The following is a 49,674-nucleotide window of genomic DNA, read 5'->3' on the forward strand; positions in this document are numbered from 1 at the left end:
CTGTAGGAAAGCTGTTTTCGTAACCTTTGTTGCTTTTGAGAGTGGTTGATTTCCGTTTCAGGATGCTCGCTTTCCGCGGGGCGGGCGGTGAGCCTTACCGGCGCCAGCGCCGGTGGATCTCACCTGTCCCGCTAGTCCCGCAGGACAAGGAAGGCTTCGGCAGCGTTATATAGCACGAAGAAAATGTGAAATTCATTTTCGAGGGGTCTCGTACCTTGCACTCCAATCAACTTGTCAATGAAGACTCTTTACAAAAATGTTCCAAAGCAACAATCTATTAGAAAAGAGCCTTTGAAAATGATGCGTTTTGCAAGTAAAATGTGTCGAATCGCAAGTAATTCGGGCATTTTCGCAAGTAACGCACGGAAAGTCGCAAGTAATCTTTGTCGAACCGCAAGTAATAGCACCAATTCCGCAAGTAAACCAAAAGATCCGCCTCAAAACACCTGAGAGCGGATCCTTTTATCCTCATTAAATTAATGCCACCAAGGAAAGACCTTCTGAAACCACCCTTTTCTCTTCTGATCGAGTCCGCTGTCATCCAGCGGGCGGTCCCCCGCATGCTCGTGGCAGTATTCTGTTGGCTCTGTTCCTTCTATATAATACGTACGCCGCTTCACTGGGCAATTTTCCGTAGCAAGTTTTCCGTTTTTTGGATTGACCATCACACTGACGACGCCTTTTGGCTTCTTAAAGGCAGTTGCTGGCTCATTTTTTAAGGCGTCTTCCATGTAATGGACCCAGATTTTTTTGGAATAGCTCCCATCGTTGATCCGGTTGATCTCTTTTCCCTGGTCATAGCCGATCCAGACGCCTGTTGTGAGCTGCGGTGTAAAGCCGACCATCCAGCTGTCGGTCGGTGTGGAGCCGGATTTTCCTGCAGCCGGACGGGTCAAGTACTGATCAATGCTTGAGCCGGTGACCTTCGTGTAGTCGTTCAGCTTTTCATCAAACATCCCTTTCATCAAGTCGGTCATAACGAAAGCGGCCCGTTTGTCGAGAACCTGTTTCTTCTCATATTGATGCTCATAAATAACGTTCCCTTTGCTGTCGGTGATTTTCTTAATGAAAACCGGTTCGACCCTTTTGCCTCCGTTCGCGAATAGGTTATAGGCGTTCGTCATCTCCATGACGCTTACCCCTTTTGTTCCGAGAGCTAAGGAAGGAACACTGGATAAAGGGCTCTTGATCCCGAACTGGCGCGCTGCTTTGACAAGTTTTTTCGGCCCGAGATAAAGGTTGGTCTTGACCGCATAAATATTATCGGATAGCGCCAGAGCTTCAGAGAGAGTGATGAAATCATAGGCATACAGGTTGTTGTAGTTCTTTGGCTCATAATCCTTTTGCCCGTCCCCCATCGCAAACGAGGTCGGTTCACTCTTAATGGCAGTGGATGGCGTATAGCCGTTTTTTAACGCTGTATAGTACAAGAACGGCTTAAAGGTTGAACCTGGCGCACGTTTTGCCTGGACGGCCCTGTCAAATGGACTTTCTGCAAAACTCCGGCCGCCGACGAGTGCTTTAACGTCTCCGTTCCTCGGATCCATGGAGACAAGAGCGGTCTGAATGGAGGAATTTTGATCGATTCGTTCCTCAATCTCCTTTTCGGCGGCTTTCTGCATGGAAACATCCAGGGTCGTGTAGATGTGAAGTCCGCCAAGCTCTACCAGCTTTGGGTCGATTTTTAGCTTGTTCTTCAGTGTCTTCATAACCTCAGCCTGAAAGTAAGGCGCGATTTTTGGCTTTTGTTCTTCTTTTTCGCTCACGATCGTAAGCGGAGCTGCAGCTGCAGCCGCTGCTTCCTTCTTAGACAAGAACTGGTTTTTCTCCATTGCTCTTAAGATGATGGACTGCCGCTCTTTTGCCCGTTCTTCATGATAGAGAGGAGAATAATAGGCTGGCCCTTTTGGTATGCCTGCCAGCATGGAGGCTTCGGAAACGTTGAGATGGCTTGAATCTTTGCCGAAATAATAAGCAGAAGCGGATTGTATGCCATATGTTCCGTGGCCGTAATAGATGGTATTTAAATAACCTTCGAGAATATCATTTTTTGAATAATTCATCTCCAGTCTTATCGTGTAAAAGGCTTCCATCGCTTTTCGAAACCACGTTTTATCATGAGTTAAAAAGAGATTCCTCGCAAACTGCTGGGAGATGGTGCTCGCTCCCTGAACCTTTGCTCCGGCCCTGATGTCTGCCAGCAGAGCGGCGGCGATTCGTTTTAGATCGAAACCGTGATGATGATAGAAATTCTTATCTTCTATGGCGATAGTTGCCTGTATAAGGGCAGGGCTCATTTTGTCCAATGGAACCCAAAAACGCTTCTCACCGGAATTATTGATTTCGCCGATCTCTTCTCCATCCCGGGCATGGATGACAGTCGTCTGCGGAACGAGCAAAGGAGGAGGGCCCATCAGTTTGGCCAGCAGCAGCACGCCGAGAAGGCATACAGCCATTCCTCCGCCCATAAAGGCGGCCAGTTTGCCGATTGTTTTTGCTTTTTGTAGTGCAGTGTACTCCTTCCAGCGCTTGATCCAGGACATGCCTATACCCTCCTTCATTTTTTCATTAAATGTTTGCATAACCATTGATGCACTTTGGAGCGGTTGATTTCCGTTTCAGGCTGCTCGCTTTCCGCGGGGCGTGCGTTGAGCCTCTTGGCGCAAGCGCCTGCGGGAGTCTCAACTGTCACGCTCATCCCGCAGGAGTCTCGCACCTTGCACTCCAATCAATTTGTCAAGGAAGCTCTGTGCCAATAGTGACCATGCTCAATATTTTTAAAAAAAGCTTTTCATTAACTAGTATGGGAGGACAAGGCATCTTCTAAACGTAGGGAGAGAGGGAAATGTTATACTTGTCCCATACAGAAGGACGAAACAGGAGGGTTATGGCGTTGATTTTAAAAAATGCACGATATCTTAATGAAATGAATGGAACTTGGACGGCGAGGCAGGATGATATATTAATAGATGGAAATACGATCAAAGAGATAGGGAGCCTGGAGCACCTGTACAGCGATCATGAAGTGTGGGATGTGAAGAACTTTCTTATCATGCCAGGCCTCATCAACGGGCACCAGCATACACCGATGTCCTTGCTGCGCTGCTACAGTGATGATCTGCCATTAATGGATTGGCTCAATAAAAAGATGCTGCCGGCAGAGATGAAGATGACGAGTGAAGACCGCTACTGGGGAGCCATGCTGTCCATGGCGGAAATGATCAAAAGCGGTACGACGGCTTATGCCGATATGTACATAGATATGGACACGATTGCAAAAGCGGTGCAGGAGACCGGAATACGTGCCTCGTTGGCAAGAGGGATGATCGCGATGGACTCCAACTACAGTGACCGTATCGAGGAATCACGCCAGCTTGTGGAGCGATGGAACGGAAGCGCTGAAGGTCGGATCACGGCAATGGTTGCCCCGCATTCACCATACATGTGCCCGCCGGATTTCTTAAGTGACGCTGTAAAGCTGGCAAAAGAACTGGATGTGCCGCTGCACACCCACCTTGCAGAGACCTCGGATGAGCGGGTGATGATTCAGGAACGGCACGGCATGAGCCCGGTGCAATACTTGCAGGCGGCTGGATTTTTTGAAGATACAAGGGTTGTTCTTGCGCACGGCGTTCACTTTACGGAAGAAGACCTTTCCATTCTGGAATCGGTTAAGGGCGGCATCATTCACAATCCGGTGAGCAACGCCAAGCTCGGGTGCGGAACAAGCAATGTGGTTGAGCTGAAAAAACGCGGGCTTAAGGTAGGGTTGGGAACAGACGGTCCGGGAAGTGCGAGCACACTGGACATGTTTATGGAAATGAAGGCAGCAGCCTGGATGCAAAAATTGCTTCATGAGGATGCTTCTTCCCTATCCGCTCATGAAGTATTGACAATGGCAACGCAGAACGGTGCTGAAATTCTTGGGATCGGCAAGGAAACAGGAAGTATTGAACCTGGCAAAAAAGCGGATCTGCTGTTTCTTAACATGAACCAGCCGCATCTGCTGCCGGCACATCATGATGCTTCTCTTCTTGTGTATGCCGCTGCGGGTCAGGATGTTGATTCTGTCATGATCGATGGGAAGATTGTTATGAAAAATCGGGAACTGTTGACGATGGATGAAGAGAAAGTGATGTTTGAAGCGAAGCAAAGTGCAGAAAATCTTTTGAAGCGGCTTTAATGAGGCTTCACTGACAAATTTTCATAATGATGGTATGATAAAGGCAGAAACGTAATAAAATAAGACCGCTGGCATGCTGGCCAGCGGCTGTCAATAGTCGGCTCTCCCCAGGGGGATCGGCTATGATTCAAAGCAAAGTCAGAAAAATAGACCGTTTCCTTGAGTTGGGGCTGAAGGGTGGTCTATTTTTTATGCGATAAAACAGAAACGATAAGGGACGCAAAAGCGACCGCAAACATAAGCGCTTCAAATATCGTCAGAGGCATCACCCCCTTTCGCGTAAAGCCTTTACACGATTGGTTGAGCTTTTAGCTTATAGGAGTGCGCCGACCACCCTAAGGAACCTATACTATTGTCTTCTCATTATACCATCTGCCGCGAGATAACATTCAATGTTAAAAAAGATAGGAAAAAAGGCGGCTATGGAAACTGGTTTTTCATTTGGGTATCCATTTACTTTGCGGTACTATAAAAAGAGAGAAATTTCCGAATATAATAGAAGGCAAGGTGAGAAGATGAAGGTTGTTGTGTTTGGTGCAGGCGCCTTAGGAGTCTATTTTGGGGGAAGGTGGCTTGAGGCGGGCCACGAGGTCTCCTTTTTAGTACGGGAAAGAAGAAAGAGAGAGATCGAGGAGCAGGGCCTGTTTATCCATAGTGTGGCAGGAGATTACGAGCTGGATGAACCAAAGCTGATTCTTCATCCGGATGAGGCGGGCTCCTGTGATCTTGTTTTGCTATCTTTAAAAGGCTATCATCTTGAACAGGCGCTTCCTTTCCTGAAACTTCTTGTTGGACAGGGAGCTCGAGTCCTTCCTCTGCTGAATGGGATCGAACATATTTATAAGCTTCAGGACGAGCTTGGAGAGGATGCTGTGCTCGGCGGCTTGGCTTTTATCATTGCCACCCTGGACGAGAAAGGGCATGTGATACATACGAGCGGGCAGCATGACATTGTTTTTGGTGCGCTAGTTTCTTCACAGCAGGAAATGTGTGAATCCCTTTATCAAATGATGGAAAAAAGCAGGATGAATGCTGCACTGAGTCCTGACATTATTAAAAGTCTCTGGCAAAAATATATGTTCATTACGGCTTTCTCAGGAGTAACAACGGCAGCCAACCTGCCAATCGGAAGAATACGAGAACAAGAGGAGACACTTCAGCTGTTCCGTTCCGTGTTGACGGAAATGAAGAACCTTGCCAATACTTTTCAAGTCGGACTGGAAGAACAGGACATTGAGGAGACAATGGAACGAATTGAAGGCCTTCCTTACGAAGCTACTTCTTCCATGCATCAGGACAGACGCAAGAGCCTGTTTCTTGAGGTCGATCATTTGCAGGGAGGCGCACTAAGGCTGGCGGAACAAAGTATGCTGGAGCTGCCGTATACCGCAGCTTTGTACGCTTTAATCAAGCCGTTTGAAAGCGGTGTTGTCTCAGTTGCGGCAAAACCGTAGATCGTCAGCTCTCTGGTGTGGGGTTTAACTGAAATTGCGTGTGGAATAACAAAAGGGTAAATGCTATAATCGTTATGTTTGTTAAAAGAACAACGATGCCTGGCATTTCAAATAGAGGAGTGATGAACGTGGAATTATGGTTCACGGAAAAACAGACGAAAAACTTTGGGATTACTGCGAAAATCAAACGCACATATGTGACGGAGCAAACAGAATTCCAAAAGCTTGATATGGTAGAAACAGAAGAATTCGGAAACATGCTTGTGCTTGACGGTATGGTCATGACCACGCAAAAGGACGAGTTTGTTTATCATGAAATGGTAGCACACGTACCTTTGTTTACTCACCCGAACCCAACCCAAGTTCTTGTTGTCGGCGGAGGAGACGGCGGTGTCATCCGTGAAGTACTGAAGCACCCTTCCGTAGAAAAAGCAACATTGGTTGAAATCGATGGCAAGGTTATCGAGTATTCAAAGCAATACCTTCCTGAAATCGCAGGTGAGCTTGATAACCCGCGCGTGGAAGTAAAAGTGGATGACGGCTTCATGCACATCGCAACAAGCGAGAACAAGTATGATGTGATCATGGTTGACTCTACTGAGCCTGTAGGGCCTGCTGCGAAATTATTTGAAAAAGGTTTCTATGAAGGTATCTCAAAAGCGCTGAAAGAGGACGGTATTTTCGTTGCTCAAACAGACAACCCTTGGTTTACACCTGAATTGATCTCAAAAGTATTTAAAGACGTGAGCGAAATCTTCCCGATCACCCGTCTTTATACGGCGAACATCCCGACGTACCCAAGCGGGCTCTGGACATTCACGATCGGTTCAAAACAATACGATCCATTGGAAGTGAACGAAGAGCGTTTCCATGACATCGAAACGAAATACTGGACAAAAGATCTTCAAAAAGCAGCCTTCGCATTGCCGAAGTTTGTAGGAGATCTGATCAAGTAAGGCTGAAGCCGAACTTCAGCGATTATGAAAAATGAGGCGTTTCGCAAGTAAAGTCTCCTTTTTCGCAAGTAAAAGACCGATTTCTGCAAGTAAACTTACCAGTTTTGCAAGTAAAGCCGGCAGTTTCGCAAGTAAACCCATCATTCTCGCAAGTAAATTGCCAAAATGGTCTGAAAGCCGGAGCTGAAGCCACACAGAAAGAGAAAGGGGCAACAAAAGTCATGCGATTTGACGAAGCCTATTCTGGAAATGTATTTATTTTAAGCAAACAGGATTATGATAATGCAGATGCGGTCCTCTACGGAATGCCGATGGACTGGACGGTATCGTTCCGCCCGGGTTCACGATTCGGCCCTGCAAGAATCCGTGAAGTGTCTTTGGGGCTTGAGGAATACAGCCCATACGCGGACAAGCATCTTGAAGAAGTAAATTATTTTGACGCAGGTGACATTCCGCTTCCGTTCGGAAATCCGCAGCGCAGCCTTGATCTTATCGAAGAATATGTTGCAACATTGCTTGACGCCGGCAAGTTTCCACTTGGCATGGGCGGAGAGCATCTCGTATCTTGGCCTATTTTTAAGGCATTGAAGAACAAGTATGATGATTTTGCGATCATCCATATCGATGCCCATGCTGATCTTCGGGAGCAGTATGAGGGAGAGCCGCTTTCCCACTCCACTCCTATTCGCAAGGCGTGCGGTTTGATCGGAGCGGAAAACGTCTACTCTTTCGGTATTCGTTCCGGAATGAGAGAGGAATTCCAATTTGCCAAAGAATCCGGCATGCATATGTATAAGTTCGATGTGGCTGAGCCTTTGAAAAAGGTACTTCCTGCGCTTGCCGGCCGCAATGTCTACGTGACGATCGACATTGACGTTCTTGATCCTGCTCATGCACCGGGTACGGGAACAGCGGAAGCAGGTGGAATCACATCCAAAGAATTGCTGGAAGCGATTCACTTAATCTCCGAGTCTGACATCAACGTGATTGGTGCTGACCTGGTTGAAGTAGCTCCAATCTATGACCCTTCTGAACAGACGCCGATCGCTGCGAGTAAATTCCTTCGGGAAATTCTCCTCGGCTGGGTCAACAAAAAATAATAGTGTAAACAAAGGACTAAAGCCGTTTGTAGGTTTTAGTCTTTTTGTGTCGAAAAAAGTTACAAAATTGTGTCTATTTTGATATAGTTATTAAGGTAAATGAATGCAAAAGCAGAAAGGAGCGAGGGGAATGGGAAATAAGCTTACAAGGTCTATGATGCCTTTTATGCATCAGCTGTCGGATGCCATCATACTTCTAACCAAGGATTTTTCTATACAGGAGATCAATTCAGCCGCAGAAAAAATGACAGGCCGGGCACAGGCGGAGCTGAAAGGCCTACCCATCTCAAGCCTCCTTCCAGACTTGAATATAAAACGAAACAAACAGCAGGCTGTATTGTCTGGAGATATGCATGATTCGATGATTGTGGATGTGAGTATAGATGATCTGGGTACAGATGAAGCATATCAAGTCTGTATTCTCAAGCCTGTAAACACAGATGTTGAAGAAGTTAACTCAGGAGCTATTGAAAATTTTCAGGAAGATCTATTGGTTACCTTAACTAATATTGTGCCTGACTTTATCGGGATTAAGGACGGATATGGGAAATTTGTTTACGCCAATAAATTTTCGGGTGATATATTTGGTTACCCGCATACAGATTTTATCGGAAAAACCGATGCTGATCTTGCCCAGTTAGTTCCTTATTTCAAACCGGTTTTTGATTATTGTATTGAAACCGATGAAGGGGTTTGGCAAGAAGGCAAACTTCAGCGTTGTGTAGAAAAGATTCCGACGGCCTCAGGCGCCAGGATTTTTGATGTATACAAGATTCCAGTCTTTGATGAGGAAGGCGTTCGGAAAAACTTGCTCGTTTTCGGGCGGGAAATCACAGACCAGGTTTTGTCCCATGAAAAACTGCAGGAAAGCGAATCGAGATACAGGCTATTGGCCGAAAACTCTACCGATATAATCTCCACTCATAATGTGGAGGGAGAAATGCTCTACGTTTCACCTGCATGCGAGCAGCTGCTCGGATATACCCCTCAGGAATTGCTGTCCAAAAAAGCCTTTGATCTCTTTCATCCAAGTGATATTAGGCGATCGCTGAAGGTACATGAACAACTGTTAAAGGGAAGCGAAATCAGCAACTTCCAATTCAGGCTGAAGAGCAAGAAAGGCGAATACCACTGTGTTGAAGCGACCTGCCGGGGAATTAAGGATGAATTAACCGGTGAAGTCATTGAAATTATCGCTGTTACACGGGATATATCCGAACGGAAGGAAGCGGAAGAACTGCTTCGCAAGTCTGATAAACTTTCGATTGTAGGCCAGCTTGCGGCTTCGGTAGCTCACGAAATCCGGAATCCGCTTACCGCACTGAAGGGTTTTATTCAGCTTTTTCAATCTAAAGGAATCGTGGACTGCGAGAAATATTATGGCATTATGCTGGATGAGCTGAACCGGATTGAGCAAATCATCACGGAACTGCTGATCCTTGCCAAACCTCAATCCAAGACGGTCGAAAAGAAGGGCATCAAAGAGCTCATTCATTACGTCGTGGACCTGCTTGACCGCCAGGCTCTTGTTCACAATGTCCATATCGTTTGTGATTTGGAGGAAAATCTTCCTCTTATTAACTGTGTGGAAAATGAACTGAAGCAGGTGTTTATTAACTTAGTGAAAAATGCGATTGAAGCGATGCCGGATGGAGGAATCATCCACATCGACAGTGAGCGCAAAGGCAGAAACATTGAAATTATTATTCAGGATCAGGGATGCGGAATCCCGCCTGAAAGCCTAAAGAAACTGGGTGAGCCGTTCTATTCGACAAAAGAGAAGGGAACCGGGCTCGGATTAATGACGAGCTATAAAATCATCCAGGAGCATTTCGGTCAAATCAATATAGAAAGCGATTCCGGCAGAGGTACAGCTGTTAAAATCATCCTTCCAATCGCATGACGCACTTCCAGAAGGAGAAGTGCGTTTTTCTTTGTTTAAGGGTAAGGTTGAAGAAATAGGGAAGAATCCTTTATAATAGTTGAGTTATAAACAATAATCATATGAGATTGGCATACAGAACAAATCAGTGCTTCTGTATTTTAATAGAAATGATAAAAAGGACGGATCCGACATGGATGGACAAGACGCTGTAATTTCGGTCAATTTAATAATGGAAACCGTCATTCAGCATGCAAAGGAGAAAGATGTACATAAAGGCGAAGCAGAAGGAACGCTTTACCGCAAAGGGGATAGTACGTTTCTCAAATATACGGAAGTTATAGAGGGCGCGGGTTCAGTCAACAATGTAATTAAAATGAACCATGAAGGCATAGTCATCTTAAGGAGCGGCAGTGTGGCCATGCGCCAGAAGTTTTTGATCGGGCAGACAACACAGGGGATGTACGATACCCCATATGGCCAGCTATGGATGGAAACAACCACACATCAGATGAATTTCCGCTGGAACCAGCAGAGCAAAGAAGGCGATTTGCTCTTGAAGTATGGACTTGTACTGCAGGGAGAAGACACAGGCAATTATTCGATAAAGATCAATTTTCAGGAGGCAAAGTCATGAACGTTGTAGATCAGGTAAAGCTACATTTAAAACAAGAGATTGAAGAAGCGGTAATTAAGGCAGGATTGGCAGAAAGAGAACAGCTTCCAGAAGTGGTTCTTGAAATTCCAAAGGATAAGTCGCACGGGGACTACGCGACCAATATGGCGATGCAGCTCGCTCGTATTGCCAAGAAAGCACCAAAAATGATTGCAGAAGAAATTCTGAATCATTTTGATAAAAGTAAGGCATCCATCAGCAAGCTTGAAATTGCAGGTCCGGGATTCATAAACTTTTACATGGATAATGCGTATTTAACAGACTTAATTCCAGCTATTCTTAAAGCAGGAAAAGATTACGGAAGAACAGAATTCGGCAGTGGGAAGAAGGTTCAGGTTGAGTTTGTATCAGCGAACCCGACAGGAAATCTTCACCTTGGACATGCGCGCGGTGCAGCTGTTGGTGATTCTCTTTGCAACATCCTTGATCGTGCAGGATATGAAGTCTCCCGTGAATATTATATTAATGATGCGGGAAACCAGATTAATAACCTTGCTTATTCCATTGAAGCACGATACTTTCAGGCTCTTGGGCAAGAAAAGGAAATGCCGCAGGACGGATACTTCGGTAAAGATATTATTGAATTCGGAAAAGACCTCGCTGAAGAGTACGGAGACAAATGGGCTGCAGCTGATGAAAAAGAGCGTTTCAACTTCTTCCGCCAATACGGCCTTGATAAGGAACTTGAGAAAATAAAAATCGATCTGGCTGAATTCCGGGTTAATTTTGATGTATGGTATTCTGAAACGTCCCTTTACGAATCCGGAAAGATCGACAAGGCCCTCTCGAAACTGAAAGATGCAGGGGTTGTCTATGAAGAAGAAGGCGCGACTTGGTTCCGGACAACGGACTTTGGCGATGATAAAGACCGTGTTCTGATTAAGAATGACGGATCGTATACGTATCTGACACCGGATATCTCTTATCACCAGGATAAGCTTGACCGAGGTTTTGAGAAGCTGATTAACATTTGGGGAGCAGATCACCATGGTTATATTCCTCGAATGAAGGCGGCCATCCAGGCGCTTGGCTATGACCGTGAACAGCTCGATGTTTTAATTATCCAGCTTGTTTCCTTGTTCCAAAACGGGGAAAAAGTAAAGATGAGCAAACGTACGGGAAAAGCTGTAACCCTGAAAGATCTAATGGAAGAAGTAGGCATAGATGCAACTCGCTACTTCTTCGCGATGAGAAGCTCTGACACTCATCTTGATTTTGATATGGACTTAGCGGTTTCAAAATCAAACGAGAATCCGGTATTCTATGTGCAGTACGCACATGCCCGTGTATGCAGCATGCTGCGCCAGGGTGCGGAGATGGGCTTGTCCTGCGACGGAGAGCTTGACCTTTCTCACGTCTCCTCTGAAAAAGAGGTTGAGCTGCTGAAAAAGCTCGGCGAATTCCCGGCTGCGATTGATGAAGCGGCTGATAAGATGCTCACCCACCGCATCACGAACTATGTATTTGAACTGGCATCTGCACTGCACAGCTTCTACAATGCTGAGCGAGTGCTCGATGCTGAAAATAAAGAAAAATCAACCGCTCGCTACGCGTTGATGAAGGCCACTCAAATCACGATTGAAAACGCATTGAAGGTTGTGGGTGTTTCCGCACCTGACCGAATGTAAATAGAGGAAAAGACCTGCTGTTATCAATAACAGCAGGTCTTTTTTTATGTCCAGCGCAAGCGGCCAGGCGCTTGCGCTTTTCTGGGGGATAAACTGCGTATCACTGGAGACCATAAACGGAGGGAGGAATGCAGAATGAAGCTGGTTATTTTAGCACTGATTACAGGTGCAGCTGTAGGCATCGTTTTTGCCATGCTTAAGCTGCCGATTCCTGCTCCGCCAGCCTTATCGGGCATTGCCGGAATCGTTGGGATTTACCTGGGATACAAGATCTATCTTTGGGCGTTTTCGCTTTTTATGAAGCCATGAATAAAGAGGGGTGGTTTGTATGGCAGCAAGAGATGTGCATACATCTTACAGAGAATCGGGGTCAGGTCTTCCTCTTGTTTTTATCCACCCTCCAGCGCTGACTTCCCGTATTTTTAAGTATCAGCATGAAGGGCTAAACCAGAATTTCAAAGTGATTACATACGATATGCGGGGACATGGCAACACGCTGTGCAGGGAGGACTCGTTCACGATTGGAACACTGAGTGATGACCTGCTCGCTTTGCTGGATAAACTGGAAATCGAGAAGGCTATCCTGTGCGGTTATTCTGCGGGAGGTACGGTGGCTCAGGATTTTGTTCTGCGCTACCCTGAGAGGGTGCGGGCTCTCGTGTTAAGCGGAGGTTTTCCGCAAGTGGCGTCCTGGTTTTTAGAAAAAGAATTCAGGCTCGGGATCCATCTTGCTGCACATTATCCTCTCTTTTTAATAAATGGTTTGGCTTGGTCCCATAAAGTGGATGGAGAAGACAGGCAAGAAATTGCAGAGGAATGCAAAAAAGGCAGCCAGATGACCTGGCGGCGTTTTTATGAGGAAAGTATGAAGTATAGCTGCACGGAATCCTTGCCTGAGATCCAAGTACCGCTGTTATTGTTTTACGGTTCCCGCTCCTTTTATTTTTTACCCTATAAGGAGATTTATCAAAGACTCGTACCGCATACCGATACCATCATCGTTCCGGGAGCATTCCATCAGATCCCGGTTAAACAGTACAGATTCTTTAACCACGCACTGACCCATTGGGCCGAGTCCGTCAGATGATCAAGGTGCCTCCGCTCATCCGTTTGATTCCCCTTACCTTGGCGAGTTCACCAATCAATCGAATGAGGGCGATATCCTTCTGTTTTGCTTCGATCATCACATCCAGCTCATCCGTAAATGGCTGGATCATTTTAAAGAAAGGCATCACATAGTCGAGGCTTACGAAGTCATGATGGCTTCGGTAGGCCTTTTCTGTTTTTGGTGAAGATAGATGGACTTTAGGCGGCCGCCCGGTGCCTTGCCATGTCGCAATAAAACGGGGAAGAAGTACTTCCAGCGGAACGGAACTGGGGTTGGCCAGGTGATGATGGTAATCAAACATCATGGGTATCCCTTCAGCTTCACATATGTCCAGTGTTTCTTCAGTCGTATAGGTTTTATCGTCATTTTCAAGTGTCATGGTCTGTTTAACGGGAGCAGGCAATTTTTTAATATTTTCATGGAATCGTGCTATGGAAGATTCTTTATCCCCATAAGTACCGCCAACATGGATGTTGATCCGTGCTTCCTTTTCAAGACCCATCGCCTGGAGCATGGCGTAATGGTATTCCATGTCTTTCACAGCATTATCCGTAATATGCTCCTTGGCGCTTGTAAACAGGGTAAACTGGTTTGGATGCAGACTCACACGGAGGCCGTGGGCTTTCACAAGGTCCCCAACCGCACGAAACTCCTCAGCAGTATGCTTTAAATACTCCCATTCGACGTCAGGGTGAGTCGCCAGCGGAACGATCGAGGAAGACATCCGATATAAAGGAAATTGAGAAGCGATGTTGTAGTGAATGATTCGCAGTGCATTTTTTAAATTTGTTTTTGTAATGGAAATTAGTCGCTGTTCCCGTTCCTCTTTTTCAAGCTTTGACCAAGTGGCAAAAGTCATCGTTTTTGACGGTGATGAATCGAAAAGGGTAAGAGCGGTGGAAACAAAACCAAAAGATACAATCATTGCAGCAGCCCCTTTGAAGTCAAGTCATACTCGTTCATTCACCGTTTAAGCATAAAATAAACAAAACTTATAAAAAAGGTAAAAGAACCCGTGAGATCTGAATTTTTGTTTTTGTCCAGAGCGAGAGCCTGTCCAAAGCCGTGACTTGCAGGGTTTCGGAACGGGCTAAGTCTACTTCAATGGCCTTCAGCGTCACTTTAATCAGTTCCGGATCATGGAAAATGCAGTTTACTTCTGAATTGGTAAACATGCTTCGCAGATCGAAATTTGTTGTGCCAATATCGCAGATTTTTTCATCGACCATAAAAACTTTCGCATGGAAAAAACCTTCATAATACTGGTCGACACGGCATCCGGCTTTTAACAGTTCCCTCAGGTACGGATAGGAAGCTTCTTTTACGAGCGGATGATCGGATTTCATCGGGACAAGCAAGATTACCTCCACACCGCGTTTCAGTGCATGAAGGAGAGCTCTCTGCAGGCTGGCATCCGGTATAAAATAGGGTGAGCCGATAAAGATTCGGGTTTGGGCCTGTTCAATTCGCTGCAAGAAGAACGAATAGATCTGTTTGGATGAGAAAAGGGCCGTAAAAGTCTGAGGCCCCTCTTCAAGTTCCGGAAAATAAGAATTCCCGCTTAACTTTTCACACGAAGCCTCCTCCCAATCGAGAAGAAATTGGTGCTGCAAGGAATGGATTACAGGGCCATCCAGCTGTAAATGATAATCGCGCCAATCCCCAAGCTTCGGATCCCTTCCTAAATATTCGTCTCCTACATTGAATCCCCCGGTAAATCCTTTTTTTCCGTCAATAATCGTTATTTTCCGATGGTTTCTACGGTTCAGTTTATAAAAGAAGTAAGGAAATTCGGGCTTAAAGCTATAGGCAAATTGAACCCCTGCCAGCTTCATTTCATGTATGGCTTTCTTTTTTAGGAAAAAACTGCCCATATAATCGACGAGCAAACGGACAGCTACTCCTTCTCTCGCCTTTCTTTTCAGAAGAGATGTCATCTCCTTGCCGATGCAGTCCTCATTGAAAATATAAAATTGAATATGTAAATGATGTTTGGCTTGTTCTATTTCCTCAAACAACGTATCGAAAAAATCCGTACCGGTCGTGATGAGAGCCGCTTTCCCCGTACAGACAGCAGGATCTTCCAGCTCCTTTTTCGCAACATTTTTCTTGCCTAATTGAAAATCGAGCCAAATAAACACTGCTATTATAACGGCTGCAAGCAGGAGGATTAAAATACTGTATACGATGGCCATGACGGTACTCCTTTCTTGTAGAAATAGGTCTGATTAGTATCTCCAAGAATCAGGAGAATCATCGGTGTCAGGCACCCGAAAAAATTTTTTGAATAATATTGACTGAATGCTCATTCAGTTATATTTTTTATGTTATAATGGTTTCAGAAAATTCTCCCCTTTTTGAATAGTTATTTAAGGTGTATATAGGAAAAGGGAAAGCAACAGACAAAGATGAAGGGAGCATAATTGATGAACGGTTTACTGATTTTGAATTGGATTGCCTTTATTCTTGTAACCGCTTACGCCATCTATTTGTTTGCATATGTGGTAAAAACGCGGTATGAATTCATCAAAATGGGTAAAAAAGTCGAATTTGACCATACCGTGCAGGAACGGATTAAAGCTGTGCTTGTCAATGTATTCGGTCAGAAGAAGCTTTTAAAAGATAAAAAGAGCGGGATCATTCATGTGTTGTTTTTCTATGGATTCCTTCTTGTCCAATTTGGTGCGATTGATTTTATATGGAAAGGGCTTGCCCCTGGGTCTCACCTCCCGCTCGGGCCGCTTTATCCCGGGTTCACATTTTTTCAGGAAATCGTAACTTTCCTCATACTTGTGGCTGTCGTTTGGGCGTTTTACCGCAGATATGTCGAAAAGTTGGTACGCCTTAAACGGGGCTTTAAAGCAGGACTTGTCTTACTGTTCATTGGCGGATTAATGCTTTCCGTCCTTCTTGGCAACGCCATGGAAATCCTTTGGCATAATCAGGAACTTGAATGGACGGCACCGATTGCTTCAGGCCTCGCTTATATCCTTGGCGGGCTGCCGGAAGCTGCGGTCGTCACCATATTCTTTATTTCATGGTGGCTTCATCTGCTATTCCTTCTCACGTTCCTTGTCTATGTGCCGCAGTCCAAGCATGCTCATTTGATCGCGGGCCCGCTGAATGTTTGGCTGGGAAGGAAGGATAAAGTAGGAAAACTTTCTTCCATCAATTTTGAAGATGAGACACAAGAAGTTTTCGGCGTCGGTAAAGTGGAAGACTTCAACCAAAAGCAGCTTGTCGATCTGTATGCTTGTGTAGAATGCGGACGCTGTACAAATGTTTGTCCGGCCACAGGTACAGGCAAAATGCTTTCACCGATGGATATGATAATTAAAATAAGGGATCACCTCACTGAAAAAGGAGCGGCGGTTACTTCACGCACGCCTTGGATGCCTTCCTTTGCTTTCGCGAATACAAAAGGCAACCAGATTGCTTTTGAAGCCGCAGGAAAAGGACAGGGCGCCAAAGAAATGGCTGCTGCGACAGACGGAAGCTCCGCGTTCAAGTTTGAATATAATATTGAACTGATCGGCGAAGTCATGACGGAAGAAGAGATCTGGGCATGTACCACTTGCCGAAACTGTGAGGATCAATGTCCGGTTATGAATGAGCACGTGGATAAAATCATCGACATGCGCCGCTATCTGGTCCTTACAGAAGGAAAGATGGACGCAGATTCCAAACGGGCCATCCAAAATATCGAGAAGCAAGGAAACCCTTGGGGAATTTCCAAGAAAGAAAGAGAAAACTGGCGAGAGCTTCGCGAAGACGTTTCGGTTCCTACTGTAAAAGAAATGGAGAAAGCCGGAGAAGAATTTGAATACTTGTTCTGGGTCAGCTCGATGGGCGCTTACGACAACCGAAGCCAGAAAATCGCACTTGCTTTTGCAAAAATCATGAATGAGGCTGGCGTCAAGTTTGCCATTCTTGGAAACAAGGAAAAGAACTCCGGAGATACGCCTCGACGAATCGGAAACGAGTTCCTGTTCCAGGAAATTTGCAACAGCAATATCGCGTTATTTGAAAAACATAATGTGAAGAAGATTATTACGATTGACCCGCATGCCTATAATTCCTTTAAAAACGAGTATCCGGAGTTTGGCTATGAAGGTGAGGTTTATCACCATACAGAGCTGCTGGCAGATTGGATCAAGGAAGGACGCATCACACCGAAATTTGAAGTGGATGAAGTCATCACTTACCACGATTCCTGCTATCTGGGACGTTATAACGAGGTTTATGAACCGCCTCGTGAGATTTTAAAAGCGATCCCTGGGGTGAAGCTTGTTGAGATGAACCGCAATCGTCAAAACGGCATGTGCTGCGGTGCCGGCGGCGGGATGATGTGGATGGAAGAAAAAGCCGGTCAGCGTGTCAACGTGGCGAGAACGGAGCAGGCGCTTGAAGTGAATCCAACGATGATCGGAAGCGGATGTCCATATTGCTTAACGATGCTGAGCGATGGAACAAAAGCGAAGGAAGTAGAAGACCGAGTTCAGACATTGGATGTAGTCGAAATTCTTGAAAGATCGTTGTTTGGTTCATCAAAAGAAAAGGCTCTTTCCTAAAAGATGGATGCTTTAGGAACCTTTTTGTAAAGATACTTCATTGACAAGTTGATTGGAGTGCAAGGTGCGAGACTCCTCGAAAATGAATTTCACATTTTCTTCGTGTGATATAACGCTGCCGAAGCCTTCCTTGTCCTGCGGGAAATGCGGGACAGGTGAGACCCACAGGCGCCTGCGCCGAGGAGGTAGGCGCTTGCGCCGGTAAGACTCACCGCCCGCCCCGCGAAAGTAGGCGTTTACGCCGGTAAAAGCGAGCATCTGAAACGGAAATCAACTACTCCTAAGAGCAGCCAAGGTTAACCTGCTGTCCATTGGCAGCAGGTTAACCCATGGATCTTCGTTGACCGAGCGTTCGCTCGGTACATCTTGAAAGCGTTTTAATTTTACAAAAGGAGAGGATTCTCATGGGTAAAACAGTCATTGTCAGCGGTGTACGTACACCGATCGGTAAGTTTGGCGGATCATTAAGCACATTATCTGCATCTGATCTAGGTGCAGCAGCGATTAAGGAAGCGCTGCAAAGAGCGGATGTCAGAGCGGACCAAGTAGATGAACTGATCATGGGCTGTGTGCTGCAGGGCGGACAGGGGCAGATCCCTTCTCGCCAGGCTGCCAAGAAAGCGGGATTGCCTTGGGAAGTTAAGACCGAGACCATCAATAAAGTGTGTGCTTCCGGAATGAGGAGCGTAACCTTGGCGGATCAGATTATCCGTGCTGGTGATGAAGAGGTCATTGTAGCTGGCGGTATGGAATCAATGAGCAATACACCTTACATTCTTCCAAAAGCTCGCTGGGGCTACCGTATGGGAGACGGCCAGGTGAAGGACTTGATGACACATGACGGGCTTACGTGTTCTTTTACTGGCGTTCACATGGGGACGTACGGAAACCAAGTGGCGCAAGAGCTTGAAATTTCGCGTGAGAAACAGGATGAGTGGGCATTCAGGAGCCATCAAAGAGCCGTTTCTGCAACCGAGAATGGAACATTTGCTCAAGAGATTGTCTCTGTAGAGGTGCCACAGCGAAAAGGAGAGCCTGTTTCTGTAACAGCAGATGAAGCACCAAGAAAAGATACGACCGCTGAGCGTTTGGCTAAACTTGGGCCGGTCTTTTCTCAGGAAGGAACCATTACAGCCGGGAACGCTCCTGGAGTTAACGACGGTGCAGCAGCTCTTGTTCTTATGTCAGAAGAACGGGCGCAAAGAGAAGGAAAAGAAGTGATGGCTGCCATTCTCGGGGCTGCGGCAATCGCTCTTGACGCGAAGGATTTCCCAAAAACACCGGGCCTTGTCATTAACGAACTGTTGAAAAAAACAGGAAAAACGCTCGAAGAAATCGACCTTTTTGAAATTAACGAAGCTTTTGCAGCAGTGGCGCTGGCAAGTGCAGAGCTTGCGAACCTTGATCTGGAAAAAGTAAACGTAAACGGCGGAGCGGTAGCCTTAGGGCATCCGATCGGAGCAAGCGGAGCGAGAATCATTGTTTCATTGATTCATGAACTGAAAAGACGCGGCGGAGGACTGGGAATCGCATCCATCTGCTCAGGCGGCGGCCAGGGTGATGCAGTTCTTATTGAAGTGAAATAAACAAAGGGGGAATCAGAATGAACGTCAAGACCATCATGGTAATCGGAGCCGGACAAATGGGCTCAGGAATCGCTCAAGTATGTGCAATGGCAAATTACAAGGTTTTTCTCCACGATCTTAAAGAAGAATTTGTACAAAAAGGACTGGATTCTATTTCACGGCAACTCTCTCGCCAGGTGGAAAAGGGAAGAATGGCAGCCGAAGAAAGAGAGGCTGTTTTAGAACGCCTCCACCCTTCAACGAGCATTCAAAACGCAGCAGATGCAGACCTGGTCATTGAAGCAGTGGTAGAAAATATGGATGTCAAAACCCAGATGTTTAAGTTGCTTGATGAGATGGCGCCGGAACATGCCATTTTGGCGAGTAACACCTCTTCCCTTCCTATTACTGAGATTGCAGCTGTAACGAAAAGGCCGGAACGTGTGATCGGCATGCATTTTATGAATCCGGTCCCGGTGATGAAACTCGTTGAAATCATCCGCGGACTGCAAACAAGTGACGAGGTATATAACGTCATTGAGACCGTGACGAAACAGGTAGGCAAGGTGCCTGTTGAGGTTAATGATTTTCCAGGCTTTATTTCCAACAGAATCCTGATGCCGATGATCAATGAGGCTATTTTTGCACTCTATGAAGGAGTGGCTGAACCGGAAGCTATCGATGAAATTATGAAACTGGGAATGAATCATCCGATGGGGCCGCTGACCTTGGCAGATTTTATCGGTCTTGATACATGTCTATACATTATGGAAACACTCCAGGAAGGCTTTGGAGATGACAAATACCGGCCTTGCCCGCTTCTTCGCAAATATGTGAAAGCTGGCTGGCTCGGAAAGAAATCAGGTAAAGGGTTCTACACCTACAGCTGATGCAGGAATGCTTGGACAGGGGGAATAAAACGTGAATCTCACGTTTACAGAAGAACAGCTCATGATGCAAAAAATGGTGCGCGATTTTGCACAGAAAGAAATTGAACCCATCGTGGATATGATGGATGAAAATGATCAGTTTCCAACAGAAGTTGTAAAAAAGATGGCTGGACTGGGCCTTATGGGGATTCCCATACCCGAGGAATACGGCGGTGCAGGGATGGACTACACCTCGTATATTATTGCCATTCATGAATTGTCAAAGGTGAGTGCTACGGTTGGTGTCATTCTTTCTGTTCATACAAGCGTTGGAACCAATCCGATTTATCATTTTGGAAATGAAGAGCAAAAGCAGCGGTTTATTCCAAAGCTCGCAAGCGGTGAATATTTAGGTGCTTTCGCTTTAACGGAACCGGGCGCGGGTTCTGATGCAGCAGCCCTCAAAACAAAAGCCGTAAAAAAGGGCGATAAGTACATTCTGAACGGATCTAAAATCTTTATCACCAATGCGGGTGCGGCAGATACGTATATCGTTTTTGCTTCGACAAACCCTGAAGCGGGACCAAAGGGAATTTCAGCTTTTATCGTAGAGAAAGGCTCACCAGGCTTTTCGATCGGAAAAAAAGAGAAGAAGATGGGGCTGAACGGTTCGAATACGTGCGAGATTATCTTCGACCAGGCGGAAATTCCAGAAGAAAACCTGCTCGGGACTGAAGGAGAAGGCTTCAAAATCGCATTAAGCAACCTTGAAGCCGGCAGAATTGGCATTGCAGCACAATCACTCGGGATTGCCGAAGCAGGTCTTCAGCATTCCCTGGAATACGCTAAAGGCCGCAAGCAATTCGGAAAGCCGATCGGTGCCCAGCAAGGACTTGCGTTCATGCTTGCGGACATGGCAACAAAAGTAGAGGCGGCCAAACTTCTGACCTACCGTGCTGCTAATCTTCGTACCCTGGGCATTCCGTGCAAAAAAGAGGCTTCGATGGCAAAGCTGATCGCTTCACAGACGGCCATGAAGGTGGCGATCGACGCTATTCAGGTACACGGGGGATACGGCTATACGAAAGAGTACCCGGTAGAGCGTCTGTTCAGGGATGCCAAAGTTTGTGAGATCTATGAAGGAACGAGTGAAATTCAACGTATCGTGCTGAGCAAGCACTTATTACAAGATTAAACTGGGAGGCAAAAGAACATGCAATTTCAACTATCTGAAGAACACGAAATGATCCGCAAAATGGTGCGTGATTTTGCAAAAAAGGAAGTAGAGCCGACAGCTGCAGAGAGGGATGAAGAAGAGCGGTTTGACCGTGCCCTTTTCGACAAGATGGCAGAGCTTGGCCTGGCAGGGATCCCTTGGCCGGAAGAATACGGCGGAATCGGCGGGGACTATCTTGGGTATGTCATTGCGGTTGAAGAGCTTTCCCGTGTCTGTGCTTCAACTGGGGTAACACTATCAGCGCATACTTCACTTGCCGGCTGGCCGATCTTTAAATTTGGTTCAGAAGAGCAAAAACAGAAGTTCCTTCGTCCGATGGCAGAAGGGCAAAAAATGGGAGCCTATGGCCTGACAGAACCAGGCTCAGGATCTGACGCCTCCAATATGAAAACAACAGCCAGAAAAGACGGCGATGATTACATTATCAATGGTTCTAAAATCTTTATCACAAATGCTGGCGAAGCTGAAATTTATGTGGTGTTTGCGATGACAGACCAATCTGCAGCACACCGCGGCATTTCCGCATTCATCATCGAAAAAGGAACACCGGGCTTCTCCTTCGGTAAGAAAGAGAAAAAACTCGGGATCCGTTCATCACCGACATTGGAGCTCATTATGGAAGACTGCAGGGTTCCTGCAGAGAACATGCTCGGCAAAGAGGGAGAAGGCTTTAAGATCGCCATGATGACACTTGACGGCGGACGGAACGGGATCGCGGCGCAGGCTGTCGGAATCGCGCAAGGTGCGTTGGATGCTGCTGTAACCTATGCCAAAGAAAGAAAACAGTTCGGAAAATCCATCGGACAAAATCAGGGAATCGGGTTTAAATTAGCCGATATGGCCACAAAAGTAGAGGCTGCAAGACTGCTAACCTATCAAGCAGCGTGGCGTGAAAGCGAAGGCCTCCCATATGGAAAAGAATCCGCGATGTCCAAACTGTTTGCCGGTGACATCGCCATGGAAGTAACGACGGATGCCGTGCAAGTATTCGGCGGATACGGGTATACAAAAGAGTATCCTGTTGAACGGTATATGCGCGATGCGAAAATCACTCAAATCTATGAAGGAACACAGGAAATACAGCGGCTGGTTATTTCCAAAATGCTTCTGAAAGATTAAGGAGGACAAAAATGCACCCTTTGGCCGAACGCATAAAAAACAAAGATGAACGAGCGCTTGCGAGAGCCATTTCCTATGTTGAGAACGATCACCCCGAAAAGCTTGAACTGTTAAAGGACATTCATACTCTTCAGAAAAAGGCTCATTATGTGGGCCTTACTGGTTCCCCTGGTGCAGGCAAGAGCTCCCTCGTCAACCGGCTGATCACCTTTTTGCGCAGCAAGGGCATGACGATCGGTGTGGTGGCGGTTGATCCGACCAGCCCGTTTAGCGGCGGCGCTATTCTTGGTGACCGGGTGAGAATGAGTGAACACTTTACAGATCCAGATGTTTTCATCCGCAGCATGGGAACAAGGGGAAGCCTTGGCGGTCTTGCCAGGACAACAAAGGAAACCGTTCGGCTGATGGATGCTTATGGTTTTGACGTGATCCTCATCGAAACGGTGGGGGTTGGCCAGTCGGAGCTTGATATTATGAAAATTGCCGACAGCATTGCCGTGGTACTAAATCCGGGAAGCGGTGATGTGGTTCAAGTTTTCAAAGCAGGAATCATGGAGATTGCCGACTTGTTCATCGTCAATAAAGCCGATCTTCCCGGTGTGCCAAAGCTTTTGTCTGAAATTGAAGCAATGCTTGATCTTGTGAAACATGATGCACCATACCGTCCTCCGATCGTTCAGACGATCTCTGTTCAGAACAAAGGGCTCCAGGAGGTATGGGATCAGCTGAGTGCCCACCGCCAATACCTTGATGAAAGTGGTGAGGGAGAAGAGCGTCGGGTCCGCAGCCTGAAACAGGAAGTCATAGAAGTCGTGCACTACGAGCTGATGAGAACCCTTCTTATGAGAGAGGAAAGCAATGGGTATTCATGGCTTCCCGATGTGCAGAAAGGGCAGCTTGATCCGTACTCGGCTGCAGAGAAAATCCTCGAGGATTGGGAGAAAAACCAGGACAGAAAAGAGTGATTGCTTTGGGAAGAAAGGAAGTACCCTCGCTTGTAAAAGATGAAAAGCTTATCCAGAAAAGGCGCGGAGAAATGGTAAAGGCAGCGGTTAACCTGTTTAAGGAAAACGGCTTTCACCGAACAACAACCCGGGAAATCGCAAAGGCCTCCGGGTTCAGCATCGGAACGCTGTACGAGTATATCCGTTCAAAGGAAGACATCTTATACCTGGTCTGTGACAGTATTTATGAAGGGGTAAAAGAAAAGCTCCATGAACAGATCTCCCTGACAGAGGGCAGCATTGACCATGTAAAAAAAGCGATTGCGGTTTATTTTAATGTAGTCGATGAAATGCAGGATGAAGTGCTTGTCATGTATCAGGAAGCCAAATCACTGTCACGGGAAGCATTGCCGTATGTGCTGAAAAAAGAGCTGGAGATGACAGCCATTTTTGAGGAGCTCCTGAAACGGACGGTGGAACAGGGTGAACTGGATCTGAATGAGGAAGAAGTTAAGCTTCTGGCCCATAACATTTTAGTTCACGGCCAAATGTGGACCTTCCGCCGCTGGAGCCTCAGAAAAGAATATACATTAGAAGAGTATACGAACATGCAGACCTATCTGCTTTTATATGGAGTTTTGAACCGCAGCCTTACAGGCGGAGCCAGGTAATTATGTTGTTTGAGAGGAGAAGGGAAAATGAGTAATCCGAAAGTGTACCAGCCGAAGAACCATATCCGTTTTGTAACCGCTTCCAGTCTATTTGACGGACATGATGCGTCTATTAACATTATGAGGCGTATTTTGCAGTCAAGCGGCGCTGAGGTCATCCATCTTGGGCATAACCGTTCAGTAGACGAGGTTGTGAGTGCAGCCATTCAGGAAGATGCTCAGGGGATCGCTATATCTTCCTATCAAGGCGGCCATGTTGAATACTTCAAGTACATGATCGACTTGTTAAAGGAACGGGGAGCAAGCCATATTAAAGTATTTGGCGGAGGCGGAGGCGTTATTATTCCGCCGGAAATAAAAGAACTGCACAGCTACGGCGTAACCCGCCTCTTCTCTCCTGAAGACGGCAGGATCAACGGACTGCAGGGTATGATCAATTTTATGCTGCAGGAGTGCGATTTTCAGACCGTTACAGAACTGACAGACGAACTTGAGAAGCTTCCTGAAAAGGAAAGCCGTGCGGTCGCCCGCCTGATCACTGTAGCCGAGAACGGGGAGTTCGCTCCAAAGGAAACGGCAGCCACTGCTGAGCAGGTGCTTCAACAGGTGAAAAGCTCGCAGCAAAACGTGCCTGTACTGGGTATTACGGGAACGGGCGGAGCAGGGAAAAGCTCCTTAACCGATGAGCTTGTGCGCCGTTACGTGAATGAATTTGAAGATAAGACGGTAGCCATCCTTTCCATCGACCCTACAAAGCAAAAAACAGGCGGAGCCTTGCTTGGCGACCGCATCCGTATGAATTCCATTTACAATCCTCGCGTATACATGCGCAGTCTCGCAACACGGGGTTCACGGTCAGAGCTTTCTGCAGCTATTCGTGATGCTCTTTCAGTTGTAAAGGCAGCAGGATATGATCTGGTCATCGTCGAGACGAGCGGGATTGGCCAGGGAGATGCTGGAATTGTAGATATTTCTGATGTCTCCATGTATGTCATGACGAGCGAGTTTGGCGCACCTTCACAGCTGGAGAAGATTGACATGATCGACTATGCTGACCTTATCGCGATCAATAAATACGAGCGTAAAGGTTCAGAAGATGCTCTAAGGGACGTAAGGAAGCAATATCAGCGCTCACGCCAATGGTTTGAAAAAGAATTGGATGGTATGCCCGTATATGGAACCATTGCGAGCCAGTTTAATGACGAAGGAACGAATACCCTGTTCCGCGCATTGATCCATACCTTAAATGATAAATGTTCATTAGGCTGGCAGCTCAAGCCTCTGGCTGAAGAAACAGTTGCAAAAAAGAATGTGATCATCCCGGGTGAGCGAAGCCAGTATTTGAATGACCTTGTCTATACAATGAGAGATTACTACAAGACCATGAATGAACAAGTGAAGTACGCAAGAAAAAGCTATCAGCTCAAAGGTTCGATCGAAACCATCCAAGAGATCAACGCCAATGGTGAAGTTGTTTCCACCTTAGAAGAAGCAAGAGATCTAGTAGAGGAGAAGCTTCTTCCGTACTCCAAGAAAACACTCGACAACTGGCCGAAGCTGAGAGAGCAGTACAGCGGCATGGAGTTTGTGACAAAAATCAGAGACAAAGAGATTGTCACAGAGCTTACAACCAAAAGTCTTTCAGGCTTAAACATACCCAAAGTCTCACTTCCGAAGTTTGAAGACTGGGGAGAGATCCTAAAATGGGTGATGAAGGAAAATGTGCCGGGCGCCTTCCCTTATACAGCTGGAGTTTTCCCGTTTAAGCGAAAGGGTGAAGATCCGAAGCGCCAGTTTGCAGGAGAAGGAACGCCGGAACGAACGAACCGACGCTTCCACTATCTTTCAAAAGACGATGATGCCAAGCGCTTAAGCACAGCCTTTGACTCCGTTACCCTATACGGCGAGGATCCTGATTATCGTCCGGATATTTATGGAAAAGTCGGAGAAAGCGGCGTCAGCATCTGTACGCTGGAAGATATGAAAAAGCTTTATGACGGCTTCGATCTGATTGCGCCAAGCACCTCTGTTTCAATGACGATTAACGGTCCAGCGCCAATCATTCTCGCCATGTTCATGAACACAGCGATTGATCAGCAGCTTCAACAATTTGAGCAGGAAAATGGCCGCCGTCCGAATGAAGACGAGTACAAGGAGATTGCCGCCAAGACACTGGCTAGTGTACGCGGAACGGTTCAGGCAGACATATTGAAGGAAGATCAAGGGCAGAATACATGTATCTTCTCGACTGAATTCGCTCTTCGCATGATGGGCGATATCCAGCAATATTTTATCGACCATAATGTGCGTAACTACTACTCTGTTTCGATCTCCGGCTATCACATTGCAGAAGCCGGCGCTAACCCGATCACACAGCTGGCGTTTACGTTGGCGAATGGGTTCACCTATGTGGAATATTACTTAAGCCGAGGTATGAACATTGACGATTTCGCACCAAATCTATCGTTCTTCTTCAGTAACGGTTTAGATCCGGAATACGCGGTGATCGGCCGGGTCGCACGAAGAATCTGGGCAACAGTAATGAAAAATAAATATGGTGCAAATGAGCGAAGCCAGAAGCTGAAGTATCATGTTCAAACGTCTGGAAGATCGCTTCATGCGCAAGAGATCGATTTTAACGACATCCGTACGACCCTGCAAGCGTTGATGGCACTTTATGATAACTGTAATTCTTTGCATACCAATTCCTATGATGAAGCAATCACGACACCGACAGAGGAATCTGTTCGCCGAGCGATGGCCATCCAGCTTATTATTACGAAGGAAATGGGTCTCGCCCGCAATGAAAATTCACTTCAAGGATCCTTTATTATTGAGGAGCTGACTGACCTTGTAGAAGAAGCAGTCCTTCAGGAATTTGAAAGGCTGAATGCAAGGGGCGGTGTCTTAGGCTCGATGGAAACACAGTATCAGCGAGGAAAGATACAGGAAGAGTCCATGTATTATGAGATGAAAAAGCATAATGGAGAGCTGCCGATCATCGGTGTCAATACGTACCTGAATCCCAACCCTCCAAAAGATGAAGAATTTAACATGCAGCTGGCACGGGCAACGAAGGAAGAGAAGGAACAGCAGATCGCCAGCCTCAATGATTTCAAAAACAGGCATGTTGAACAATCGGTTCAAGCACTGCGCAAACTTCAGGAAACAGCCTTGAACGGCGGGAACATTTTTGAAGAACTGATGAAGACCGTCAGAGTAGCAAGCCTTGGCCAAATCACATCTGCTTTATATGAAGTAGGCGGCAAATACCGTAGAAATATGTAAAAACAAAAAATAGAAAAAGAGGGTTAACCCTCTTTTTCTATTTTTAGCTTACTCAATGTTGCAAAAACATCACTAAAGGCATCATCGAACGGGTGTCAGGCACCCGAAGTTAACCCAAAGGTGCCTGACACCCAAATAAAACTAATTGCTTCGTTGAATAAAAACATGGCGATCCAGCCGAATTTGGCTAGAGAACCAAAGTTTCATGCTACGTAGCAATTAGTCTATTTAGGGGGTGCCAGGCACCTTTTGAGTTAATTGATGGTGCCAGGCACCCGTGCAGTGATGTGATTTTAAAAAAAAGATGTCATTCATCTAGCATATCCTTGGAAGATTTGTTTATAATGAAGAGTATAATTCTTCTAGAACAAAACTTGTGCATCTATAACATAAATAGATTTATTGATTTGAAAGGAAGTGCCAACTTGAGTTTAGTCAAATCTTATTCAAAAGATGACATCGTGGAAATGGCCATGGTTGAGATCGCTTTTGAAATTTTAAAAGAAGAAAAACAAACAGTTCCTTTTTATGAGCTAGTTCAGCGTATTAAAGATATGAAGGGATTATCTGATGCTGCAGTCGAACGCCGTCTATCACATTTTTATACAGACATGAACATCGACGGCCGTTTTGTTTCTCTCGGTGACAACAAGTGGGGTCTTAAAGCTTGGTATCCGATTGAGAGCAGTGAAGAAGAGCTTGGGAACACGAACAAGCCAACGAAACGCAAAAAGGTTGTCGCTGAAGATGAAGATTTTGACGAGTTCGAAGAAGACTTTGATGAAGAAGACTTCGATGCTCTCGACGTTGAAGATGAGTTTGCGAAAGCGAGCAGCAGTGACGACGACGATGACGAAGAGGACGAAGAGGAATTGGACGAGGACTTCGACGAATTTGAAGACAGCGAAGAAGAGCTGGATGAAGATATCGAAGACGAAGAAGACGAGGCCGCTGAAGAGGAATTATACGAGGTTGAAAACGAAGATAAAGAAGACAAGTAACACATATGAGATATTCTGCCCGGTGGAGCCTGAAAACAGCGCCCGCCGGGTTGTTTTTTTATAATGTCTAGCTCAGCGTCCAGGACGAAATATGAAACACCATTTCGTCATAAGTCCTCGCAAGACGAAATTTTGAATATAATTTCGTCTTTGGTCGCTTCACTCTTACTCCTTAACACAAAGAGCGTGTTGCTGTGTAAAAGTTCCAGCACTTGTCGGACTTTAGCAGGACGCATCCGCTTTTCCTGTTATTTCTTACTTTTGCAAATTTCTTTCTAGTCCTTGACATTCGATTGGAAAGCCGATAAAATCATTTTTGGGCTAAACGTATATATAAATAATTTTTTGCGGATAAAAACAAAAGTGCCCCCTTTATTGGGGAGGAATCACTTTTGTTTTTTTTTATTTTAAGCTTCTTATACTATATTGTCCTTTCTGCTTGAAACAGAAGCAGAGGGGTATACTTAATTGTGAAATCCAGAGGGGGAATAAAGAATGGCAAAGTATATTTTTGTAACAGGGGGAGTGGTTTCGTCTCTTGGAAAAGGGATTACTGCAGCTTCCTTGGGCCGATTGTTAAAAAACAGAGGCGTTAAGGTAACTACCCAAAAGTTCGATCCTTATATTAACGTGGATCCGGGAACGATGAGTCCTTATCAGCACGGCGAAGTTTTCGTAACAGATGACGGCGCTGAAACAGACCTCGACCTTGGACACTATGAGCGTTTCATTGATATTAACCTAAATAAATTCAGTTCTGTTACAACGGGTAAGATCTACTCTACTGTTCTCCGCAAAGAAAGAAGAGGAGAGTATTTGGGTGGCACAGTACAGGTTATTCCTCACGTCACCAATGAAATTAAAGAGCGTGTATTCCGCGCGGGCCGTGAGACTAACGCTGATGTAGTCATCACTGAAATCGGGGGAACTGTAGGGGATATTGAAAGTTTGCCATTTCTTGAAGCCATTCGCCAGATCAAGAGTGATGTTGGTTCGGAAAATGTAATGTATATCCACTGTACTCTTATTCCTTACATTAAAGCTGCCGGTGAGTTGAAAACAAAACCGACACAGCACAGCGTAAAAGAACTTCGAAGCCTTGGAATTCAGCCAAACATCATCGTCGTTCGAACGGAAATGCCAGTCTCTGACGATATGAAAGAAAAAATCGGCCTCTTCTGTGATATTGATCCAAAAGCGGTCATTGAAGCACGTGACGCAGATACTCTGTACCGTGTTCCGATCGACCTTCAAGAACAAAATATGGATCAGATCGTTTGCGACCACTTAAAATTGGACTGCAAAGAAGCTGACATGGGTGAATGGAAAGGCTTGATCGACCGCGTACTGAACTTGTCAGGAAAAGCAAAAATCGCATTGGTCGGAAAATACGTAGCACTTCAGGATGCCTACATTTCAGTGGTTGAATCCTTGCGCCATGCAGGATATCACCATGATGCGGATATTGATATCCAATGGATCAACTCTGAAGATGTAACAAAAGAAAATGTGGCTGAAACACTGAAGGATGTAGATGGAATCCTTGTTCCCGGCGGTTTCGGAGACCGTGGTGTGGAAGGGAAAATCCTCACGATCCAGTATGCCCGCGAGAACAAAGTTCCTTACCTCGGAATCTGCCTTGGCATGCAGCTGGCGTCTGTTGAATTTGCGCGAAATGTGCTGGGCATGGATGGTGCACATTCCACAGAACTTCTTCCGTCCACCGAGTATCCGATTATCGATTTGCTTCCTGAGCAAAAAGATGTGGAAGACCTTGGCGGTACACTTCGTCTAGGGCTTTATCCATGTAAGCTTAACGAAGGATCCAAAGCATATGATGCTTATCAGGATGAAGTGGTTTATGAGCGCCACCGCCACCGTTACGAGTTCAATAACGAATATCGTGACCAAATGGAGAAGGAAGGTTTTGTATTTTCGGGAACCAGCCCTGATGGCCGTTTAGTCGAAATTATCGAACTTAAAGATCACCCTTGGTTTGTCGCTTCTCAATTCCATCCAGAGTTTATCTCGCGCCCGACCCGTCCGCAGCCTCTATTCCGTGAATTTATCGGAGCTGCTCTGCAAATGAAAAACTAATAAGAAAAGCGTAAGCGCACTTTGCGCTGAAACTGGACATAGCAAACAGAAAACCCGGCTGATTTCAGCCGGGTTTTTTATGATTTTAAGATTAATTTTGCCGGTTGAAACTCAGCATTACCGGCCCTAATTAGTTCTCCGCGTACGGTTTGAGAGGGGGGCGACCGCAGGACAGTGGACGAATATAGGGCCATGCTTTGCTGAATGCGCTCTGACTTGCTGCTGACCTTGGCTGTAAGCACTTTGTAAGAAGGGGCTTATGAAGGAGGCTTTTGCTTGCTCGAAGGAAGGTTGAGGTTATTAAGGGGCTGGATAAGGATTAGGACGTTCGTCCCTCCTTATTACAGAGAATTCGGCAAATATTGACATATTCCTTCATTGTTTTTAATTTTTTTTTTGTAAGGTAATTAGTTTACATAATGGCGGTTTGGACAGTAAATATGCAATTTTGGACAGTAAATTTAAATTTTGGCTCGTATTTTACGCTTTTTGGACAGTAAATCCTGCATCCCCGCCAGTAAATCAATCTTCGTACTCTTCTAGGATCTCCTTTGCGGTTAAAAACAAGGCATGATAGGCGAATAACCCTGCCATGGCCGAAGGAATGCCGATTCGTTCTCCATTTTCAGCCGGAACAAGGCCTTTTTTCACCATTAAATCAATAAATGCATCACAATGTGGAGCCGCTTCTTCCCCTTTTTCCTTGCGTGAGGCAAGAAAAATGATGCTCGCATCTGTGTTTTGTTTGATTTCCTGAAGCAGGCTGAGGACAGGCTCATCGTCATGAAAACGGGCAGATGCGATTACAGTGTCTACGCTTGTTAAGCCGCTGATCTCTGAAGCGTTAAGCCGCTTAGCATTGGAAAAAGCCTCTTGTCCATGGATTCCTTCAGCACACACTGCCTCCATCTCATCTTTTCCTGTAAAATAGACAGTGCCATGCGATAGGACAGTCTGCGCTAAGAGCCTGGCTGCGTCTTCAAAGGCAAATTCATTATCCTGCTGGATTTTAGAAAAAATCCCATTAAGCTGGGTGGAAAATATCTTTAACATAAGATCTCCTCTTCATTTCGGTAGTTTGGTTTAGTATAACGCATTGTTTTTTTTATTTCACTCGAAGCAGCAGGAAAACGACAGGATTCACAGAATTAGTTAGAATATGGAATTGATCGAAAAAATTATGTCAGAGGTGAGCAGGTTGAGTAAAATATTGATTGTGGATGACCAATACGGAATTCGGATTCTTTTAAATGAGATTTTTCAAAAAGAGGGGTATCAGACGTTTCAGGCTGCAAACGGCGTGCAGGCTCTTTCGATCGTTGAAGAGGAAACACCGGATCTTGTGATTTTGGATATGAAAATTCCAGGGATGGACGGACTGGAAATTTTACGCCATGTCAAAAAAATGAATTCCTCCATTCAAGTCATCATCATGACCGCTTATGGCGAATTGGATATGATCCATGAAGCGATAAAGCTCGGGGCCATCACCCATTTTGCGAAACCGTTCGACATTGACGAAATTCGCGCAGCGGTGAGGAAAGAATTACCAATCAGCGCAGGATAAGAAAAAATTCTACAAATCATTGACATATCGGCATTGGTAGCGCTTGCACGCAAAAAGCCTGATTTATTGCGGTTTTCAAGCGCTATTGGTATGCTATAATAGGTTTGAAAAAAGACTAACTAATGTTTAACATATGGCATTTTCGGAAAAAGATTGAAGATGATTCTTTTTTCGTTTTTTTGTGCCAATAGTAAAGGGAGGACATGAAACATGCCTTTAGTGTCAATGAAAGAAATGCTCGAAAAAGGAAAAGCGGAAGGATATGCTGTCGGTCAATTCAACATTAATAACCTTGAATTTACCCAAGCGATTCTCAAAGCTGCTCAGGAAGAAAAATCTCCGGTAATTCTTGGCGTTTCAGAAGGCGCTGCTCGTTACATGGGTGGTTTTAAACTTGTCGTCAGCATGGTTAAAGAACTAATCGAAGAATATAAAGTAACTGTACCGGTTGCGATCCACTTGGATCATGGCTCCAGCTACCAAAAATGTGCTGAAGCAATCCATGCCGGTTTCACTTCCGTTATGATTGACGGATCTCATTTCCCGCTTGAGGAAAACATTGCATTAACGAAAAAAGTTGTAGAACTTGCTCACTTCCACGGTGTGTCAGTTGAAGCTGAACTAGGCCGTATCGGCGGACAGGAAGATGATCTTGTAGTTGATGATGCTGAAGCAGCATACGCTATTCCTTCTGAATGTGATCAGCTTGTACGCGAAACAGGTGTAGATTGCTTTGCTCCTGCACTAGGAAGCGTGCATGGACCTTACAAAGGTGAGCCGAACCTTGGCTTCGACCGCATGAAAGAAGTAAATGAATTAACTGGTGTTCCTCTTGTACTTCATGGCGGAACAGGAATCCCTACACACGATATCCAAAAAGCAATCTCTCTAGGTACAGCTAAAATCAACGTAAACACTGAAAACCAAATTGCGTCTTTCAATGCAGTAAAAGAATTTATTGCTGCCAACCCAGATAAATACGATCCACGTAAATACCTTACTGCTGCCCGTGATGCAATCCAGGAAACAGTTCAAGGTAAAATGCGCGAGTTCGGTTCTTCAAACAAGGCGTAAGAATGATATGAAAATAAAAACGGCTCATGCCGTTTTTATTTCTCTGCATGAAACCGCCTATACATTATAGGCGGTTTCATTTACAATGAAGATGTAAAAAAAGGGTTACTAATTTCGGGTATGAAAGTTGTTGTGTGGAAAAGACTAAAAGGGAATTTAGACATCGTGTCTGTACAACCACTTTAATATAGGAGTGAATGAATAATGAAATTTTTTATTGATACTGCAAATATTGACGAAATCCGCGAAGCACATGAGCTTGGCATCTTATCAGGGGTTACAACAAACCCAACTTTAGTGGCGAAAGAAGGCGTTGATTTTCATGACCGCATTCGTGAGATCGCTGCTCTTGTTCCTGGTTCTGTTAGTGCCGAAGTTATTTCATTAAAAGCGGAAGAAATGATTGAAGAAGGAAAAGTGCTTGCTGCTATCGCACCGAACATTACGGTTAAAGTTCCGATGACTACAGAAGGCTTGAAAGCAGTAAAGGCGTTTAGTGAAATGAACATTAAAACCAATGTTACATTGATCTTTAATGCCAACCAGGCGTTATTGGCTGCAAGAGCGGGTGCTACTTATGTATCACCATTCCTTGGAAGACTCGATGACATCGGACAAGATGGTTTAGGATTGATTTCACAAATCGCTGAAATCTTTGCGATCCACGAACTTCCTGCCCAAATCATCGCAGCTTCTGTCCGCCATCCGGTGCACGTAACAGAAGCAGCCCTTCGTGGAGCACACATTGCAACGATTCCGCTCAAGGTCATCAAGGGCCTCGTGAGCCACCCATTAACTGACCAAGGGATTGAGCGTTTCTTAAGCGATTGGGAAGCTGTTAAAAACCGCGGCTAGAAGATACTATAACCTATCCAAGCACCACCTCCCGTGGTGCTTGTTTTTGGTTTTTTACCATAAAACACAGTTTTCTTATCAAAGGTTCTTTTCTAAAAGATTGTTGCTTTGGAATCTTCTTGTAAAGAGGCTTCAATGACAAGTTGATTGGAGTGCAAGGTGCGAGACTCCTCGAAAATGAATTTCACATTTTCTTCGTGCGATATAACGCTGCCGAAGCCTTCCTTGTTCTGCGGGGGAAGCTTGACAGGTGAGACACGCAGACGCTTGCGCCGAGGGGCTCAGCGCACGCCCCGCGGAAAGCGAGCATCCTGAAGCGGAAATCAACCACTCCCAAGAGCAACAAAGGTTACAAAATAGATTACCATAAAAAACCAAAAATTAGCATGATATTCCAGTTGTTGAGAATACTACAAGCAACAACGACTGGAGTTAACCGCTTGATGCAGAAGGGAGCAAACCATGGAACAGAAGCTTATGATTGAAGGGGGTTATCCCCTTGAAGGAACCGTTCATATTAGCGGAGCCAAGAACAGTGCGGTTGCATTAATCCCTGCTACCATTCTTGCAGAATCCCAAGTCATCATAGATCAGCTGCCTAATATATCAGATGTACGTTTGTTAAGAGATTTGTTGGAAGAAATCGGCGGAGAAGCCGAATTGGATGAAAATAATTCATTGACTGTTAATCCGGAAAAAATGATTGCTATGCCGCTTCCCAACGGAAAGGTTAAGAAACTTAGAGCCTCTTATTACCTCATGGGTGCTATGCTTGGCCGTTTCAAAAAAGCTGTCATCGGTCTTCCGGGAGGCTGTAATCTTGGCCCAAGGCCTATTGATCAGCATATTAAAGGATTTGAGGCATTAGGTGCAAAAGTTACCAATGAGCAAGGAGCCATCTACCTACGTGCAGATGAGCTCATCGGCGCACGAATCTATTTAGACGTAGTGAGTGTTGGCGCGACAATTAACATTATGCTTGCTGCGGTTAGAGCCAAGGGCCAAACCATCATTGAAAACGCGGCAAAAGAGCCTGAAATTATTGATGTTGCCACTCTTCTTACGAGTATGGGAGCAAAAATTAAAGGTGCAGGTACAGATGTGATCCGAATCGATGGAGTTGACCATCTTCACGGATGCCGCCACTCTATCATTCCAGACCGAATCGAAGCAGGTACCTACATGATATTGGCAGCAGCGGTTGGCCAGCAAGTATTAATAGATAATGTTATTCCGCTTCATTTAGAGTCATTGATTGCCAAGCTCCGGGAAATGGGCGTTCATATAGAAACAAAAGATGATCAAGTCCTTATTCATAACAGCGGAAATCCGTTAAAAAGTGTAGATATTAAGACTCTGGTTTATCCTGGTTTTCCTACGGATCTTCAGCAGCCGTTCACTTCATTGCTCACGAAAGCGGAAGGAACGAGTATCGTAACGGATACCATTTATTCTGCACGATTTAAGCATATTGATGAGTTGAGAAGAATGGGTGCCAACGTGAAGGTAGAAGGCCGATCTGCCATAATTAATGGACAGGCCCGCCTTGAGGGTGCCAAAGTAAAAGCCAGTGATCTCCGTGCAGGAGCGGCTCTTGTGGTTGCCGGTCTTATGTCAGAAGGTATCACAGAAGTTTCAGGTCTTGAACATATTGATCGCGGCTACGAATCACTTGTTGATAAACTGTTGGGGCTTGGCGCGAAAATCTGGCGTGAAAACCTTGATGTCGAGGAAATGGAAGAGATCGAGAAATAGGCGCTTTCGACAGGTGTCTCAGCTTTTCAATATGATCCAGCTTCAGTGTCCTGGTCCTCGATGGATGAAAAGGAACATCTCTTTTCATCCTTGGTCACTTCGTTCTTGAGCAGAAAACAAAGAACGTTTTATGCTCAAGACCTCCAGTGCTAGTCGGACCATAACGGCCACTTCAGCATTTCTAATTTTTGTAAGCGTTTTTCTAGAAGGGGGAAGTTATTTCAATGGAACGTAGTTTATCAATGGAACTAGTACGTGTTACAGAAGCCGCAGCACTTGCTTCAGCCCGTTGGATGGGCCGGGGCGTAAAGGATGAAGCAGATGATGCAGCAACAACTGCCATGCGCGATGTTTTTGATACTGTCCCGATGAAGGGAACGGTCGTCATTGGCGAGGGAGAAATGGATGAGGCTCCTATGCTTTATATTGGTGAAAAGCTGGGAACAGGCTATGGCCCGCGTGTAGATGTAGCGGTAGATCCTCTCGAAGGAACGAACATTGTGGCTTCCGGAACTTGGAATGCTTTAGCTGTTTTGGCTGTGGCGGACCACGGAAACCTTCTGCATGCACCGGATATGTATATGGATAAAATTGCCGTAGGTCCAGAAGCGGTAGGCCAGATCGACATCGATGCACCAACCATCGACAACCTAAGAGCCGTTGCCAAAGCACGTAATAAGGACATTGAGGACCTTGTTGCCATCGTCCTTAACCGCCCAAGACATGAGAAAGTCATCCAGGAGATCAGAGAAGCTGGTGCAAGAATTAAGCTGATTTCTGATGGTGATGTGGCTGCAGCCATTAATACAGCATTTGAAGGAACAGGCGTGGATATCTTATTTGGATCAGGAGGAGCTCCTGAAGGTGTCATTGCCGCAGTAGCTTTAAAGTGCCTTGGTGGAGAAATACAAGGTAAATTGCTTCCCCAAAATGACTCAGAATTAGAACGCTGCCGCAGAATGGGGATCGCCGACATTAATAAAGTCCTCCGTATGGAAGATCTCGTCAAAGGCGATGATGCGATTTTTGCTGCAACAGGTGTAACAGACGGAGAACTCTTAAAAGGTGTCCAGTTTAAAGGGACGATCGGTACGACGCACTCTGTCGTCATGCGTGCAAAGTCAGGTACCGTTCGATTTATCGATGGGCGCCACAGTCTGAAAAAGAAACCTGATCTTGTCATTAGACCATAGTCCTTTTTATATAGTCCGGCGCCTATCTCTTCTGCATCATTTGTTCGGAAGAGGAAGCGTCCGGATTTTTACTTTTTTCATCCTGTCTTTATCTATGACTTGATTAAACCCGCAATTTGTGGTTAAAATATGAAGTACTGTTTATTTATAATATGAAATTTCCACTTCTGGTTTACTTACTTCAATAGTATCCTTCCAACCCTTCATTTCTGTTGCCCTGTTCTTTCATAAAAAACGATTAAAACAGAAAACACAGTGTTTAGAAAATAGAATAAAGTGTGGTGTCATTATGGGCTTAGTATTATCTGAATTAGAAACAAAAAAATTAAAAGAATTATATGAACTTGCAAGACAATATAGAGTTCCTTATTATGGGAAATTAACGAAAAGAGAATTGATGTTTTCCATTCTTAAAGCACAGGCTGAACAGGATGGATATTCATTTATGGAAGGGATTCTCGAAGTTATTCCGAATGAAGGCTTTGGATTTTTGCGTCCGATCAACTACTCTCCAAGTTCCCAGGATATTTATATTTCAGCCTCGCAGATCCGCAGGTTTGATCTAAGAAACGGGGACAAGGTTTCCGGTAAAGTCCGTCCTCCAAAGGAAAATGAACGTTATTATGGATTGCTACAGGTTGAAGCGGTAAACGGCGAGGATCCAGACACAGCAAAAGAACGTGTTCACTTCCCTGCATTAACGGCTCTTTATCCTGAAAAGAAAATGGTGCTTGAAACCGAGCGCACGAATCTTTCAACCCGTATCATGGACATGATTGCACCGGTTGGCTTCGGTCAGCGCGGATTGATTGTCGCGCCTCCTAAAGCTGGTAAGACCAGTCTTTTAAAAGAGGTCGCACACAGCATTTCGACTAACCATCCTGATACTGAACTGATTGTCCTGCTGATCGACGAGCGTCCGGAAGAAGTAACAGATATTGAGCGGTCCGTTAAAGGCGATGTCGTCAGCTCTACGTTTGACGAGGTACCGGAAAACCACATTAAAGTTGCAGAGCTCGTATTAGAACGTGCAATGCGCCTTGTGGAACATAAAAAAGATGTTGTTATCCTGTTGGATAGCATTACACGTCTTGCCCGTGCGTACAACCTTGTCATTCCTCCAAGCGGACGTACATTATCCGGGGGGATTGACCCGGCTGCTTTCCATCGTCCGAAGCGCTTTTTCGGGGCTGCCCGAAACATTGAAGAAGGCGGGAGCTTAACGATTTTGGCAACGGCTTTGGTTGAGACGGGCTCTCGGATGGATGATGTGATCTATGAAGAGTTCAAAGGGACAGGCAACATGGAGCTGCACCTTGACCGTAAGCTTGCTGAACGACGAATCTTCCCTGCAATCGATATTCGCCGATCAGGTACGAGAAAAGAAGAAATGCTTATCCAGAAGGATCACCTTGAATCGTTATGGGCGATCCGAAAAACAATGGATGATTCGTATGATTTCGTAGATACGTTCATGAAGCGTTTACGAAAAACAACCAACAATGAGGATTTCTTCGCGATGTTTGAGGCTGAGAAGTCAGGCACGAACAAGCGCGTAAAATCATTGTCGAATTCCTGAAGAATATAAAGGGAATGCTGTTGCAAAATGAACAGCACCCTGTTATACTACTGCTATGTGCTTATTTTAACTCTGGGTCCTCAGGATTCAGGGCAGAAGGAGTTGAGAACGAAATGAAACCAAATTTACATCCGACTTATAATAAAGTTGTATTTGTTGATGCGAGCAGCGGTTATAAGTTCTTATCCGGCTCTACAATGTCTTCTAGCGAAACCATTGAATGGGAAGATGGAAATACTTATCCTGTCATCAAAGTGGATGTTAGTTCCGATACACACCCTTTCTATACTGGGCGTCAGAAGTTTACAGATGTCGGCGGACGTGTTGACCGTTTCAAAAAGAAATACAATCTTAAGTAATATGCTGCAAGTTGTAAGGGGCAAGAGAACTTCTTGCTCCTTTTTTTTGTAAATAAAGAGAAATTTGCCGCCTCGTTATAAGGCGTTCAGCTAAATAGATGAGTACATAATATATGTAAATACCATGCATGGGAAGGGGAACAGAAACATGTACGTAATGAAGCAGAATGGCTGGGTAGAAGTCATTTGTGGAAGCATGTTTTCAGGAAAATCAGAAGAATTGATACGCAGGGTGCGCCGGGCGAAATATGGAAAGCTTGAAGTTCAAGTCTTTAAACCACTGATCGACAACCGTTACAGTGAAGAGTCAGTGGTTTCTCATAACGGTACCGCAGTCATTGCCCGACCGGTCGAAAAATCAGTTGATATCCTGAAAAGTGTTTCTCCTGACACTGAAGTGGTAGCCATAGATGAAATTCAGTTCTTTGATGAGGATGTCATTTCTGTCGTTCAGGAATTAGCCGACCATGGAATTCGGGTAATAGTTGCAGGACTTGACCAGGATTTCAGAGGCGAACCATTTGGCCCGATGCCAAAGCTTATGGCGCTTGCTGAAAGTGTAACGAAGCTGCACGCGATCTGCATGGTATGCGGATCACCGGCCAGCCGTACACAAAGGCTGATCAACGGAAAACCGGCTTCTTATGATGATCCCATTATTTTGGTAGGTGCATCAGAATCATATGAACCACGCTGCCGCCATTGTCATGAAGTGCCGGGAAAGCCGAATAATCTGCTCGCAAGCTTAGCAGAACAATCAGAATAAATGAAGGATGATCCTCTTTAAGGTGCCAGGCACCTCATTGAGATTCATCCTTTTTTTGTCTGTATTTTTTTAGGCTTAACACAAACCCTAAGATTACGGGAGGTGTTTTCTGTGAAAAATACAGGAGTTTTCCTTATCCTTGCTTTACTGCTGACGGCATGTTCTCCGACGTCTAAAGATCATTTTGAACCGACGGCGAATGAATCAGCCAAGAATATGAAAGACAACATGTGGGGACATGGGATTATTAATTACCATGTGACAAAAAATAACCCAAAGTTCAACTATAGTTCTGAAACGAATAAGAATCCCAATGACTATCAGAAATTGAATACAGCCCGATTTGATATCTCTGATGATCAGGACAAAATTCGTGAGGCGGTCGTCAGCCAGACGGGCATCAACCCTCAGATGGTGACCATCAATGGAAACTATGCACATATTCATTTAAACGTGCCTTCAAGTGTATCTGACCGTAAAAAAGAGAAGATGCGCCGAGACATTAAATCAGCAGCAGAGCAGGCCGTTCCACGCTATAAGTTTTCAGTTAAAGTGGACAGCTAAGAAAAGCGCAAGCGCCCTGCTTAGGTTCGACAAGCGCTGGAACTATTACACAGCAACACGCTTTTTGTGTTGAGGTGGAAGAGTGAAGCGACTTCGAGAACCTGGGCGCTGGTGCTGGACAATACATCTATGACTATACATCAGGTGAAAAAACGGCAAATGTCCGTGCTTCCCGCACAGACAAATGCCGTTTTATTTTTTGGCTCTTCTCGCAGCCTGCTGAATCGGATCCCATACCCCGTTATATGGAGGAGCATAGCAAAGATCCAAATCCTCGAGTTCGTGCAGGTCCATTTTGTGAAACATGGCTGTGGCCAAAACATCCACTCTTTTGTCCACCCCATGCTTGCCGATAAACTGCCCGCCCAGAATGCGCTGGTTGTTTGCGTCAAATATGATTTTGACGTGCAGCGGTTCTACTCCAGGAAAATAGCCGGCAATGTCTTTTGCACGCGTCATTACTGTTTCAACCGGGAAGTGGAGCTTTTCCGCTTCTTTCTCGGATATTCCTGTTTTTCCAAGAGAAAGGTCCATGAACTTAATGATTGAGGAGCCGACAATTCCTTTGAACGTCTGCCTCTTTCCTGACATGTTCAGGCCTGCAATCCGGCCTTGCTTGTTCGCTGTTGTGCCAAGAGGAATATGATCATCCATTTCTTTGATCAGGTGGTAATGGCTCGCGCAATCTCCAGCAGCATAGACATCTTTCACATTGGTCCCCATGTACCGGTTGACAAGGATGGCTCCGCTCTCGTGAAGCCGGATCTCCGTATCTTCGATCAATGATGTATTCGGCTTTACACCAACAGATACGATGACCATGTCCGTTGGATAGTCCCGTTTGTTCGTCTTTACGAATTGAACCCGGTCATCTCCCTTAAACCGCTGAACTTCTTCATTCAAACAAACCTCTATGTCATGCTTTTGGGCTTCTTCATGGATCAGTTCTGCCATATCGGAATCAAAGATGGCGCCTAGCTGGGGCCCTCTTTGGATAATCCTTACCCTTTTCCCTAAAAGCCTAAGATTTTCTGCCATCTCAAGCCCGATATAGCCTCCACCGATAATGGTGACGTCCTGGATGGAAGGATCAAGGTCCTTCTTGATTTTCTCAACGTCAGGAATCGTTTTCACAACATGGATGCCTGGCAGGTGCCTTCCTTCCCATTGCGGCATGACAGGGCTGACCCCCGTTGCAATCAGAAGCTTGTCATATGAAAAAACAAATTCCTCATTTGTTTTTGTATGTATGCCGTAAATGGTCTTTTCCCCTGGATCAACCCGGGTCACTTCATGATAGGTTCTGGCGTCCATTCCATACTTCTCCCTGAAGGTGGTTACATCGCGGGCAATCAGTTCTTCAGAAGATGGAATGAGTCCGCTCACTACATAGGGGAGTCCGCATTGGCCGTAAGAATAGATGCCCCCTTTTTCAAAAATGGTGATGCTGGCCTCCGGATCGTTGCGGACGATTTGCATCGCAGCACTCATCCCGGCCGCATCTCCGCCGATAATACAATAGTTCATACTCTATCCCCTTTCTGTTCTTCTATTGTATTCCCCTTCGTTTTCTTTTAGTCATCGTTAAATGGGTGTTCGCTATTCTTGCACCGTATCCTTTTTTTCTTTCAACACTATCTGTACCAACAAGAACCTGCCGGCGCTGTCGAACAATCATAATAGAGAGGTGTAGAAAATGCTGGATATCTTATCGAACGGAACGGACTGGAACGACCATCCTGTTCCGATCACCACACTTATCAAAAAGTTGAAAGAGAAGCCGCTGGATCCTATCTATGAATCCATGGGAAATTTTATTGTGAAAGTCAATCCGGTTACTGATACGCAGCACGACATACGGCACAAAGGTTGTACCCAATTTTTTGGCCACTTTGCAACCATTCCCTTTGTTTTCAATATTATAACCGATGAAAAAGTCGTGATTGAAGAACTGACAAAGGCCATCCGCATGAATCAGCAGCGACTGGATTACGAAGCGCTGAAAAACCATACATCCATGTATTAAAAACCTTTGCCCGGCGCATCCCTATAGAGTACGATAAAAGAAAGAGCGGGGGTGCAGTTGTGGAAGGATCCATTATAGCTTTGAATACTGGAAAGGCAGATGTTCTTTCGTGGCAGGGAAAAGACATAAGCTCGGCGATCAATAAAAAGCCGTCCCGTGGTCCATTATTCTTGTCAAATCTTCAATTTGAAGGAGATATACAGGCGGACACCGTGCACCATGGCGGTCCGGATAAAGCAGTCTGTGTCTATTCTCATAATCATTATGCGTATTGGGAGAAAGGGCTGGGAATCTCTCTGGACGTACCCTCTTTCGGTGAGAATCTTACCGTTGAAGGCCTTACCGAAAAAGAGGTCTTTATCGGTGACATCTTCCGGCTTGGGGAGGCACTGGTCCAAGTGAGCCAGCCGCGCCAGCCTTGTTTTAAGGTGGCTGCCAAACTCAAACAGCCGTTGATGATCAAATATATTCAGGATACCAGTTTCTCCGGCTATTACTTGCGGGTACTGGAAGAAGGCACTGTCAGCCCGGGAGACAAGCTTGTTATTGAAGAAAAACATCGAGCCGGGATCTCTGTCGAATTTGTTAACAGAATGACATACATAGACAAGGAAAACAGAGAAGGGCTTACCATGCTTGCCGGTCTGAATGAACTGGCAGAAGGCTGGCGCTCAGCTATGAAAAAGAGATTAGACTCTCTCCTCGGGCAGTACCTGTAGCTCCGGGGATTTCTTTTTGCCTTCAAACCGTCAAAACACAGTCTGAAGGCTTTTGACGGGTGACCTCCCCTGTATTATAATTAGAATGTTATGCCATTAAAATGAGGTGAAAAGCGTGTTAGAACGTTTAGAAACGATAGAAGCCCGATACAATAAATTAAATGATCTATTAAGTGACCCAGAAGTCATTAGCGATACGAATAAATTAAGGGAATACTCCAAAGAACAGTCTTCTCTTCAAGATACAGTAGCGGTTTACCGCGAGTATAAAGAAGCAAAAGAAGGGCTCGACGAAGCAAAAGCAATGCTCGAAGAAAAGCTTGATGCCGAGATGACCGCCATGGTGAAAGAGGAAGTTTCCGAGCTTGAAGATAAGATTGAAGAGTACATTCAGCAGCTGAAAATCTTGCTTCTTCCAAAAGACCCGAACGATGATAAGAACGTAATCGTCGAGGTACGCGGAGCAGCAGGCGGTGACGAAGCCGCCCTATTTGCAGGCGATCTTTACAAAATGTACAGCCGCTATGCCGAGGTGCAAGGCTGGAAAACAGAAGTAATCGAAGCAAGCTACACCGAGCTTGGCGGCTACAAAGAGATCATCTTCTTGATCAACGGCAACGGGGCATACTCCAAGCTGAAGTATGAAAACGGAGCACACCGCGTACAGCGTGTTCCTGCTACAGAGTCCGGCGGCCGTATCCATACGTCTACAGCGACAGTAGCGATCCTTCCTGAAGCAGAAGAAGTGGAAGTTGAAATTCATGATAAGGACGTCCGTGTAGACACGTTTACGTCAAGCGGACCGGGCGGACAGTCGGTTAACACGACTCAATCCGCTGTTCGTCTGACGCATATTCCAACTGGAACCGTTGTTTCCTGTCAGGATGAAAAATCACAGATCAAAAACAAGGAAAAAGCGATGAAGGTTCTTCGCGCACGTGTTTATGATAAAATTCAGCAGGAAAAACAAAAAGAATACGATGAAAACCGTAAATCTGCAGTGGGTACCGGTGACCGTTCAGAACGGATCCGTACGTACAACTTCCCGCAAAACCGTGTAACGGACCATCGCATCGGCCTGACTCTTCAAAAACTGGATCAAATTTTGCTCGGCAAGCTGGACGAATTCATTGAAGCATTAATTACAGAAGACCAGACAAGCAAAATGAAGGCCCAGACGGAAGCATAAGATGAAAGCGATGAAACTGCATGAAGCCCTGAACTGGGCTTCATCTTTTTTAACGAAAAAGGGACGGGAACCTCAAGCCGGGGAGCTTCTGCTTCGTCATGTACTTGGCGATCTGAGCCGGACGGAGCTGCTTCTTGGTTTGGATGAAGAGCTTCTTCCAAAGCAGCAAGAGGCATTTGAAGCAGCTGTACAAAAGCATGGCGATGGAGTGCCTGTCCAATACATTATTGGTTTTGAAGAGTTTTACGGAAGACGCTTTTCGGTGAATAAAGAGGTGCTCATTCCTCGGCCGGAAACAGAAGAGCTCGTATATGAAGTGCTTCAGCGCTCCATGATGAGGTTCCCTGGCATAGAAGAGATCCAGACAGTCGATGTCGGGACGGGGAGCGGTGCCATTGCCATTACGCTGGCACTGGAAAATTCTCGTTTTTCGGTAACCACGATCGATATTGCTGAGGAATCCCTGGAAGTCGCAAAGAAAAATGCTGAAGACCTTGAGGCATCTGTTCGTTTTATTCATGGAGACCTCCTTCAGCCTCTGATCGAGGGCGGAGAAAAAGCAGATATCGTTGTGTCGAATCCTCCTTACATTCCTGACCGTGAAATAATGGAGCTTGAGACGATCGTTAAGGATCAAGAGCCTTTCCGTGCACTTAGCGGCGGTGAGGACGGCTACGTATTTTACAGAAGGTTTATGGAAGAGCTGCCCCTCGTTCTGAACGCACAAAGCATTGTTGCCTTTGAAGTCGGCCATGATCAGGGCCAGACGGTGGCTGAAATGCTCAGGGTCACGTTCCCTGGGTCGGTTGTTTCGGTAGTAAAGGATATCAGCCAAAAAGAACGGATGGTTATCGCGGAGATTGGCTTTTAAGAAGAGTGGAAGGGGCTCTCAGCTGTGCTGGGGGCTTCTTTTTTGTGGCCGGAAGAACCGAATTGAACGACACTGGCGCTGAATTGAGCCGAACGGAGAATAATTGAGCGAAACAAGCAATAACTGATCCGAACTGAATTTTTCAGACTTATTCGCCAGTCAAACGCAACTCAATATCATCTATTCTCACATCCTAAAAATTGACGAAATACCTACTTCTATTGTAGGATTACTATTAATTAAATAAATCTTATCCAGAGCGGTGGAGGGACTGGCCCTATGAAACCCGGCAACCTATTTTTAGAAGGTGCTAAATCCAGCAGGAGTAGATCCTGGAAGATAAGATGGAGCGGTCAAAAACTTCCCCTTATCTAAAGGGGAAGTTTTTTTTAGATAGTCGGAGGGTCAGGCCGTTGTCCTGACCGCTCCTCCGCACTGAAGGGATGGACTTTCAGGGTTTCTTTTAGTGGCAGAATGTTTTTAAAAGGCAGAGGGGAGAAAAAGGTAGATGAGATTTGGATTTTGGTTGCCGATCTTTGGTGGATGGCTGAGAAATGTGGAAGATGAGAACATGCCGCCGACGTTTGATTATGGGAAGAAGGTTATTCAGTCCGCGGAAAAATGGGGGTTTGACACGACGCTGATCGCGGAACTGTATTTGAATGATATAAAAGGGCCGGAGCAGGACTCTCTGGAGGCTTGGACAACGGCAGCGGGTCTCGCGGCCGTAACGGAGAAAATAGAAATTATGACAGCGGTAAGGCCGGGATTCCATAATCCTGCTGTAACGGCGAAAATGACGGCGAACATCGACCAAATGAGCGGCGGGAGGTTTACACTTAATGTCGTCTCCGCCTGGTGGGAAGAGGAAGCGAAGCAGTATGGCGGCATTTTTACTGCCCACGACGAAAGATATGAGCGTACGCAAGAGTTTCTTGATGTTCTAAAGGGGCTGTGGACAGAAGAAACCTTCAATTATTCCGGCAAGTTTTATCAGTTTAGCGATACGAAACTTTTCCCTAAACCTGTTCAGCGGCCAAATCCCATTTTGTATGCTGGCGGAGAAAGTGAAAGGGGTAAACAGGTTATCTCTTCCTCCTGTGACGCCTACGTCATGCATGGCGGCACTGTCGAAGAGATCGCCGTTAAGATCAATGACATGAAGAACCGCCGCGGGCAAACAGGGAAAGAACCTTTATCTTCGTTCGGCATGGCGGCCTATGTGATCTGCCGGGATACTGAAGAAGAAGCCCAAGCGGAACTGCAGAGGATTACAGATGTAAAAGAGTCCAGCGCATATGCTGGGTTTAAAGATTTTACGAGCAAGTCGCAGCTTGAACAGCAGATTCAGCTGTACGACTACTCTGTTTCCAACCGGGGGCTGAGGCCGAATCTGATCGGCACACCTGAACAGATTGCGGAGCGGATTGCAGCATATGAAGAAGCCGGCCTCGGACTCCTTTTACTGCAATTCTCCCCTCAGTTAGAAGAGATGGAACGTTTCTCAAAACAGGTGATGCCTTTGGTGGAGAGCTATCGGAAAGAACATGCGAAATAAGGAGGATGACCATGAAAAAAGTATATATCATACATGAGAACGATGAATGGACAGATCATCTCACAAAGAGACTGGATGAGCTGCAAGTGCCTTATGAGGCATGGCATCTCGATCAGGGAACGGTTAATCTGGCAGAAGCCCCGCCCGAGGGCATTTTTTACAGCCGCATGAGTGCTTCCTCACATACAAGAGGACACCGTTATGCACCGGAACTTGCTGCCGGTGTCATTGCCTGGCTGGAAAAGACGGCACGATCTATACGTATGATATCAATACGAACACCAATTACAACTCTGATGCTGAAGCGGCTGCCGGAAAATATGGCATGCTGGAGCTTGCGGAATTTTTGCAGCTGCAGCTTGATTCATTGAATGCAGCAACCGCGCAATAGACAAAAAGAGCCTCCCGCCAGTAGCGGGAGGCTCTTTGTTTTTTCATTATCTACATGAAAAAGGGGGTGATAGGGATGTCCTTACTATAGCAGACCTCCTACACTACAGAGGAATTATGTGACCTTTTTGATATGTTTAATAAATTTGTGACAAAGTCCGTTATTTCACAGCCGGTTTCTGTCATATTTTTTCGGTATTTGTTTACTAGATTCATAGTATGATTTCTCCTTTCCGTGGCCACAATGAGGATAGAAAAGGAAAGGGGAGTTTTAAACATGAAAAGATCAAAAAAATCGCTAATGACTATACTATTCCTATCGCTGATCGCGATGCTGCTGTTTTTTGAAACCCAAACGAAGGTGGCCGATGCCACTATGAATGCCTCTGCTAAAATTCCAAGTGATGCCATCAGGCTACGGATTCTGGCAAACAGTGATGCGGAAAAAGATCAGGCACTGAAAAGAAGAATCCGGGATAAAGTGAACGAACAGATCACAACCTGGGTGGGTGGCCTGGATTCACATGATCAGGCCGAAAAAGTGATCCGAAAACATTTGCCTGAAGTTGAAAACGTGGTAAAGTCCTACTTGAAAGATGCCGGGCTCAACATTCCCTACAAAGTTCAATTCAACAATCATGTCGCCTTCCCGACAAAAATGTACGGAAATAATATCTACCCTGCTGGAAAGTATGAAGCGGTCCTCATTACACTTGGTAAAGGGAAAGGAGCCAATTGGTGGTGTGTATTGTTTCCGCCTCTATGTTTCCTTGATTTTGAAAACGGAGACGCCGTTAAAGCGGATCAGAAGGGTGTAAAGGAAGTGGCCTCAGGACCAGCTCAGGACGCACCTGTTGTTCAAAAGCCTGAGGAAGAAAAAATAGAAGTTAAATTCTTTCTGGCAGACTTATTTACCTCCATCGCAGATAAGATCGGGAGTCTTTTCTCTTAAAAGCCCTGCATAACTTTCATGGTTGTTTCATAGACTTTTATAAAAAATGCTAGAGGGGTGAACACCATGACAATTCGTTTACGGGCGGCTATGCCGCATGAAGCAGGAAGTCTCGGTGACCTGGTAAAGCAGGCAGGTCTCGGAACTGACGGGATCAGAGAGGGAATCGAGAACTATCTGGTTGTGGAAAATGATAAAGGAGATACGATCGGAACAGTGGGCCTGGAAAGAGTTTGCCAGGACGGGCTGCTGCGTTCCTTCGTCATCAAGAAAGAATATTCGAGTGAACAACTATTTCTGCGATTGATTCAAAGAATTTTGCTATACTGTAAGGAAAAAGGAGTGAAAACCCTGTATCTGCTTACGAAAGCTGTTCACCTTTTTGAGCCTTTATCGTTTCAGCCGGTACCTGAAAAAGGGACTCCTCCCCATATTGAGAATACCGCCCATTACAAGAAAACAGCTGGAAAAGATGTTGTACTCCTGTACTGCACCTTGAATGACAAATAATTATCCACAAGTTATGCACATTTCTGGAGCGTTTGTGTATAACTTGTGGATGATGTGCGAAATGAGCGTCAGAACACAGATTGGGCGATTTGAAAGGATTTTTCACATGATAGAGTATAAAACCGAAGTATGGTCTGTGGATAAAAAAATGGATGAAGAAAAAGAATATCCACAAATTACGCAAGCTTCCTTGTGGATAAAGAAAAATGAAGTGGTGGCGTTCCCTACAGAAACAGTTTATGGACTTGGAGGAAACGCGCTCAGTGATGAAGCCATCGAGAAAATTTTCCGGGCAAAGGGAAGACCGAGTGATAATCCGCTGATCGTTCATATCGCAAGTACTGAACAGCTTGAGGGGATTGTTGCTTCCATCCCGGAACGTGCAAAAAAACTGATGGATGCGTTCTGGCCGGGTCCCCTGACACTGGTTCTGCCCAAGGGAGAGGATGTGGCCGGCCGGGTGACAGCGGGGTTATCCACAGTAGCTGTTCGTATGCCTGATCATCCCGTTGCCATGAAACTGATCAAGGAATGCGGTCTTCCGCTGGCGGCTCCCAGCGCCAATGTCTCTGGAAGGCCTTCTCCAACGACTGCCCAGCATGTTTATGAGGATTTAAAAGGTAGAATCCCTGGTATTCTGGACGGAGGGGCAACAGGGGTCGGTGTGGAATCCACAGTGGTCGACTGCACGGCCGAAACACTTGTCATCCTTCGCCCGGGAGGAGTCACGAAAGAGCAGCTTGAAGAGGTGGCGGGTGAAACATCCATGGATCCTGGACTCCTCAATGAGAAGGAAGCACCCAAATCTCCGGGCATGAAATACACGCATTATGCGCCGGATGCTCCACTTTATCTTGTGGATGGCTCTCCTGCGTTTTTGCAGGAGCTTGTGGACAAGCAAAAAGAAGCAGGGCGAAAAATCGGTGTTCTCACTTCAGAAGAAAATGCATCCTTTTATCAGGCTGATACGATTATTCCGTGCGGGTCACGTGAAAAGCTGGAAAGTGTCGCACATCATCTGTACGACGCTTTGCGGGCGTTTAACGAGAGTGATGTGGATATCATTTATGGAGAAGTGTTCCCGAAAAAGGGCGTAGGTGCAGCCATTATGAACAGGCTTGAGAAATCGGCAGGCGGACAGATCATTAAAGAATAGAGCAAAAAAGAAGGGGCTGTCCTGAAAGTCGAAAATTGACCTTCAGGCAGCTCCTTTGACGTGAAAAATCTTCAATGAAAAGTTGATTGGAGTGCAAGGTGCGAGACTCCTGCGGGACTAGCGTGACAGGTGAGACTCCCGCAGGCGCTTGCGCCAAGAGGCTCACCGCACGCCCCGCGGAAAGCGAGCAGCCTGGAGCGGAGATCAACAGCTACCAGACTTCTTGGACAGCCCCTTTGTTT

Annotated in this window: 41 protein-coding genes, 1 pseudogene and 1 riboswitch; of the genes and pseudogenes, 37 read left to right on the forward strand and 5 right to left on the reverse strand. The window is 45.7% G+C overall.

The genetic code is table 11. The features are described from left to right. Window positions 1-476 precede the first annotated feature (476 nt). Window positions 477-2,543 (reverse strand): PBP1A family penicillin-binding protein, encoded by a 2,067-nt coding sequence (locus P4361_RS07185; protein WP_328088797.1) that lies wholly within the window; start codon window positions 2,541-2,543, stop codon window positions 477-479. 344 nt (window positions 2,544-2,887) lie between these two features. Here P4361_RS07185 and P4361_RS07190 point away from each other — a divergent pair, with 344 nt between their 5' ends. The 9 genes from P4361_RS07190 to P4361_RS07230 all read left to right on the forward strand — a co-directional run bounded on the left by P4361_RS07190 (window position 2,888) and on the right by P4361_RS07230 (window position 12,966). Continuing rightward, on the forward strand, window positions 2,888-4,183 hold the full coding sequence (locus P4361_RS07190; protein WP_328088799.1) for an amidohydrolase: 1,296 nt from the start codon (window positions 2,888-2,890) through the stop codon (window positions 4,181-4,183). A 422-nt stretch (window positions 4,184-4,605) separates the two neighbouring features. Then, on the forward strand, window positions 4,606-5,637 hold the full coding sequence (locus P4361_RS07195; protein WP_328088801.1) for a 2-dehydropantoate 2-reductase: 1,032 nt from the start codon (window positions 4,606-4,608) through the stop codon (window positions 5,635-5,637). Between the two features lie 128 nt (window positions 5,638-5,765). After that, complete coding sequence (gene speE / locus P4361_RS07200) at window positions 5,766-6,593, forward strand: polyamine aminopropyltransferase (RefSeq protein ID WP_053356421.1); 828 nt, start codon at window positions 5,766-5,768, stop codon at window positions 6,591-6,593. A gap of 221 nt (window positions 6,594-6,814) precedes the next feature. Next, complete coding sequence (gene speB, locus P4361_RS07205; protein WP_328088805.1) at window positions 6,815-7,693, forward strand: agmatinase; 879 nt, start codon at window positions 6,815-6,817, stop codon at window positions 7,691-7,693. Between the two features lie 130 nt (window positions 7,694-7,823). Beyond that, window positions 7,824-9,596 carry a PAS domain S-box protein gene (locus P4361_RS07210; protein ID WP_256225134.1) on the forward strand — a complete coding sequence of 591 codons (1,773 nt, stop codon included), beginning with the start codon at window positions 7,824-7,826 and terminating at the stop codon, window positions 9,594-9,596. A gap of 172 nt (window positions 9,597-9,768) precedes the next feature. Further along, the gene (locus tag P4361_RS07215) at window positions 9,769-10,212 is read left to right on the forward strand and encodes a DUF1934 domain-containing protein (RefSeq protein WP_248254448.1); all 444 of its coding nucleotides are present in this window, start codon (window positions 9,769-9,771) and stop codon (window positions 10,210-10,212) included. After that, window positions 10,209-11,879, forward strand: coding sequence for an arginine--tRNA ligase (gene argS / locus P4361_RS07220; protein ID WP_256225133.1), 1,671 nt, complete (start codon window positions 10,209-10,211; stop codon window positions 11,877-11,879). The genes P4361_RS07215 and argS overlap by 4 nt, the downstream gene beginning before the upstream one ends. 135 nt (window positions 11,880-12,014) lie before the next feature. Further along, window positions 12,015-12,188, forward strand: coding sequence for a XapX domain-containing protein (locus tag P4361_RS07225; protein ID WP_062238484.1), 174 nt, complete (start codon window positions 12,015-12,017; stop codon window positions 12,186-12,188). Between the two features lie 19 nt (window positions 12,189-12,207). Beyond that, the gene (locus P4361_RS07230) at window positions 12,208-12,966 is read left to right on the forward strand and encodes an alpha/beta hydrolase (protein WP_328088808.1); all 759 of its coding nucleotides are present in this window, start codon (window positions 12,208-12,210) and stop codon (window positions 12,964-12,966) included. On the opposite strand, the gene uvsE is transcribed toward P4361_RS07230, so the two are convergent. After that, window positions 12,959-13,912, reverse strand: a complete 954-nt coding sequence (uvsE, locus tag P4361_RS07235; protein WP_256225131.1) for a UV DNA damage repair endonuclease UvsE — start codon at window positions 13,910-13,912, stop codon at window positions 12,959-12,961. The genes P4361_RS07230 and uvsE overlap by 8 nt on opposite strands. Before the next feature lie 67 nt (window positions 13,913-13,979). Beyond that, window positions 13,980-15,182: a cardiolipin synthase gene (gene cls / locus P4361_RS07240; protein WP_328088810.1), complete on the reverse strand. Its 1,203-nt coding sequence runs from the start codon at window positions 15,180-15,182 to the stop codon at window positions 13,980-13,982. 231 nt (window positions 15,183-15,413) lie between these two features. Between cls and P4361_RS07245 the strand changes: the two genes are divergently transcribed. The 10 genes from P4361_RS07245 to P4361_RS07290 all read left to right on the forward strand — a co-directional run bounded on the left by P4361_RS07245 (window position 15,414) and on the right by P4361_RS07290 (window position 30,349). Beyond that, window positions 15,414-17,558, forward strand: a complete 2,145-nt coding sequence (locus P4361_RS07245) for a (Fe-S)-binding protein (protein ID WP_328088812.1) — start codon at window positions 15,414-15,416, stop codon at window positions 17,556-17,558. A gap of 404 nt (window positions 17,559-17,962) precedes the next feature. Continuing rightward, window positions 17,963-19,144, forward strand: a complete 1,182-nt coding sequence (locus tag P4361_RS07250) for an acetyl-CoA C-acetyltransferase (protein WP_328088814.1) — start codon at window positions 17,963-17,965, stop codon at window positions 19,142-19,144. Between the two features lie 17 nt (window positions 19,145-19,161). After that, window positions 19,162-20,013 (forward strand): 3-hydroxybutyryl-CoA dehydrogenase, encoded by an 852-nt coding sequence (locus tag P4361_RS07255; protein ID WP_328088815.1) that lies wholly within the window; start codon window positions 19,162-19,164, stop codon window positions 20,011-20,013. A 31-nt stretch (window positions 20,014-20,044) separates the two neighbouring features. Continuing rightward, window positions 20,045-21,187 (forward strand): acyl-CoA dehydrogenase, encoded by a 1,143-nt coding sequence (locus P4361_RS07260; protein ID WP_328088816.1) that lies wholly within the window; start codon window positions 20,045-20,047, stop codon window positions 21,185-21,187. A gap of 18 nt (window positions 21,188-21,205) precedes the next feature. Beyond that, window positions 21,206-22,348: an acyl-CoA dehydrogenase gene (locus tag P4361_RS07265; protein ID WP_062238266.1), complete on the forward strand. Its 1,143-nt coding sequence runs from the start codon at window positions 21,206-21,208 to the stop codon at window positions 22,346-22,348. Window positions 22,349-22,359: 11 nt separating this feature from the next. Next, complete coding sequence (gene meaB, locus P4361_RS07270) at window positions 22,360-23,313, forward strand: methylmalonyl Co-A mutase-associated GTPase MeaB (RefSeq protein WP_328088818.1); 954 nt, start codon at window positions 22,360-22,362, stop codon at window positions 23,311-23,313. A gap of 5 nt (window positions 23,314-23,318) precedes the next feature. Then, window positions 23,319-23,963, forward strand: a complete 645-nt coding sequence (locus tag P4361_RS07275) for a TetR/AcrR family transcriptional regulator (RefSeq protein ID WP_062238486.1) — start codon at window positions 23,319-23,321, stop codon at window positions 23,961-23,963. Window positions 23,964-23,990: 27 nt separating this feature from the next. After that, window positions 23,991-27,251, forward strand: coding sequence for a fused isobutyryl-CoA mutase/GTPase IcmF (icmF, locus tag P4361_RS07280; protein WP_328088820.1), 3,261 nt, complete (start codon window positions 23,991-23,993; stop codon window positions 27,249-27,251). 425 nt (window positions 27,252-27,676) lie between these two features. Beyond that, window positions 27,677-28,252, forward strand: a complete 576-nt coding sequence (gene rpoE / locus P4361_RS07285) for a DNA-directed RNA polymerase subunit delta (RefSeq protein WP_328088822.1) — start codon at window positions 27,677-27,679, stop codon at window positions 28,250-28,252. A gap of 495 nt (window positions 28,253-28,747) precedes the next feature. Continuing rightward, entirely contained in the window at window positions 28,748-30,349 is a 1,602-nt protein-coding gene (locus P4361_RS07290) for a CTP synthase (protein WP_053356438.1), read from the forward strand. A 522-nt stretch (window positions 30,350-30,871) separates the two neighbouring features. Here P4361_RS07290 and P4361_RS07295 read toward each other — a convergent pair. Beyond that, window positions 30,872-31,402: a DUF2529 family protein gene (locus P4361_RS07295; RefSeq protein WP_328088823.1), complete on the reverse strand. Its 531-nt coding sequence runs from the start codon at window positions 31,400-31,402 to the stop codon at window positions 30,872-30,874. Window positions 31,403-31,547: 145 nt separating this feature from the next. Between P4361_RS07295 and P4361_RS07300 the strand changes: the two genes are divergently transcribed. The 9 genes from P4361_RS07300 (at window position 31,548) to P4361_RS07340 (ending at window position 40,061) form a co-directional block, all read left to right on the forward strand. Beyond that, entirely contained in the window at window positions 31,548-31,916 is a 369-nt protein-coding gene (locus P4361_RS07300; RefSeq protein ID WP_369795851.1) for a response regulator, read from the forward strand. A gap of 210 nt (window positions 31,917-32,126) precedes the next feature. Beyond that, entirely contained in the window at window positions 32,127-32,990 is an 864-nt protein-coding gene (gene fba, locus P4361_RS07305) for a class II fructose-1,6-bisphosphate aldolase (protein ID WP_053356440.1), read from the forward strand. A 204-nt stretch (window positions 32,991-33,194) separates the two neighbouring features. After that, entirely contained in the window at window positions 33,195-33,845 is a 651-nt protein-coding gene (fsa, locus tag P4361_RS07310; RefSeq protein WP_053356441.1) for a fructose-6-phosphate aldolase, read from the forward strand. Between the two features lie 462 nt (window positions 33,846-34,307). Next, on the forward strand, window positions 34,308-35,600 hold the full coding sequence (locus P4361_RS07315) for a UDP-N-acetylglucosamine 1-carboxyvinyltransferase (protein ID WP_053356442.1): 1,293 nt from the start codon (window positions 34,308-34,310) through the stop codon (window positions 35,598-35,600). A 224-nt stretch (window positions 35,601-35,824) separates the two neighbouring features. Further along, a complete protein-coding gene (gene glpX / locus P4361_RS07320) occupies window positions 35,825-36,793 on the forward strand; it encodes a class II fructose-bisphosphatase (RefSeq protein WP_328088824.1) in 969 nt (322 codons plus the stop codon). A 289-nt stretch (window positions 36,794-37,082) separates the two neighbouring features. Continuing rightward, window positions 37,083-38,372 carry a transcription termination factor Rho gene (gene rho / locus P4361_RS07325; protein ID WP_053356444.1) on the forward strand — a complete coding sequence of 430 codons (1,290 nt, stop codon included), beginning with the start codon at window positions 37,083-37,085 and terminating at the stop codon, window positions 38,370-38,372. Window positions 38,373-38,485: 113 nt separating this feature from the next. Next, window positions 38,486-38,731, forward strand: coding sequence for a type B 50S ribosomal protein L31 (locus P4361_RS07330; protein WP_053356445.1), 246 nt, complete (start codon window positions 38,486-38,488; stop codon window positions 38,729-38,731). A gap of 148 nt (window positions 38,732-38,879) precedes the next feature. Next, window positions 38,880-39,497, forward strand: coding sequence for a thymidine kinase (locus P4361_RS07335; protein ID WP_053356446.1), 618 nt, complete (start codon window positions 38,880-38,882; stop codon window positions 39,495-39,497). Between the two features lie 111 nt (window positions 39,498-39,608). Then, the gene (locus tag P4361_RS07340) at window positions 39,609-40,061 is read left to right on the forward strand and encodes a hypothetical protein (RefSeq protein ID WP_091009277.1); all 453 of its coding nucleotides are present in this window, start codon (window positions 39,609-39,611) and stop codon (window positions 40,059-40,061) included. Window positions 40,062-40,253: 192 nt separating this feature from the next. On the opposite strand, the gene P4361_RS07345 is transcribed toward P4361_RS07340, so the two are convergent. Then, a complete protein-coding gene (locus tag P4361_RS07345; RefSeq protein WP_053356448.1) occupies window positions 40,254-41,588 on the reverse strand; it encodes an FAD-dependent oxidoreductase in 1,335 nt (444 codons plus the stop codon). A 169-nt stretch (window positions 41,589-41,757) separates the two neighbouring features. Here P4361_RS07345 and P4361_RS07350 point away from each other — a divergent pair, with 169 nt between their 5' ends. The 9 genes and pseudogenes from P4361_RS07350 to P4361_RS07390 all read left to right on the forward strand — a co-directional run bounded on the left by P4361_RS07350 (window position 41,758) and on the right by P4361_RS07390 (window position 49,432). Next, complete coding sequence (locus P4361_RS07350) at window positions 41,758-42,087, forward strand: hypothetical protein (protein WP_053356449.1); 330 nt, start codon at window positions 41,758-41,760, stop codon at window positions 42,085-42,087. A 59-nt stretch (window positions 42,088-42,146) separates the two neighbouring features. Further along, window positions 42,147-42,806 (forward strand): MOSC domain-containing protein, encoded by a 660-nt coding sequence (locus tag P4361_RS07355; protein ID WP_328088826.1) that lies wholly within the window; start codon window positions 42,147-42,149, stop codon window positions 42,804-42,806. Between the two features lie 115 nt (window positions 42,807-42,921). Further along, entirely contained in the window at window positions 42,922-43,995 is a 1,074-nt protein-coding gene (gene prfA, locus P4361_RS07360; protein ID WP_053356451.1) for a peptide chain release factor 1, read from the forward strand. A gap of 10 nt (window positions 43,996-44,005) precedes the next feature. Continuing rightward, window positions 44,006-44,866, forward strand: a complete 861-nt coding sequence (gene prmC, locus P4361_RS07365; protein WP_328088833.1) for a peptide chain release factor N(5)-glutamine methyltransferase — start codon at window positions 44,006-44,008, stop codon at window positions 44,864-44,866. 247 nt (window positions 44,867-45,113) lie between these two features. Next, window positions 45,114-45,212, forward strand: a riboswitch (SAM riboswitch). Window positions 45,213-45,374: 162 nt separating this feature from the next. Further along, on the forward strand, window positions 45,375-46,424 hold the full coding sequence (locus tag P4361_RS07370; RefSeq protein WP_328088828.1) for an LLM class flavin-dependent oxidoreductase: 1,050 nt from the start codon (window positions 45,375-45,377) through the stop codon (window positions 46,422-46,424). Window positions 46,425-46,435: 11 nt separating this feature from the next. Further along, window positions 46,436-46,684 (forward strand): annotated as a pseudogene (locus P4361_RS07375) (alpha-L-glutamate ligase); the annotation flags it as partial. A 407-nt stretch (window positions 46,685-47,091) separates the two neighbouring features. Beyond that, window positions 47,092-47,766, forward strand: coding sequence for a stage II sporulation protein R (gene spoIIR / locus P4361_RS07380; protein WP_053356454.1), 675 nt, complete (start codon window positions 47,092-47,094; stop codon window positions 47,764-47,766). Between the two features lie 66 nt (window positions 47,767-47,832). Next, window positions 47,833-48,276, forward strand: a complete 444-nt coding sequence (locus tag P4361_RS07385) for a hypothetical protein (RefSeq protein ID WP_328088830.1) — start codon at window positions 47,833-47,835, stop codon at window positions 48,274-48,276. A gap of 106 nt (window positions 48,277-48,382) precedes the next feature. Next, a complete protein-coding gene (locus tag P4361_RS07390; protein WP_328088831.1) occupies window positions 48,383-49,432 on the forward strand; it encodes an L-threonylcarbamoyladenylate synthase in 1,050 nt (349 codons plus the stop codon). Window positions 49,433-49,674 lie beyond the last annotated feature (242 nt).

It is taken from the genome of Fictibacillus sp. B-59209 (assembly GCF_036216745.1).
Classification (GTDB): domain Bacteria; phylum Bacillota; class Bacilli; order Bacillales; family Fictibacillaceae; genus Fictibacillus_C; species Fictibacillus_C marinisediminis.

Bases quoted from the DNA above. Each gene is read 5' to 3' on its own strand.
- P4361_RS07215 (WP_248254448.1), top strand. From the start codon at position 9,769: ATGGATGGACAAGACGCTGTAATTTCGGTCAATTTAATAATGGAAACC.
- P4361_RS07345 (WP_053356448.1), bottom strand. From the start codon at position 41,588: ATGAACTATTGTATTATCGGCGGAGATGCGGCCGGGATGAGTGCTGCG.
- P4361_RS07255 (WP_328088815.1), top strand. From the start codon at position 19,162: ATGAACGTCAAGACCATCATGGTAATCGGAGCCGGACAAATGGGCTCA.
- fsa (WP_053356441.1), top strand. From the start codon at position 33,195: ATGAAATTTTTTATTGATACTGCAAATATTGACGAAATCCGCGAAGCA.
- P4361_RS07250 (WP_328088814.1), top strand. From the start codon at position 17,963: ATGGGTAAAACAGTCATTGTCAGCGGTGTACGTACACCGATCGGTAAG.
- rho (WP_053356444.1), top strand. From the start codon at position 37,083: ATGGGCTTAGTATTATCTGAATTAGAAACAAAAAAATTAAAAGAATTA.
- P4361_RS07390 (WP_328088831.1), top strand. From the start codon at position 48,383: ATGATAGAGTATAAAACCGAAGTATGGTCTGTGGATAAAAAAATGGAT.
- spoIIR (WP_053356454.1), top strand. From the start codon at position 47,092: ATGAAAAGATCAAAAAAATCGCTAATGACTATACTATTCCTATCGCTG.
- glpX (WP_328088824.1), top strand. From the start codon at position 35,825: ATGGAACGTAGTTTATCAATGGAACTAGTACGTGTTACAGAAGCCGCA.
- prmC (WP_328088833.1), top strand. From the start codon at position 44,006: ATGAAACTGCATGAAGCCCTGAACTGGGCTTCATCTTTTTTAACGAAA.
- cls (WP_328088810.1), bottom strand. From the start codon at position 15,182: ATGGCCATCGTATACAGTATTTTAATCCTCCTGCTTGCAGCCGTTATA.
- P4361_RS07315 (WP_053356442.1), top strand. From the start codon at position 34,308: ATGGAACAGAAGCTTATGATTGAAGGGGGTTATCCCCTTGAAGGAACC.
- P4361_RS07335 (WP_053356446.1), top strand. From the start codon at position 38,880: ATGTACGTAATGAAGCAGAATGGCTGGGTAGAAGTCATTTGTGGAAGC.
- P4361_RS07370 (WP_328088828.1), top strand. From the start codon at position 45,375: ATGAGATTTGGATTTTGGTTGCCGATCTTTGGTGGATGGCTGAGAAAT.
- P4361_RS07295 (WP_328088823.1), bottom strand. From the start codon at position 31,402: ATGTTAAAGATATTTTCCACCCAGCTTAATGGGATTTTTTCTAAAATC.
- uvsE (WP_256225131.1), bottom strand. From the start codon at position 13,912: ATGATTGTATCTTTTGGTTTTGTTTCCACCGCTCTTACCCTTTTCGAT.
- P4361_RS07225 (WP_062238484.1), top strand. From the start codon at position 12,015: ATGAAGCTGGTTATTTTAGCACTGATTACAGGTGCAGCTGTAGGCATC.
- speB (WP_328088805.1), top strand. From the start codon at position 6,815: ATGCGATTTGACGAAGCCTATTCTGGAAATGTATTTATTTTAAGCAAA.
- P4361_RS07290 (WP_053356438.1), top strand. From the start codon at position 28,748: ATGGCAAAGTATATTTTTGTAACAGGGGGAGTGGTTTCGTCTCTTGGA.
- P4361_RS07245 (WP_328088812.1), top strand. From the start codon at position 15,414: ATGAACGGTTTACTGATTTTGAATTGGATTGCCTTTATTCTTGTAACC.
- P4361_RS07230 (WP_328088808.1), top strand. From the start codon at position 12,208: ATGGCAGCAAGAGATGTGCATACATCTTACAGAGAATCGGGGTCAGGT.
- argS (WP_256225133.1), top strand. From the start codon at position 10,209: ATGAACGTTGTAGATCAGGTAAAGCTACATTTAAAACAAGAGATTGAA.
- P4361_RS07350 (WP_053356449.1), top strand. From the start codon at position 41,758: ATGCTGGATATCTTATCGAACGGAACGGACTGGAACGACCATCCTGTT.
- P4361_RS07190 (WP_328088799.1), top strand. From the start codon at position 2,888: ATGGCGTTGATTTTAAAAAATGCACGATATCTTAATGAAATGAATGGA.
- fba (WP_053356440.1), top strand. From the start codon at position 32,127: ATGCCTTTAGTGTCAATGAAAGAAATGCTCGAAAAAGGAAAAGCGGAA.
- P4361_RS07265 (WP_062238266.1), top strand. From the start codon at position 21,206: ATGCAATTTCAACTATCTGAAGAACACGAAATGATCCGCAAAATGGTG.
- meaB (WP_328088818.1), top strand. From the start codon at position 22,360: ATGCACCCTTTGGCCGAACGCATAAAAAACAAAGATGAACGAGCGCTT.
- P4361_RS07330 (WP_053356445.1), top strand. From the start codon at position 38,486: ATGAAACCAAATTTACATCCGACTTATAATAAAGTTGTATTTGTTGAT.
- P4361_RS07210 (WP_256225134.1), top strand. From the start codon at position 7,824: ATGGGAAATAAGCTTACAAGGTCTATGATGCCTTTTATGCATCAGCTG.
- P4361_RS07185 (WP_328088797.1), bottom strand. From the start codon at position 2,543: ATGTCCTGGATCAAGCGCTGGAAGGAGTACACTGCACTACAAAAAGCA.
- icmF (WP_328088820.1), top strand. From the start codon at position 23,991: ATGAGTAATCCGAAAGTGTACCAGCCGAAGAACCATATCCGTTTTGTA.
- P4361_RS07385 (WP_328088830.1), top strand. From the start codon at position 47,833: ATGACAATTCGTTTACGGGCGGCTATGCCGCATGAAGCAGGAAGTCTC.
- P4361_RS07195 (WP_328088801.1), top strand. From the start codon at position 4,606: ATGGAAACTGGTTTTTCATTTGGGTATCCATTTACTTTGCGGTACTAT.